Genomic DNA, 57,671 nt, shown 5'->3' on the forward strand with positions numbered 1-57,671 from the left:
CCGGCGACGCCCTATGAGAACGAAGCCCTGCGTCCACCCCAGGTGCAACCGTCGGGGGTGATCGTCGATCCGCAAGGCGTGCGGGTGATCATCGCGCCTTACCCGCACATGAGCGAAGGCGACCGGATCAGCGTGAGCTGGGCCGACCAGACGCTCCAACACCCGGCCTTGGGCGCGGCGGAACTGGAGCGAGAGGTGGTCGTCCCGATCCCCGCGCAAATCGTCGAAAGCGTCGGCAACTCCAGCAGCCTGCCGGTGCGCTACGAGATCCATGATGTGGTCGGCAACTGGTCGAAACGCTCACCCGCCACCGAGGTTGTGGTCAGTCTCGGGGGCTGACCACTCCCGCGTCGGTTGCCACCGGCCAGGCAACCGGCGCTTTACAGCGCCTGACTCAGGATAAAGTCGTGGATGTGCCGCGCCGCCGTGTCCAGATGCTGCCCATGGGTGAAACCGCTGGCCTTCAGCGGCTTGAGATCGTGATCGGCCGCTGCCAGCCAGCTCAGCTCGATTTGCGCCGACAGTTCATAACCCGACACGGTTTGCCGATTGCCCAGGGCATCGCGTTCGCCCTGCACGATCAGAGTCGGCGTGACGAGATCCGCCAGATGCGCCACCCGTGGTTTCTCCGGCTTGCCCGCCGCATAGAACGGATAGCCCAGGCATACCAGTCCTGACGCACCAAGGTCGTCGGCCAGCAGGCTGGCCATGCGTCCGCCCATGGACTTGCCGCCAATGAACAGCGGCCCCTGGACCTGACGCCGCACGCCCTCGTACACCTCGCGCCAACACTCCAGCAAGCGCGCCTGCGGGTTCGGTGGACGCTTGCCGCCATCCAGGCGCCGTTGCGCCATATAGGGAAACTCGAAACGCACCACGGCAATGCCCTGTGTCGCCAGGCGATCGGCCATGGCAGCCATGAAGTCACTGTCCATCGGCGCGCCGGCACCGTGGGCGAGGATCAGCGTGGCGAGCGGGCCAGCCTCCCCGACGGCGTTGTACAGATAGCCCGAGTCCACGACCCATGTGGCCTGGGAATGGGTTGTTTGCAGGGTCGACATGTCGCCTCTCATCTCACTGTCCGCACCGATCACGGCCCCCAAATGGGCCCGCGCCGGAAACCTAGATATGTAACGCATCGCTGCGCCGCTTTTCCTGAAAATGAAAACACCTTATCTGCCAGCCCAGACACTGCAAGGCCGGCGGTGCCGACACGGGACGCTCCCCGGTCCATTTCCAGACGAGTATTGCCATGCCTCAAGACGCCCTCACCCACGCCGAACAACCCGGCGCCAGTCGCCTTACAACGGATCTTGCAGTCGCGCCGATGCGTCAGAAGACGACGATGCCGCTGCTAAGCCGCACCTTCGCCAGCCTCGACGAAGCCGTCCAGTATGCCCACGGCCAGGCCGCTTTCAAAGGTTTGAAGCGCCCCTCGTCGTTTATCCTCAAGCAGGCACAGAAGGCGGAATTCACCGTTACGCAAGCGCTGGACAGCGCCCCGATGCCCTTCGACCCGGACGCGCTCTTCGGTCGGGACGCCCAGGGCCGGCTGCGGTTGCCCGAAGGCTTTATCCTCGCCGGCCTCTACTGCCAGGCCGAGACCGCCCATGAACAACTGCCGCCCCGGGAAAGCTGGCTGTACGAAAACTTTTTCAGTCCCTACGACCTGTTCGCCGGGCTCCACCACGCACGCCGTTCCCGTGCCCCCGCGCCTGGCGCGCACCCGCCGCCGTTGTTTTTCGGCACCCCCGACGGGGCGCTGCTGGCCTACCACCCAGGGGACAGCGAACTGGAGCAGGCACTGCTGCCCGAAGGCGCGGACTGGCAGGCACGGGCCCGGCACGCTCGCGAGCAACTGTTGAGCGGCGCACTGCCGCCCCACCAATTCGTCCGCACGATCGCCGCCGCCGGCTCCTTGCTGGTGTTGCACGGCAGCTACCTGTGGAACCGACAGGGGCGGGTCGACCCGATCCATTGGGCCCCCTTCACCGACGCCGTCCTGCCTGAACTGGGCCCGGCCTTCCTCTCGGCGGACGACGCCGCCCGCCATGCCCAACAGCTGATCCAGGGGGGGAGCGACAAGGAGTTCGGCGGGCTGATCTTCCAACGCCAGGACGCGACCTTTGTCGCCACGCTGCCGACCACCGGTAACGACCGCCGCTTCAACCGCAATACCCTGTATCCGATCACCGAAACCGGTATCGCCAGCTTCCCCCCCGGACACCGGCTCTATGCCGTCTACCGTTCCAACATAAGCCTGTCGGCCCTCAAGGAGCAAAACGACGGGCCCCTCGACAGGCCCTCGATACTCTCCGAACAGGAGACCCGCCTGCGCCTGAAAAGCATCACCCCGGATGAGGTCCTGACCACCCTTCTCGCCCGGCCACAGGGGGTCAGGGCGTTTTATGCACTGATGACCGACTCCACCATCATCAAATACATGCCCAGCGGCTCCGCTGAAGAGGACGCGTTGATCCCGCGCCTGCTGCCGGGTAATGATCTCAGCGACCTCAATCGGTTGCTGCCCAGCGAGTTCATCAAATCCCTGGCCAAAACCGGCGCGCTCTACGTGGTCCGTGGCGATACCTACTGGGGCCCGCCCGGCCAGGTGCCCAGCGATTGGGCACCCTATCCAGCGCAGAAAGCCTCGACTCCGGCCTTGCCGGCCTTCGGGCCACTGTTCGACAGCGCGGATGCCGCGGCCCTGTACGCCAACGAACGCATCAATGGTCATTACCGCGACCGGCGGATCGGCGTGATTATCAGCGACAGCCACCAGCGCTACGCCACCAGCGAACCGCTGAGCGCCCGGGAACCGCTGTTTGCCGCGGACCCACGCTTGCCCACCGGCGCCGACGGTTCTCCGACATTGCCGTCCGGCTGTCGCCTGGCCGGCTTCTACTACAGCGCCGCGCTGTATCCGCGACGCCTGCCGTGCAAGGACGTCTGGATATACCGCAACTTCTTTCTGCCCGCTGAGCTGCTGGCGGCGCTCAAACAGATCAAAGCCTATCGTCCGGAGCCGAACTCGCCGATCCTGCCCTTGTACCTGAGCACCCGCGATGGTGCGCAGTTGAAATACCGTTCGCTGGATATCCACGCCGACCAAGCGCTGCTCGCCGGCAGCGAAAACCTGCTGAGCTACGGCGAACGCCTGGTCAAGGGCATCCTCGACCCGCTGAATTTCATTCACGCGCTGGCCGACAGCGGTGAACTGAGCGTGCTTCAGCCCAGTGAACTGTGGGGACCGGCCGGTCGGGTCAGCAGTGAATGGCACGCTTATCATCAGTTGCAACGGCGCGTCCTCGGCCCGCTCTTCGCCAGCGCCGACGACGCGGCACGCCACGCCCACGAGCAGATCCCCCGCCGTTACGACAAGGTCCATGGCGGAGTGATCCTGAAACGCGCGGACGGCCTGTTTGTCGCCAGCGCGCCGCTGGTTTCAGCCACCGAGATCTTCGACCACACGCTGGTATTCCCCCACCGAAATGGCTTTCCCCTGGAAGATCACACGATTGTCGGGACCTACAGCTCACGCCTGGGCAACCTGGATTTCCTGCTGGCGGCGACGGAAGCCCAGCTGTACCTGAACCTGTTTCCGACCTGGGACATCTATCGGGCCATCAAGGATCGCGCGATTCCATTGCGCTATTTCTCCGGCCAGGACGGCTCGTTGATCCGCTACACCAGCCAGCACTCCCCGAGCGAAATCGACCTGTTCAAGACGCTGTCGCCCTCGCCGACAGACTCGCTGAACCTGATGGAAAATCCCACGGAACAACGCTTCAAGAGCGGCCTGGAGACCGACAAGGGCGCCGTGCTGACATTCGCTCGTGATCTGGTCAAGGCCGGCGAGCTGCGGGTGCTGGTCCCTGGTCGCGATATCTGGACCAGCCCCGGTAAAGTGCTGTCGATTCGTGACAGCGCCGCCGGGGTGCTGGTCGAGACGGACCAGGCAGCGATTGCCAACTATTCCCCTGTGTTCAGCCCGGTATTCATGAGCGCCGCGGATGCCGTGCGGCATGCCCTTGCGCAAACCAATCCGAGAACCCGGCGCAACTTCGGCTTTATTTTCAAGAAAACCGAGAAGGAATACGTCTCTACCGCCCCCGCCCTCGACATCAGCGGTGACTTCGATCGCACGCTTATACTCCCGCCCGATATCGCCGTTCTCAGCCTGATCCCCGGTTATCGCCTCGATGGCCTCTATGTGTCGGAACCCCGGCGGGAGGCGTCGCCCAGCGACAGGGTCTACCAACACTTTATTTCAGTGCGCGATTTCGCCCACGCCATAAAGACCGCTCGCGAAACGGCAATCGTGCCAGGCCACCAGAGCACCACCCGGCTGTATCTGGCGAGCGCCGACGGGGCCTTGTTCAGCTACCAGGTGCCGTTGGTGCCCGATGCCGACGAAGTGCTGCGGGGCAGTCTCTTTCACAACGACGGTATCGATACCCAGGGCCAGTTGGAGAACGGCTCGCTGTCCGGTCGTGACTATGTTCGTCGCGTGGCCGCCAGCGGCAAATTGAGTGTCTTGCGGCCCGGTACGCTGTGGCGCCAGACAGGCCCGGTCAGTACCACCTGGGACCCATCCGACGGTGTATCCGACACCACCGAACGTTATGCCCTCAGCCCGCTTTTCGCTCACCCGGACGATGCCGCGCGTTATACCCATGGCAAGATCGGCCAGGGTCGAGGCGCACTGCTGGCGGATGCGATCTATCGCACCTCCGCCCCTGACGGTTATGTCACCCTCGAACCTTTCGTCGATGGCCAGGCGATCAAGGTCACCCGCACCCTGGCCGACCGGAAGACACAGGCACTGGAGCAACAGCGTCTTGAATTGACCCTGGGGAAAACCCCGCTCGACAGTATTCACTATGCCAAACCCCTCGACCCTGCCCGCTATCAGACCGGCGACACACCCTGCGCCGACTTTTTCTGCGTCGAGGATATCTGCTTCGTCACCAAGACCCTGCTGGCGGAAAATCTCTTCCTCAACGGTATCTACTACTCCAGCCAGGACGGCGCCTTGCTCAAGTACGAGCCGAGGGATTCCAGCGCACAACGGGATTTGTGCATACCGGTCGAACCGGTCAGCGGCAACAGCATCACCCTGCCTCATGTTCGCTTGATCAACGCCGTCGCCAGCGCGGGCAAATTGAGTGTGCTGGAGACCAGTCCGCTCTGGGAGAAGGCAGGCCCGATCTCCCCCACCTGGAACCCGCCGCCGGCCAGCGCCGATCGACGCCCGCGCGCCACGCGGGAGCTGGTCCCGCCGCTGATCAACAGTTTTAATCTCGGCGGCATCGGCGCCACCGATGTGATCGACCCGCAACGGCCGTTGCCCGTGGTGATCGCCCCGCTGGAGCTGAAACCCAGGGATCGGATCGACCTGTATTGGGGCAGCCATCCCGATCCGGTCGCCAGCCATACCCAGGACAGCACACCCGGCGCCAGCCACCTGACCCTGCGGGTCGAAACCCGCTGGATCATGTCGGCGGAAGCCGTGACGGTGCGCTACGTCCTCACCCCCTTTCCCGGCGGCGCGCCGGAAACCGCCGAAACCCAGGTACGGATCAAGCTGGACGTCCCCGGCGACCCCGACACCCAATCCGCGACGCCCACCGTCAACGACAAGCTGGAACTGCCGGTGATCCTGCCGCCCGGAGTAATCGAAGACCCGGAAGGGGTCAGCGTGATGATCAAGCGTTATGCGAACATGGCCGCCGGCGATGCGATCGTGGTGTCCTGGCATGGCCGCCTGGTGCAGCACCCACCCTTGCTGGCCCCGAGCGACGAAGTGGTGGTGCCGATCGATCCGCAGATTATCCGCGAGGCCGGCAACTCCGACGCGATCATCGTGCGTTACGAGATACGCGATGGGGTCAACAACTGGTCGCGCTGGTCACGCCCGGCCCTGGTCGAAGTCGGCATCGGCGATCCGGACCTGCGCCCGCCGGTGGTCCCCCGTGCCCAGGGCATGCAACTGAACCTGGACACACTCAATGGCGCCGACGTGCAGACCCTGGTGCTGCGGTATGAAGGCATGAGCAGCGCCCAGACCCTGCGCCTGCTGGTCGAACGGGAAACCGCCCTCGGCGCGACGCTGCCCGCGTACAGCGCGATGCTGCCCGGCAGCGACAGCGATGCCTTCGTCTCCTTCGAAGTGCCGAACGAGCAGTTTCTCCTGATCATCCGGGGCCAGGCGCGGTTCTACTACTACGTCGAGACGCCCAACCAGCCCGCGCGCCGTTCCCGGAGCCTGCCATTGCAGATCACCGGCCGCGCCCTGACCCTCAAGCCGCCCCGGGTGCCCGTGGCCGAAGCCAACGGCAATGTGCTCGACCCGACGCAAACCGGCGTGATTGCCCGGGTTGAGCCCTACTCGTTTATCGCCCCGGGCCAGAGCGTGACCCTGATCTGGCTCGGCACCACCGCCGCCGGCATGGAAACCCGCCACCAGGAGGCCAAGGCGGTAATCGGGACCGACCAGGACATCGACTTCAGCATTCCGGACGACCAGGTCAGCGTGCTGGCCGGGGGCTCCGTGGTGGTGCGCTATGAAGTCCAGACCGTCGCCCCGGAGCCCGTCGTGTCCCAGGCCCTGCTGTTGCCGGTCAGCGCCAGCCCGCTGGATCTGCCGGTGCCCAAGGTGCTGGAGGCCCACGACACGCTGCTGTTCCCGCTGCAGGCGCTGATGGGCGCGACGATCCGGGTCGGCTATGTCATGGAGACCCGCGACAGTATCCAGGCCTACTGGCGCGGCACGCCCGGTGCCGGCACCCCTCTTATCGATGCCAAGCCCGGCAGTGCCGGCGGCAGTGTCGACTTCGCCGTGCCCGTCACGGCGGTCAGCGCCAATATCGGCAAACGCGTGGAGGTCGGCTATACCGTCACCCGCGACGGCATCCCCGCCCCATCGGAGAAACTGCTGCTGGACGTCCTGCCCATCGCCCAGGATGACCTGCCCACGCCCTTCGTTCATCAGGCACCGGACAATCAGGTCCTCGACCTCAACACCTTCAGCGGCGATGCCCGCATCGAGATCCTGAAATGGCCGCATATCCAGCTCGGGCAACGGGTCTGGTTGCGTGGCGAAGGTACCCGGGCCGACGGCCGGCCTTACTCCTTCGCGATTTGGGAGGCCCGGGAAATCCCCTCGATCGCCGACGCCTTCGACGACCCCGTGCCACGGGGGGAGCTTGATCAATTGAAAGACCTCAGCGGCCTGACCTTCATCTTCAAGGTGACCTTCGACGGCAGCCCCGACGAATCCACCGCCCTGAGCTTCCCCCGGCTACGCCTGGTGGTGCGGACCAGACAGCGGGTGCCGGAACTGCTCTTCGACACCCACCCCGCCAGCCTGCCCGGCAAGATCTACCTGATTCCCTGCCACCCACAGGTGCTGCCGGCCTTCGGCCCGGGCACGACGAGCCAGCGCACGGCCAGCGGCGGCGTGCCCGGCTATCACTACAGCAGCGACAACCCGCGGATTGCCGTGGTCGACGGCAACGGCAAGGTCAGCGTGCGTGGCAATGGCCAGACCCGGATCCGGGTCAACGACAGCGCCGGGCAGCGCAAAAGCTACGAAGTCAGCGTCAGCGGCGTGGTCCAGTGCTACAACCTGGGCGAGGGCAGCAACGACGAGACCCTGCACAAGGCCCGGCAAAAAGGCCTGAGCATTCCGTCTCTGGACGAACTGATCAGCATCCGCACGGCCTACGGCAACCGCTGGCCGTTGCAGTCGCCGCTCAAGCCGAAAACCTGGTCATCGACCAGCAAAAGCCCGTTGGGACTGGTGCACGCGGTACTCGACATGACCTTGGACGTGGTCGAGCCGGAGCACCCCTATATCAAGGTCACCCCCGGCCTGAGCCTGCTCTATGAAGCCAGCGGCCTGGGTATCGGGTCCGCGCTGCTCCTCGACTGCAAAAAAGCCCGGGGCCTGCCCGAGAATGCCCGGGAGCTGGAGCGACCCAGGGTCGAGGCGGCCCTGGATGACGGCCAGGGACTGCTGCCGATCAGCGCCCTCGACGCCCCCGTACGGGTGACCTTCCCGGTCTGGAGCAACCCTTCCACCGACGAGACCTATCAGCTGCTGTGGGGCACGGAATTGCTGGGCAGCCCGGTGTTCATCGGTCCGGGCGATAATCCCGGGGACACCCTGAACCTGGACATTCCCGTCGAGGCGTTGACCCACGGTAACCACGAACTCAGATACCGGGCATACGACACCATCAGCCAGCAATGGACGGACTCGTTCCCGACCCTGATCGAGGTCGACCGTGAAAAACCCGGCCAGCCGTTGCTCGCGGCCATGGCTTTTCCACCCCAGGTCCACGACGGCCTGACCTCGGCGCAGCTGAACCAACTGGGTAATGTGCTGCCGGGGACCATCGCCAGCTACAACGGTTTCGCGGTCGGCGACCAGGTGAGCACCTTCTGGGGCAATATCGAGGGGCCGGGGATGCGGGTCATGGAACTCAAGACCATCGTCATCGAGTTTCCCCGCGCCTTTCTCCTCTCACTGGGGGCCGATGCCGATTGGCCGGTGTCCTACCGGATCCAGGACCGCGCGGGCAACCTGTCGGAACGCTCGGAAGCGGTCACCGTCAAGTTACGACTGTCGGGCAGTGGGCGTCCCGATCTGGTGTTCGACCAGCGTCCGGTGACGCTCAGCGGCAAGATCTACCTGATCCCCGGCCATCCGACGGTGTTGCCCGCCTTCGGCCCAACCACCTCGGTCCGACGCCAGGCCAGTGGCGGTACGCCCGGTTATACCTACAGCTCGGGCAATCCGGCGATTGCCGTGGTCGACGCGTCCGGTCTGGTCACGGTGCGCGGCAACGGCAGCACGACCATCACCGTGCGCGATCAGGGTGGACAGATGAAAAGCTACAACCTGACGGTCAGCGGCGTTATCCACTGCCATGGGCTGGGACTGGGCACCTTTGCCAATATGCAGGCGAAGGCCAACGCCGGGCATCGGCGCCTGCCGGCACGCGCCGAGTTGAAGGAAATCCATCGCCTCTACGGCAACCGCTGGCCCCTGGGCGCCCAGCGCGAATGGCTGGAGGAGACCCTGCGGGAAACGGAGTCGACGAGCTCGCGGGATTTCGGCCTGACCTGGTCCACCGACCGGGCGACCGTGGTGCCGCCGATCAAGTACTACGTGGCGCACCTGCCCAGCGGCAAGGAGTCGATCCTGTTCGACCTGAGTAACGCCTATGGCCTGGGCCTGAGCTGAACCGAAACCTGCGCCGGCCTTGAGGCTTGAGCGCATACCCTGTGGGAGCGGTGCTTGTCGGATTGCCGTAGCGCCGCGAAGCTTTTAGCGGTCTCACGGCCCTATTCGCGGGCAAGCCCCGCTCCCACACCCGCCCCATTGACCCTCGTCAATACCACCCGCTGGCTATTTGCCCATGCTTGGCTGGCTTTTAGTCTGCCTATAACTCCAGATCCCGCGAATGCAACAGCGCCGGCCGGGTCTGAACCGTGGATGGGGAACCATGAACACTTCAATCAGTACCGCCTACAACTACAAGGTGGTCCGCCAATTCGCCATTATGACGGTGGTGTGGGGCATCGTCGGCATGGGGCTCGGGGTTTTCCTCGCGGCCCAATTGGTCTGGCCCGAACTCAACTTCAACCTGCCCTGGACGAGCTTTGGACGCCTGCGCCCGCTGCACACCAATGCGGTGATCTTCGCCTTCGGTGGCTGCGCGCTGTTCGCCAGTTCCTACTACTCGGTGCAACGCACCTGCCAGACCCAGCTGTTTGCGCCGAAGATCGCGGCGTTCACCTTCTGGGGCTGGCAACTGGTGATCCTCCTGGCGGCCATCAGCCTGCCGCTGGGCTACACCAGCTCCAAGGAATACGCCGAACTGGAATGGCCGATCGATATCCTGATCACCATTGTCTGGGTCGCCTACGCCATCGTGTTCTTCGGCACGCTGGTGAAGCGCACCACCAAGCACATCTATGTCGGTAACTGGTTCTTCGGTGCCTTCATCATCACCGTGGCGATCCTGCATATCGTCAACAACCTGGAACTGCCGGTCAGCCTGACCAAGTCCTACTCGATCTACTCCGGCGCTACCGATGCCATGGTCCAGTGGTGGTACGGGCACAACGCAGTGGGCTTCTTCCTGACCGCCGGCTTCCTCGGGATGATGTACTACTTCGTGCCGAAACAGGCCGAGCGCCCGGTGTACTCCTATCGCCTGTCCATCGTCCACTTCTGGGCGCTGATCACCCTGTATATCTGGGCCGGTCCCCACCACCTGCACTACACCGCCCTGCCGGACTGGGCCCAGTCCCTGGGCATGGTGATGTCGCTGATCCTCCTGGCCCCGAGCTGGGGCGGCATGATCAACGGCATGATGACCCTCTCCGGGGCCTGGCATAAGTTGCGCAGCGACCCGATCCTGCGCTTTTTGGTGGTGTCCCTGGCGTTCTACGGCATGTCGACCTTCGAAGGGCCGATGATGGCGATCAAGACCGTCAACGCCCTCTCCCACTACACCGACTGGACCATCGGCCACGTGCACGCCGGCGCCCTCGGTTGGGTGGCGATGATCTCCATCGGCGCGCTGTACCACATGATCCCGAAAATCTTCGGCCGCCCGCAGATGCACAGCATCGGCCTGATCAACGCGCACTTCTGGCTCGCTACCATCGGCACCGTGCTCTACATCGCCTCGATGTGGGTCAACGGCATCGCCCAGGGCCTGATGTGGCGCGCGGTCAACGATGACGGCACCCTGACCTACTCCTTCGTCGAAACCCTGGTGGCCAGCCACCCCGGCTACGTCGTCCGGCTGATCGGCGGGGCAATCTTCTTCAGCGGCATGTTGCTGATGGCCTACAACACCTGGCGCACCGTGCGCGGCGCGCAACCCGCCGCCGTGATCGCCGCCGCGCAGATGGCCTGAGGAGTTCGTCATGAAACACGAAGTGATTGAAAAGAACGTCGGCCTGCTGATGCTGCTGATGGTACTGGCCGTGAGCATCGGCGGCCTGACCCAGATCGTTCCGCTGTTTTTCCAGGATGTCACCAACAAGCCGGTGGAAGGCATGAAGCCCTACACCGCACTGCAACTGGAAGGCCGCGATATCTACATCCGCGAAGGCTGCGTCGGCTGTCACTCGCAGATGATCCGCCCATTCCGTGCCGAGACCGAACGCTACGGGCACTACTCGGTGGCCGGTGAAAGCGTCTGGGACCACCCGTTCCTCTGGGGTTCCAAGCGCACCGGACCGGACCTGGCCCGGGTCGGCGGGCGCTACTCGGAAGACTGGCACCGCGCGCACCTGTACAACCCGCGCAACGTGGTCCCGGAATCGAAAATGCCGGGCTACCCCTGGTTGGTGGCCAACCCGCTGGACAACAGCCTGACCGAAACCAAGCTGCGGGCGATGCGCACCCTGGGCGTGCCCTACACCGACGACGATATCGCCGGGGCCAGGGATTCCGTGAAGGGCAAGACCGAAATGGACGCCCTGGTCGCCTACCTGCAAGTGCTCGGCACTTCGATCAAGAGCAAGAGGTGAGTCATGGACATGAGTAGCGGAATGATCCGCGGCCTCGGCACCCTGGTGGTGTTCATCGCCTTTATCGGCCTGGCCCTCTGGGTGTTCAACGCCAAGCGTACTTCCGAGTTCGCCGAAGCCTGCATGCTGCCCTTCGCCGATGACGAGCCGCTTCCCGCCCCCCCTGAAGATCCCACTGCAACAAGGAGCACCCGGCCATGACCACCTTCTGGAGTGCGTATATCTGCGTACTGACCATCGGCAGCCTGATCGGCCTGACCTGGTTGCTGATCGGCACACGCAAGGGTGAAACCAAGGGCAGCGTCGACCAGACCATGGGCCACAGCTTCGACGGCATCGAGGAGTACGACAACCCGTTGCCGCAGTGGTGGTTCATGCTGTTCGCCGGGACCCTGGTGTTTGCCGTCGGCTACCTGATCCTCTACCCCGGCCTGGGCAACTGGAAAGGTATCCTGCCCGGCTACGAGAACGGCTGGACCGGCGTCCACGAATGGGAAAAGGAAATGGACAAGGCCGATGCCAAGTTCGGACCGATCTTCGCCAAATTCGCGGCCATGCCCGTGGAACAAGTAGCCAAGGACCCGCAAGCGCTGAAAATGGGCGGACGCCTGTTCGCCTCCAACTGCGCGGTGTGCCATGGCTCGGACGCCAAGGGCGCCTACGGTTTCCCCAACCTCGCCGACGAGATCTGGCGCTGGGGCGGCAGTGCCGACACGATCAAGACCACCATCATGGGCGGACGCATCGCGGCCATGCCGGCCTGGGGCGAAATCCTCGGTGAGGACGGGGTGAAGAACGTCGCGGCCTATGTCCGTCACGACCTGGCCAAGCTACCGCTGGCGCAGGATTCCACGGCGGACCTCGCGGCGGGCCGGCAAACCTTCAGCACCACCTGCATCGCCTGCCACGGCGCCACCGGCCAGGGCAGCCAGATCATGGGCGCCCCCGACCTGACCCAGCCTTCCGGCTTTATCTACGGTAGCAGCCTGGTGCAATTGCAACAGACCATCCGCCACGGCCGCCAGGGCCAGATGCCGGCCCAGAGCGAATTGCTCGGCAACGATAAGGTGCAGTTGCTGGCCGCTTACGTGTTCAGCCTCTCCCATGGCGGTCAAGGAGAAAACAAAGCCCAATAACCACCGGATATTTCCTGTCGCATCGATCAGGATGCGACAGTTCCCCGCCTGTACGCGACCCAATGTCGCACCTCTCTTTTAGTCCGCCTACCCACTCCAGGGAATCGGTACTAAGCTTTGCTCACTTCGATCAAACCGCATCCCCTCGCCTGCCGGACGATTCCGGCCTTTTCGAGGGCGCGTTTTGACCTTACACCGAGCATGGAAAGGCCGCAGAATCAGCGTCGCACGGTATTGACCCAGGTCATGCCGCGTTGCAATGACCCTGGGCTTTATCCATACTTGCGGGCGATTTTCACCCCTAATAAATATACCTAAACCGTGGAACCTTAGAATGAGCACAGCAATCAGTCCGACTGCTTATAACTATAAGGTAGTCCGCCAGTTCGCCATCATGACGGTGGTCTGGGGGATCCTTGGCATGGGGCTCGGTGTCTTCATCGCCTCGCAACTGGTCTGGCCGGAGTTGAATTTCGGCCTGCCCTGGACGAGTTTTGGACGCCTGCGCCCGCTGCACACCAACCTGGTGATCTTCGCCTTCGGTGGTTGTGCGTTGTTTGCCACCTCCTACTATGTCGTGCAGCGAACCTGCCAGGTACGACTGATCTCCGACGGCCTCGCGGCCTTCCACTTCTGGGGTTGGCAGGCGGTGATCGTCGGTGCCGGGATCACCCTGCCCCTGGGTTACACCACCACCAAGGAATACGCCGAACTGGAATGGCCGCTGGCAATCCTCCTGGCGATTGTCTGGGTGGTCTACGCCCTGGTGTTCTTCGGCACCATCATCAAGCGCAAGACCAAGCACATCTATGTCGGCAACTGGTTCTACGGTGCCTTCATCATCGTCACCGCGATGCTGCACATCGTTAACCACATCTCGCTGCCGGTGAGCTTCTTCAAGTCCTACTCGGCCTATGCCGGGGCGACCGATGCGATGATCCAGTGGTGGTACGGCCATAACGCCGTGGGCTTCTTCCTGACCACCGGCTTCCTGGGGATGATGTACTACTTCGTGCCGAAACAGGCCGAGCGGCCGATCTACTCCTATCGCCTGTCCATCGTGCACTTCTGGGCGCTGATCACCCTGTATATCTGGGCCGGCCCGCACCACCTGCACTACACCGCCCTGCCGGACTGGGCCCAGTCCCTGGGCATGGCGATGTCGATCATCCTCCTGGCACCGAGCTGGGGCGGCATGATCAACGGCATGATGACCCTCTCGGGCGCCTGGCATAAGCTGCGCACCGACCCGATCCTGCGCTTTTTGGTGGTGTCCCTGGCGTTCTACGGCATGTCGACCTTCGAAGGGCCGATGATGGCGATCAAGACCGTCAACTCGCTGTCCCACTACACCGACTGGACCATCGGCCATGTGCACGCCGGGGCCCTGGGTTGGGTAGCGATGATCTCCATCGGCGCGATCTACCACATGATCCCGAAAATCTTCGGGCGTCCGCAGATGCACAGCATCGGCCTGATCAACGCGCACTTCTGGCTCGCCACCATCGGCACCGTGCTCTACATCGCCTCGATGTGGGTCAACGGCATCACCCAGGGCCTGATGTGGCGCGCGATCAACGACGACGGCACCCTGACCTACTCGTTCGTCGAAGCCCTGCAGGCCAGCCATCCCGGCTATATCGTACGCGCCATCGGCGGTGCGTTCTTCGCCAGCGGCATGCTGTTCATGGCCTACAACGTGTTCCGTACCGTTCGCGCCTCGGACCCGGCTGAAGCTGAAGCCGCCGCTCAGATCGCTGTCGTTGGAGCTCACTGATGAAGCACGAAGTAGTCGAGAAGAATATCGGCCTGCTGGCCTTCTTGATGGTCATCGCCGTGAGCATCGGCGGCCTGACCCAGATCGTCCCGTTGTTCTTCCAGGACGTCACCAATAAGCCGGTCGAAGGCATGAAGCCACGCCCGGCACTGGAACTGGAAGGCCGTGACATCTTTATCGCCAACGGTTGTGTCGGCTGCCACTCGCAGATGATCCGCCCGTTCCGCGCCGAGACCGAACGCTACGGGCACTATTCTGTAGCCGGTGAAAGCGTCTGGGACCACCCGTTCCTCTGGGGTTCCAAGCGCACCGGGCCGGACCTGGCCCGGGTCGGCGGGCGTTACTCCGATGACTGGCACCGCGCGCACCTGTACAACCCGCGCAACGTGGTGCCCGAGTCGAAAATGCCGGCTTATCCGTTCCTGGTGGAAAACAGGCTCGACGGCAAGGACACGGCGAAGAAAATGGAAGTCCTGCGCACCCTCGGCGTGCCTTACACCGACGAAGACATCGCCGGGGCCAAGGATGCCGTGAAGGGCAAGACCGAAATGGACGCGCTGGTGGCCTACTTGCAGGGCCTGGGCACCATCATCAAAAGCAAACGGTGATCTGGATGGATATCGGGATGATTCGTGGCCTGGGCACCCTGGTGGTGATGGTGGCCTTTATCGGCCTGGCGCTGTGGGTGTTCAGCCCACGGCGCAAATCGGAATTCGAGGATGCAACCCTGTTGCCTTTCGCGGATGACCCCGAAGCCATCAAGCAGGTCGAAAAAGCGTCTAGGAGTAATAAAGAATGACTATGTTCTGGAGTCTGTACGTCACAGTCCTCACTCTGGGTACCATCTTCGCCCTGACCTGGCTGCTGCTGTCCACCCGCAAGGGACAGCGCGCCGATCAGACCGAGGAGACGGTTGGCCACTCCTTCGACGGTATCGAGGAATACGACAACCCGCTGCCCAAATGGTGGTTCATGCTGTTCGTCGGCACCATCATCTTCGCCCTCGGTTACCTGGTCCTGTACCCGGGCCTGGGTAACTGGAAAGGCCTGCTGCCCGGCTACGCCTACCTCGACAACGATAAGCAGACCGCCTTCGCCAACGGCCAGACCGGCTGGACCGGCGTGCACGAGTGGGAAAAGGAAATGGCCCGCTCGGATGCCAAGTTCGGGCCGATCTTCGCCAAGTACGCGGCCATGCCCATCGAGGACGTGGCCAAGGACCCGTTGGCGCTGAAGATGGGCGCACGGCTGTTCGCCTCCAACTGCTCGGTGTGTCACGGTTCCGACGCCAAGGGCGCCTACGGCTTCCCCAACCTGACCGACGAAGACTGGCGCTGGGGCGGTGAACCGGAAACCATCAAGACCACCATCATGGGCGGTCGCCACGCGGTGATGCCGGCCTGGGCCGACGTCATCGGTGAGCAGGGCGTGGCCGATGTCGCCTCGTTCGTGCTGACCAATCTGGATGGGCGCAAGCTGCCGGAAGGCGCCAAGGCCGATCCGGTGGCGGGGCAGAAACTCTTCGCCACCAACTGCGTGGCCTGCCACGGTCCTGAAGGTAAAGGCACCCCGGCCATGGGCGCGCCGAACCTGACGCACCCGGCGGCGTTCATCTACGGTTCAAGCTTCGCGCAGTTGCAACAGACCATCCGTTATGGTCGCCAAGGGCAGATGCCGGCCCAGGCGCAGTTGCAGGGCAACGACAAGGTTCACTTGCTCGCTGCCTATGTCTACAGCCTGTCCCACGGTGATAACAAACCTGCTGAATAAGCCAGTTTGAGCAACCCCCGACGGCCCCACCAGCATAACTGGCGGGGCCGTTTTCATTACGCGCGGCCGCTTTCCACACGCAGGAAACACCCCACGGGTCGGCGGATCAGAGATCGCCATAGCCGGCGCCAATCCGCCCCCACTCACGATCAATCATCTATAGTCAATTGACTTGGATCATGCTTTGTTACATCCGCTACACCATACTGAGCGCAGACCCAACGCGACCAAAGGTCGCACCCTTGGAGCGCAGGGACGGGCGTATCATTGCGCCATTGCACTACTCTTTCCGATCGCGGTCGGCACGTACTGACCGAGGCATTTCCCCCAGCCGTGGGACGCAATAATGAGCAAGCAGATTCCGGTACACGACGTCACGCCACCTGCCAAACCCGCCAATGCAACTGTCGACCTCTACGCTTCGCGAGAGAAAATCTACACCCGTGCCTTCACCGGCCTGTTCCGCAACCTGCGGATGGTGGGGGGGGCCGGCCTGTTCCTGCTGTACTTCGGTACCGTGTGGCTGAGCTGGGGCGGTCACCAGGCCGTGTGGTGGAACCTGCCCGAACGCAAGTTCTTCATCTTCGGCGCGACCTTCTGGCCCCAGGACTTCATCCTGCTCTCGGGTCTGCTGATCATCGCCGCCTTCGGCCTGTTCTTCATCACCGTCTATGCCGGACGGGTCTGGTGCGGCTATACCTGTCCGCAAAGCGTCTGGACCTGGATCTTCATGTGGTGTGAAAAGGTCACCGAAGGCGACCGCAACCAGCGCATCAAGCTGGACAAGGCGCCCATGGGCGCTAACAAATTCCTGCGCAAATTCGCCAAGCACAGCCTGTGGCTGCTGATCGGTTTTGTCACCGGCATGACCTTTGTCGGCTACTTCTCGCCGATTCGCGAACTGGTCATCAGCTTCTTCACCGGCGAGGCCGATGGCTGGTCGTACTTCTGGGTCGGCTTCTTCACCCTCGCCACCTACGGCAACGCCGGCTGGCTGCGCGAACAGGTGTGCATCTACATGTGCCCCTATGCCCGCTTCCAGAGCGTGATGTTCGACAAGGACACGCTGATCGTCTCCTACGACCCGCGCCGGGGCGAAGAGCGGGGTCCGCGCAAGAAAGGCGTCGACTACAAGGCCCAGGGCCTGGGCGACTGCATCGACTGCACGATGTGCGTGCAGGTCTGCCCCACCGGTATCGACATTCGCGACGGCTTGCAGATCGAGTGCATCGGCTGCGCCGCCTGCATCGACGCCTGCGACAGCATCATGGACAAGATGCAGTACCCCCGCGGGCTGATCAGCTACACCACCGAACACAACCTTTCCGGGCAGAAAACCCATAAGCTGCGGCCACGCCTGATCGGTTATGCACTGGTGCTGTTGACCATGATCGGCCTGCTGGTGACGGCGTTCTTCATGCGTCCGCTGGTGGGTTTCGACGTCAGCAAGGACCGCGTGCTGTACCGCGAGAACGCCGAAGGGCGGATCGAAAACGTCTACAGCCTGAAGATCATGAACAAGGATCAGCGCGACCATACCTATGTCCTGGACGCCAGCGGACTGCCCGACCTGAAACTCCAGGGCAAGCGCGAAATCCACGTGGCCGCCGGCGAGATATTCAGCATGCCGATGGAACTGTCCAGCGCCCCCGAGCAACTGCCGTCGAGTACCAACGAGGTGAAATTCACCTTGCGCGATGCCGATGACGACAGCGTTCATATTGAAGCCAAGAGCCGATTCATCGGCCCGCAAATCCGTTAAGGAACGACACGATGCCCGCAGCAACCGCCGCAAGCCCCTGGTACAAGCACCTCTGGCCCTGGATCCTGATCGGGATCATGGCCTGCTCGGTGACCCTGACCCTGTCGATGGTGACCATTGCGGTGAAGAACCCGGACAACCTGGTCAACGACAACTACTACGAGGCCGGCAAGGGCATCAACCGTTCCCTGGACCGCGAACTGCTGGCCCAGAGCCTGAAGCTGCATGCCAGTGTGCATCTGGATGAGGTGACCGGTGAGGTCGACCTGCGCCTGCTGGGCAACAGCCAGCCGGCCAGTGTCGAGCTGAACCTGATCTCGCCGACCCAGCCGGAGAAGGACCGCAAGGTCATCCTGAACCGCAGCGCCAGCGAACCGGGGCGTTATATCGGGCAACTGGCCGACAAGATCGAAGGCCGGCGCTTTGTCGAGTTGCTGGGGGTCGAAGGCGACAAGACCTGGCGCATGTTCGAAGAGGAGCAGATCAGCCAGGACAAGGACCTGAAGCTGGGCGACGAGCCGCTGCAAGGCGCTGAAGAACAGAGCAAATAAATACGATCCCGCTTCTGTGGGAGCTGGCTTGCCGGCGATGGCGTCCGAACAGGCAATGCCAGGTTCAAGGGCCCATCGCCGGCAAGCCGGCTCCTACAGTGACCGATGGCGCCTATGACAACCCCGACACCCTGCTACCACTGCGCCCTGCCCGTCCCCTCCGGCAGTCGCTTCACCGCTGTCGTCCTGGGCGAGCCCCGCGAGTTCTGCTGTCCGGGTTGCCAGGCGGTGGCGCAGGCGATTGTTGCCGGTGGCCTGGAACACTATTACAGCCATCGCAGCGAAACCTCGACCAACCCCGAAAGCCTGCCGGTGCAACTGGTGGACGAACTGGCGCTGTACGACCGCAGCGACGTGCAAAAACCCTTTGTCCGCCATGACGGAGAACTCGCCGAAGCGACCCTGCTGATGGAGGGCATCAGTTGCGCCGCCTGCGGCTGGCTGATCGAGAAACACCTGCTCGGCCTGCCCGCCGTGGCCGAGGCGCGGCTGAACCTGTCCAATCACCGCCTGCAGGTGCGTTGGGCCGACAGCCAGTTGCCGCTCAGCCAGATCCTCGGCGAACTGCGCCATATCGGCTACGCCGCGCACCCCTATCAGGCCGACCAGGCCAGCGAACAGCTCGCCAGCGAAAACCGCAAATCCCTGCGCCAACTGGGCCTGGCCGGCCTACTGTGGTTCCAGGCGATGATGGCGACCATGGCCACCTGGCCGGAATTCAATATCGACCTCAGTCCGGAACTGCACACCATCCTGCGCTGGGTCGCATTGTTCCTGACCACACCCATCGTCTTCTACAGCTGTGCGCCGTTCTTTCGCGGTGCCTTTCGCGACCTGCGCACCCGCCATCTGACCATGGATGTCTCGGTCTCGCTGGCCATTGGCAGCGCCTACTTCGCCGGGATCTGGACCGCGATTACCGGGGTTGGCGAACTCTATTTCGACGCCGTGGGCATGTTCGCGCTGTTCCTGCTGGCCGGCCGCTACCTGGAACGCCGCGCCCGCGAACGCACCGCCGCCGCCACCGCGCAACTGGTCAACCTGCTACCCGCGTCCTGCCTGCGCCTGGGAGCCGACGGCCAGAGCGAACGCATCCTGCTCAGTGAACTGCGCCTGGGGGAGCGGGTGTTGGTGCATCCCGGCGCCGTGTTGCCGGCCGACGGGCGGATTATCGAAGGCCAGTCGAGCATCGACGAATCCCTGCTGACCGGCGAGTACCTGCCACAACCGCGCACCGTGGGGGATGCGGTCACCGCCGGCACCCTGAACGTCGAAAGCGCGCTGACCGTCGAGGTCATGGCCCTCGGCCAGGACACCCGCCTGTCCGCCATCGTCCGCCTGCTTGACCGTGCCCAGAGCGAAAAGCCGCGCCTGGCGCAGCTCGCCGACCGCGCCGCGCAGTGGTTCCTGCTGTTCTCGCTGATCGCCGCAGCGGTCATCGGCCTGATCTGGTGGCAACTGGACCCGACCCGGGCGTTCTGGATCGTGCTGGCGATGCTGGTCGCCACCTGTCCGTGCGCCTTGTCACTGGCCACCCCCACCGCCCTGACCGCCGCCACCGGCACCCTGCACAAGCTCGGCCTGCTGTTGACCCGCGGCCACGTGCTCGAGGGCCTGAACCAGATCGACACGGTGATTTTCGACAAGACCGGCACCCTCACCGAAGGCCGCCTGACCCTGCGTTCCATCCGCCCGTTGCGCGAGCTGGACAGCGAACGCTGCCTGAGCCTCGCCGCAGCCCTGGAAAACCGTTCCGAGCACCCGATTGCCCGCGCCTTCGGCCGAGCCCCGCAAGCCGCCGAAGAGGTCCACGGCACCCCCGGCCTGGGCCTTGAGGGCCGGGTCGGCGAGCAGTTGCTGCGGATCGGCCAGGCGGCGTTTGTCTGCGAACTCGGCGCCAGCCCGCTGCCGCCGACGCCGGACGAAGCCGGACAATGGCTGCTGCTGGGCGACACCGAAGGGCCACTGGCCTGGTTTGTCCTCGACGACCGCCTGCGGGACGACGCCCCCGCATTGTTGGCAGCCTGCCGGGCCCGGGGCTGGCGCACACTGCTGCTGTCCGGCGACAGCTCGCCGATGGTCGCCAGCGTCGCCGCCGAACTGGGCATCGATGAAGCCCGGGGCGGCCTCCGTCCGGACGACAAGTTGCAGGTACTGCGGGACCTGCATCGCCAGGGCCACAAGGTGCTGATGCTCGGTGACGGCGTGAATGACGTGCCGGTCCTGGCCGCCGCCGATATCAGCGTGGCCATGGGCACGGCCACCGACCTGGCCAAGACCAGCGCCGACGCGGTGCTGCTGTCCAATCGCCTGGGCGCCCTGGTACAAGCCATCGGCCTGGCCCGGCGGACCCGGCGGATCATTATCGAGAACCTGATCTGGGCCAGCCTGTACAATGGCCTGATGCTGCCGTTCGCCGCCCTCGGCTGGGTCACCCCGGTGTGGGCCGCAATCGGCATGTCCATCAGCTCGCTGACCGTGGTGCTCAATGCCTTGCGCCTGACCCGCCAGATCACGTGAAAACTACTGCGCTCGGAAATGCTGCGTTAAAAACAGGCTCGGAATGCTCATTTACAGTCAGTAAACTCCGCTTCCTCGCCTGTTTTTGTCTTTCCTTCGCTCGCTACGTTTTCACGGGATCTGGAAGTGAGAAATTATGAAAAAGCAAAGCCCGTTGCCGGCCTGAGCCGCGCGGGCATGGAGTTCCCATGCCAGCTCTCTACATCATGATCCCCGCCGCGCTGCTGATCGTGGCCATCGCCGTCTACATCTTCTTCTGGGCCGTGGACAGCGGCCAGTACGACGACCTCGAAGGTCCGGCCCACAGTATCCTGTTCGACGACCAGGACCCGAACCACACCGCAGCCGTCGAAGAAAGCAAAGCCACCCCGGACAAGCACGACAAGGCCCCACCCCATGCTTGAACTCGCGCCCCTGCTGGTCTCGGCGCTGATTCTCGGCCTGCTCGGCGGCGGTCATTGCCTGGGCATGTGCGGCGGCCTGATGGGCGCCCTGACCCTGGCGATTCCCCCGGAGCAACGCAGCCGGCGCTTTCGTCTGCTGCTGGCCTACAACCTCGGGCGAATTCTCAGCTATGCCAGCGCCGGCCTGCTGATCGGCCTCGCCGGCTGGGCCGTGGCCAGCAGCCCGGCGGCGCTGTTTCTGCGGGTGATCGCCGGCTTGCTGTTGATCAGCATGGGCCTGTACCTGGCCGGCTGGTGGAGCGGCCTGACCCGTATCGAAAGCCTGGGACGCGGCCTGTGGCGGCATATCCAGCCGCTGGCCAACCGCCTGCTGCCGGTGTCGAGCCTGCCCCGCGCCTTGCTGCTGGGCGCGCTCTGGGGCTGGCTGCCGTGCGGGCTGGTCTACAGCACCCTGCTCTGGGCAGCGAGCCAGGGCAATGCCGTCGACAGTGCGCTGCTGATGCTCGCCTTCGGCCTGGGCACCTGGCCGGTGCTGCTGGCCACCGGGCTGGCGGCGGAGCGGGTCACCGCCGTGCTGCGCAAACGCAGCGTGCGCATGAGCGGCGGCCTGCTGGTGATCCTGTTCGGCCTGTGGACCTTGCCGGGGCCACACCAGCACTGGTTGATGGGGCACTAACGGCCGTTGATTCAGGTCAAGATGGCCCGGTGGCGCAGCCCCTAGACTTCGGATATTGCAGCCAATCCGGGGGAACGCCCGCATGCTCGACGCCATTCGTTGGGACTCAGACCTGATCCACCGCTACGACATCGCGGGACCGCGCTACACCTCCTATCCCACGGCCGTACAGTTCAACAGCCAGGTCGGCACTTTCGACCTGCTCCACGCCCTGCGTGACAGCCGCAAGGCCCTGCGGCCATTGTCGCTGTACGTACACGTGCCGTTCTGCGCGAACATCTGCTACTACTGCGCCTGCAACAAGGTCATCACCAAGGACCGCGGCCGCGCCCTGCCCTACCTGCAACGCCTGGAGCAGGAAATCCAGCTGGTCGCCTGTCACCTCAACCCGGCGCAGAAAGTCGAGCAACTGCACCTGGGCGGCGGCACCCCGACCTTTCTCAATCACGACGAACTGCGACAACTGATGAGCTGCCTGCGCCAGCACTTCAACCTGCTGGACGACGATTCCGGCGACTACGGCATCGAGATCGACCCACGGGAAGCCGACTGGTCGACCATGGGCCTGCTCCGCGAACTGGGCTTCAACCGGGTCAGCATCGGCCTGCAGGACCTCGACCCGAACGTGCAACGGGCGGTCAATCGCCTGCAGAGCCTGGAAGAAACCCGGGCGATCATCGAGGCGGCGCGGACCCTGCAATTCCGTTCGATCAATATCGACCTGATCTACGGCCTGCCCAAGCAGACCCCGGACAACTTCGCCCGTACCGTCGACGAAGTGATCAACCTGCAACCCGATCGCCTGTCGGTGTTCAACTACGCCCACCTGCCCGAGCGCTTCATGCCGCAACGCCGGATCAACAGCGATGACCTGCCGGCGCCGGCCGACAAGCTGGAAATGCTCCACCGCACCATAGAGCAACTCACCGCCGCCGGTTACCGCTATATCGGCATGGACCACTTCGCCCTGCCCGACGACGAGCTGGCGATTGCCCAGGAAGAATCGACCCTGCAGCGCAATTTCCAGGGCTACACCACCCACGGCCATTGCGACCTGATCGGCCTCGGTGTCTCGGCCATCAGCCAGATCGGCGACCTCTACTGCCAGAACAGCAGTGACCTGAACCAGTACCAGAACACCCTCGCCAGTGCGCAACTGGCCACCAGCCGGGGCCTGTTGTGCAATGCCGACGACCGCCTGCGCCGGGCCGTGATCCAGCAGATCATCTGCAACTTCAGCCTGGAGTTCGCCGATATCGAGCGCCAGTTCAATATCGACTTCGGCGGTTATTTCGCCGCGCTCTGGCCACGTCTGACGGAGATGGCCGCGGACGGCCTGATCGAACTCGACAGCCAGCGCCTCACGGTCCTGCCGGCCGGGCGCCTGCTGGTGCGTTCGGTCTGCATGGTCTTCGATGCCTATCTGGAACAGCAGAACCGCCAGCGTTTCTCGCGGGTGATCTGAAGGATCGATCGGTTTACCACGGCCGGGCCCCGGACCTGCGCGGTGCCACTCACGCCAACCCAGGATCCGAGTTGGGGGGGGTCACCCAGGGCAGGGGTGCGCCATTTCGGCGCAGGCTGGCCTGAGCGCCCCTAGCTGGGTTACCCTTACGTCTTATGTGTGTTCTCCCACAAGGATTTAAGAAATGTCCGACCCAGTGAAATTGCGCACCCACAGTCAGGCCCATTGCAAGGATTGCAGCCTGGCCCCTCTCTGCCTGCCCCTTTCGCTGAATCTGGAGGACATGGATGCGCTGGACGAAATCGTCAAGCGTGGCCGACCACTGAAGAAAGGCGAGTTCCTGTTTCGCCAGGGCGACACGTTCGGCTCGGTCTATGCCGTGCGCTCCGGGGCGCTGAAGACCTTCAGCCTGAGTGACGGCGGCGAAGAACAGATCACCGGCTTTCATTTGCCGAGCGAACTGGTCGGCCTGTCGGGCATGGATACCGAGACCTATCCGGTGTCGGCCCAGGCGCTGGAAACCACTTCGGTCTGCGAGATTCCCTTCGAGCGCCTGGACGAACTGGCCCTGCAACTGCCGCAATTGCGCCGGCAGTTGATGCGGGTGATGAGCCGGGAGATTCGTGACGACCAGCAAATGATGTTGCTGCTGTCGAAAAAGACCGCCGACGAGCGCATCGCGACTTTCCTGGTCAACCTCTCGGCGCGCTTCCGTGCCCGGGGTTTCTCGGCCAACCAGTTCCGCCTGAGCATGTCGCGCAACGAGATCGGCAATTACCTGGGGCTGGCGGTGGAGACCGTCTCGCGGGTTTTTACCCGTTTTCAGAGCAATGAACTGATCGCCGCCGAAGGCAAGGAAGTGCATATCCTCGACCCGATCCAGCTCTGTGCGCTGGCGGGGGGGTCGTTGGAGGGCTGATGCGATTGTGGCGTTCTGGAGGACGCCAAGAGCTTCGCGGGCAAGCCCTGCGCCTACAGGTTTGTGCGTGCTTCAGACTTGTGTCCGACACCGCACTGTAGGAGCAGGGCTTGCCCGCGAAGAGGCCCTCAAGACCACCATATGAACCTGCCGGACTAACCCAGCACTTCGCTCAACGGAATAAAGTTGACCCAGTCACCTTCCACCAGGGTGCTCTCCTCCAACACCTCGACCAAACCCTCTGCCCACGCCGCACTACGCAGCACGCCGGAGCTCTGGTTGCGGTAGATGATCGCCCGGCCGTTTTCCAGGCGCCCGCGCAGGTATTCACGGCGATTGCCCGGCTTGGGCCAGACAAACCCGGCCGGCACCTTGAACTGCAAGGGCCGGACCTCCTGTACGCCCTGGCGACGTAACAGATAAGGTCGGGCCAACAACGCAAAGGTGACCAGGGTCGAAGCCGGATTGCCCGGCAGGCCGATCACCGGCACCCCGCGAAAATGCCCGAAGGTCAGCGGTTTGCCCGGCTTGATCGCCAGCTTCCACAGCTCCAGCTCACCGGCCTCGCGCAGGGCGATGCCAAGGAAATCGGCTTCGCCCACCGACACCCCGCCCGTGGACAGGATCAGGTCGACATCGCCCAACTGCGTCAGGCGCTGGCGGGTTGCCTCCAGGTCATCCGGCAAAATCCCGGCATCCAGCACTTCGCAACCCTGGCGCGTCAACCAGCTGCACAGCAACACGCGGTTGCTGTTGTAGATCTGCCCCGGCCCCAGCGGCTGGCCCGGCTCGATCAACTCGTCGCCGGTGGACAGCACGGCCACCCGCACCCGCCGCACCACGTTCAGCTCGGCACAGCCCAGGGACGCCGCCAAGCCCTGCTCGATCGGCCCCAAGCGGGTCCCGGCGGTGAGTACCACTTCGCCCACCGTGGTTTCCTGGCCCTGGGGCCGGATATTCTGCTCAGCCACCAGCGCTTCGATAAAGCGCACCCGCCCATCGGCGAGTACCTCGACGTTTTCCTGCATTTCCACGCAATCGGCCCCCGCCGGCACCGGGGCACCGGTAAAGATCCGCGCGCAAGTGCCCGGCAGCAAAGGCTCGGGGGCCTGCCCGGCAAAAATCCGCTGGCTGACTGGCAGCGGCTCGCCCTGCCAATCGGCCAGGCGCAGGGCGTACCCGTCCATGGCGCTGTTGGGCCAGGGCGGCAGGTCGAGACCGGAAATCAGGTCCTCGGCCAACACCCGCCCATCGGCCTGGGCCAACGGCACACGCTGCGCCTCACGGATCGGCGCCGCCTCGGCCAGCTCAAGCAGACGGGCCAGGGCGACTTCCACCGGCATCAAGGCACCGAGCTTGCCCGGCTTACCCGAGGGATTCACAAGGCGCCGCCTGTTTCAGATGGGGGACGAAGTTGCACGGGCGATGGCGCGAGTCCAGCTGCTCGGCGAGGATCCCGTCCCAGCCGGTGCGCACCGCGTTGGTCGAACCCGGCAGGCAGCAGACCAGGGTGCCGTTGGCCAGGCCGGCCAGGGCCCGGGATTGCATGGTGGAGGTGCCGATATCCGCCACGGAGATCTGCCGGAACAGTTCACCAAAGCCGTCGACTTGTTTATCCAGCAAGCAGGCCACGGCTTCCGGGGTGCTGTCGCGCCCGGTAAAACCGGTGCCGCCGGTGATCAGCACGACCTGGACCACGTCTTCGGCGATCCAGGTAGCGACCTGCGCGCGAATCCGATAGAGGTCGTCCTTGAGCAACACCCGCTCGGCCAGGCGGTGCCCGGCGGCGGTCAGACGGTCGACGAAGACCTGCCCCGAGGTGTCGGTTTCAAAGGTACGGGTGTCACTGACGGTCAAGACCGCGATGTTCAGCGGTACGAAAGGTGTATCAGCCTTGGCTTTCATAGGCTCGGTCCAGTTGTAGAGAGGAACAGCCCGGTGTTATATCACAGCCTCCCTTTTGATCGCTGCTGCCGAGACCACTGCCCATGTCCGTAAACGACTTTTCCATTCTGCTCCTGGCCGGCGGTCGCGGCCAACGCATGGGCGGCCAGGACAAAGGCCTGCTGGAGTGGCGCGGGCAACCGTTGATCGCCCATCTGCATGCCGTGGCGCGGCCGTTCACCGATGACCTGATCATCTCCTGCAACCGCAACCCGGAGCGCTATGCGGCCTATGCCGACCGGCTGGTGAGCGACGACAGCGACGATTTTCCCGGCCCCCTGGCCGGCATTCGCGCGGGCCTCGCGGCGGCACGCCATGGGCATTTGCTGGTACTGCCCTGCGATGTGCCGCAAATCGACGCCGCCTTGCTCACGGCCATACTCGAGGCCGTTCGCCGCGATCCGAGCCGGCCGCTGATGCTGCGCCAGGGCGAACACTGGGAACCGCTGTTATGTGTGATCCCCACTGCCCACGCAGGGGTCTTCGACAGCGCCTGGGCCCTGGGCGAGCGCAGTCCGCGCAAGGTCATGTTGCAACTGCGGGCCCAGGCCCTGCAGTGCCCGCCGGATGATCCCCGATTGGCCAATCTGAATACCCCGGAGCTGCTGCAATCGCCGGATCACTCGCCTGATGCCCCCTCATAAGGAACTTGCTGAGCCTATATCCGTCAGAAACTTCAATCAGTGTTGTAATCCATCGGCTCTGACATCTATTAACGCTATTCTCAAAAAACACCCTTTCCGGAGAAGTACCATGACGCAACGGACTCTTGCCGCACTCCTGCTGACAACCGCCCTGGCCGGCCTCGCCGGTTGCTCGTCGCCGACGGTGATCACCTTGAATGACGGACGTGAAATCCAGGCGGTGGACACCCCGAAATACGACGAAGACTCGGGGTTCTACGAATTCAAGCAACTGGACGGTAAAAAGACCCGCATCAACAAGGACCAGGTGCGGACCGTCAAAGAGCTGTAAGGCCTCTACGCTTTCAATACGGAGCCCGCCTTGCGCGGGCTCCGTCGTTTTTTTCCCGACGGCGGCGACGTACAGGCACAACCCGCGGGTACGGCCTATTCTATGGGAATCCCTCACTCGAGCCCATTTCTCTTCCGGTGGCTGAATCATGAAAGTCCTGATGCTGCACGGCCTTAACCACCATCTGTTCGGCAAGTGCGAGCCGATCCGCCATGCGGGCATCACCCTGGAACAGATCGACGAGCGCCTGCGCACGCTGGCCCGGGAACTGGACGTGGATGTCACCAGTTTCCAGACCAACAGCGAGGGGGCGATGTGCATCCGCATTCGCCAAGGCGCCCGCGAGCAGGTCGACGCGGTGCTGATCAATGCCGGTGCCTGGGCCCACAGCAGCTACGATATTCGCGACGCCCTGGCGCACTTGTCGGTGCCGGTGATCGAGTTGCACATGGCCAATATCAATCGCAACGAACCCTTGCACCAGCCTTCGGTGCTGGCCGAAGTGGCCCGGGGCCAGATCTGCGGTTTCGGCGTCGACAGCTACCTGCTGGGTTTGCGGGCCGCGGTGAGCGCGGCTCAGGCCCAAGCCCAGGCCTGCTACTGACGGCCGTCGGTGTCACCAGTGCAGAACGATCTCGCTCTCGAAGCGACGCTCCCGGTCGCTGATCGGATCAATGAAACGCAAGCCCTGGGCCAACAGCTTGAGAGGGTTGGCGTAGTCATCCACGGCCTCCTTGAGCACCTGTGGATAAAACGGGTCGTTGCAGATGCCCGCGCCAAGAGCCGCCATATGCACCCGCAACTGATGCTTCTTGCCCGTCACCGGATACAGCCCGTAGCGCCACAGCTCGCCATTTTTTTCAGCGACCTCGACAGCGGTTTCGGTATTGCTGATACCGTCCCCTTCGCGCATGCGGAAAAACGGCTCGCCTTCCACCAGGCGGCTTTTGTGCACCAGCGGGAACGACAGGCTCGGCAAGGCACGGGCAATCGCCTCGTAGCGCTTTTCAATCTGCCGGGTCGGAAACAGCGCCTGATAGGCCGAACGGCTCGCGGGATTGGCCGAGAACAGCACCAGGCCGGCGGTGTGCCGGTCGATCCGGTGCAACGGCACCAGGTGCGGATTGTCCAGACGGTGGATCAAGCGTCGCAACAAGGTCTGCTCGACATACTCGCCGGCCGGCGTGACCGGCAGGAAATGCGGTTTGTCCGCCACCACCAGGTGTTCATCGGCGTAGAGAATCGTCTCCCTCACCGGAATCGGCGTCTCGTTCGGCACTTCGCGAAAATAGTGGATGCGCAGGCCTTCGCGGTAAGGCAACTGCGCGCTGATGGCCACGCCCTCGGCGTCCAGCACCCGGCCGCGGGCAATGCGATCGAGCCATTGCTCGCGGCTGATCGCCTTGAAATGTTCGCACAGGCAGTCCAGCACCGTGGCCCACGAACCGGGTGGCAGGTACAAGGTGCTGGCCTGGTGCTCGGCGGCATTGAAGGGCAAGGCGGACATGACAGGACTCGAACGGCTGGGCAAGCCGGCATTATCCCGCAAGACCCCGGCAGAACCTAGGCTCGCGGTAACGCAATCGCGATGCCCGTCGCCTTGCCCGTGCCTCAGCCCGAAGCGATCTTGCTACCCAGCAGCTTTGCACCGGCCGCCTCGGTGTAGTCCTTCAGCCAGCGCAACACATCCACCGCCTCCCAGCGCCCCGGATCGTAGAGGGCATACAACAAGCCCTGGTAACCCACCACATCCAGTTGCCGGTGATAACCCGCGCGCTGGAACAGGGCTTCGATTTCCGCGAAACAGGTGTTGAAATGCAACTTGTTGAACGGTGTCTTGCCTTCCGTTACCAGCCCGTCCAGGCGCAACTCGAGTACCGCCTCGCGCACCACATCAGCGGACATGCGGTTCACGCTGGATTTCAATTGTTCGACATTGAGCATGCTTTAACCCTCTTAATCTCTCTGGATTCCGTTCCCGGGTGCGCACGTCAGGGTGGGCATCCTGTCCCAACACCGGAACGAAAACTGTATAAACATACAGTAACTGATTTTTTGATGACCCGCCAACCGATTGCCGCCTGCCGGCAGCCCTCATGATTCCCTGGGATGGACTTTTCCATAGACGTTGCCGCCGATGAACGAGCCCACCGTGCCGAGGATCACCATGGCGTAGGTCCCACCATCGATCTTTCCATACCAGGTCAACGCCGCGGTGCTTACGCCAACCACCACGGTGGCCAGGAACTTGCGACCGCCCAGTTGGTTGACCAGCAGAATGGACCTCCCTTTCATTTCATTTCCTCCCTTGCACCACTGGAACGTGCTGCCTCAAACGTCATGCAGCGACGTAAGCACAGTCGTTTTTCCAGCGCAACCGCAGGTAATTTGATGAAACAGAAGCGCCACCACCACCCGACAAGGGTGCAGCAGGCATATGACAGGAGCGAGATAGATCGCTTCAGCGTAGAAAGGCCACGACCTGCTCGACATCAAAGGGCCAGTCCAACTCGGCCCTGGTGTCCGCCCGGCGTAGCACCGGAATCCGCAAGCCATAGGCATCGAACAAGGCCTCATCGGCGGCGATATCCACCAGTTCCACCATCAGGCCGTGATCGACCAGCGGCATCAGCAGGGCTTCGGCGACTTCACAGAGATGGCAACCCAGGGTGCCGAACAGCTGGCATTCAGGAAGCATGGCAAGGGGTCCGGGACAGGATGAAGACTTATTCTAGGTCCGTCATCCGGGCCAGTCGAGCGACGACACGGCCCTCAGAGCAGGAAGCGCACACGCCGGCTGACGAGGATCAGCAATGGTGCCGCGACTAAAGCCAGGAGCAGCACTACCGCGGTCAGGGTATTGCCGTACGCCAGTCCCGCCGACAACGCCCCGTAGAGGAACAACGGATGCACATAGTAGAGCGCGGAGGACAACTTGGCGTTGAGGTTGCTGCTGGAAGCGCGGAAAAACACGAACGGCAACAGGAACAACGCCGACGTGACCAGCGGCAACGATGCCAGGAAATCGAAGTTCTGCCGGGCATCGGCCTGATGCGAGTAATTCAGCCAGGCTTCGCCCAACAGCAGGGCCAGGCCGAGCGCCAACGCCAGGCAGACCTTTCCCCGGGTAGCCCGTTCCGGCACGCCGTGACGGGCCAGGAGAAACCCCAGCGCCATGAACGGAAAGCCCATGAACAGGAAATTCCGCGCGGTGTAGTCGTTCTGGTTGAAATGCTGGAGAAAGGCGTTGGGCAGCTCGAAATAGACCCGGGCATATTGCAGCACCAGGCCGACCACAAAGGCACTCGACGCCAGCGCCAGCAGCAGGCCCGTGGGTCGATTGCGCAACAGGTAGAGGATCAGGCCGCCACCGAGCATGCCCACCAGGTACCAGAGGTGGAAGTAACCGATCACGAACTGCTTCAGTATTCCCAGCACGCCGCCGACACTGCCCAGGTCGGCGAAGCTCGCATAGATCGGGCTGTAGACCAGCATCCAGAGCAGATACAACTGCAGGCCACGCTTGAACCAGAGCGCAAACGAGTGCCCGGAGGCGAGGGTCTGCCACAGGTAGTAACCGTTGATGACAAAGAAGGTCGGCACCGCCACGCGGAACAAGCCATTGCACAGCAAGTAACCCACCGCGGTGTAGTTGCCGCCCATGAAATGGCAATGCAACACCACGACAAATATCGCCAGCAGGACTTTCAAGGCATCCAGATTGCCGTTGAGGACTTTAGCCATCCTCATTTGCCGTCCGGCAACGGATCGGACGCTTTGTGGGAGGAGACGGTCCGAAACCGTCGCTTGCAGTAGCTTGTCGCCCGATCGAGCACCGGTTTTTCAAAAAACGAGTAGCCGACCCAGCCGTAACCCCAGACCGCGAGCATCATCAGGACCAGGAACACCAGATTGTCCTCGATATGGGTCGGCCAGTTGCCGATGATCTGCCAGGCCCGGCCCACGACGCCGAGCACCAGCAAGTGCGAGAGATAGATGGTGTAGGACATATCACCGGTGAAGACCAGAAAGCGTGGGCAACGGATCAACTGGCGCCGCTCCAGCAAGGCCAGCGACAGTGTCAGGGCGCCGAATACCAGCCCCACCCACAGCATCCTCGGCAAGCCCTCGGTAGAGAACAGTTCATAGTGCCCGATCAAGGCAAAACCCGGCACCAGCGCCGTCGCCAGGACCAGCCAGAGCACGGCGTTCGGTACTTTTGCACTGTGCCGACCATAGAAGAACAGCGCCGCCGCGCTGCCGATAATGAATTCCAGTGCATAGGGGTGCAGGATAATCTTCAGGGCCGAGGAATAGTCGCGCCAGGAGTCCAACAGGTTGAACGCCACCAGCGCCACCGCCCAGGCCAGCAGCAACAGCGGCAAGCCACGCTCGCGAAACCCCAGCAGCAGGCTGAACACCAGGTAGAACCACAACTCGAACACTAGCGACCAGGCCACCATCACCAGCAATACCCGATCATTGGGCAGCAGCAGGAACGACAGCCACAGGTTGGAACCGCCGTGGGAGCTGTTGACCAGCATCGGCTGGACCAGATAGACCGCCAGGGTGATAAAGAAGTAGAGCCAGTAGTTGGGGTAGATCCGCGAGACCCGGTTGAACAGAAAACGCTGGGCCTGGACCCGATCCTGGAAGCGGCCGCGGGTGACGATCACCATGACGAAGCCGCTGATGACAAAAAACAGGTCGACACCCAGCTGGAAAAAATCCACCCACGCCGGCAGCAAGGTATCGCCGCCGGAGTACTTGTGCTCGACCGCCGCCATGTGGAACAAGACCACGCCCAGCACTGCCGCGCCCCTCAAGCCTTGCAGTGAATACAGACGCTCCATAGACCTCTCCGCTCGACGGGAACCTGGCCACACGCCCCCCCTGATCTGGGGTTGATCATAGCGAACCGAGTCGGATTAGTCCTGACTCACCGCACCGATCTTGTGGATCGACAGATCGGCCCCGTAGTACTCCTCTTCCTGGCTCAAGCGTAGGCCATGCACGGCCTTGATCGCGCCGTACACGGCAAAGCCACCGATCAGGGCCACCACCACCCCCAAGCCGGTGCCGATCAACTGGCTGACCAGGCTGACGCCACCCAGGCCGCCCAACGCCTGCTGGCCGAAGATCCCACAGGCAATCCCGCCCCAGACCCCACACAGGCCATGCAACGGCCAGACGCCAAGCACATCGTCGATCTTCCACTGGCTCTGGGCCGCGATAAAACACCAGACGAACAAGCCGCCCGCCACCACGCCGGTCACCAGCGCGCCCACCGGGTGCATCAGGTCGGAACCGGCACAGATCGCCACCAGCCCGGCCAGGGGGCCGTTGTGCAGGAAACCCGGATCGTTGCGGCCGATGATCAGCGCCGCCACCGTGCCGCCGACCATCGCCATCAACGAATTGACCGCCACCAGCCCACTCACCCCTTGCAGGGTCTGCGCGCTCATGACGTTGAAGCCGAACCAGCCGACGATCAGGATCCACGACCCCAGGGCCAGGAACGGAATGCTCGACGGTGCGAACGCCACCAACCGCCCCTCGCGGTAGCGCCCCTGACGCGGCCCCAGCAAGAGCACCGCCGCCAGCGCCAGCCAGCCACCCATGGCGTGCACCACCACGGAGCCGGCGAAGTCATGGAAGCTGGCGCCAAAGCGCGCCAGCAGCCAGGCTTGCAGGCCGAAGTTACCGTTCCAGACCAGGCCTTCGAAAAACGGGTAGACAAAGGCTACGATCAGGGCGGTGGCGCACAACTGCGGGGCAAACCGCGCACGCTCGGCAATCCCGCCGGAAATGATCGCCGGAATCGCCGCCGCGAAGGTCAGCAGGAAAAAGAACTTCACCAGGCCATAGCCGTGGTCGCCGCTGATTTGCGCCGCCGGCTGTAAAAAGCTCACACCGTAGGAAATCCAGTAACCTATAAAGAAATAGGCCAGGGTCGAAATCGCGAAGTCGCTGAGGATTTTCGACAAGGCATTGACCTGGTTCTTTTGCCGAACGGTGCCGACCTCGAGAAAGGCGAAACCGGCGTGCATGGCCAGGACCATGACCGCCCCGAGCAGAATGAACAGGGTGTTGGAACCGTGGACCAGAGTGTCCACAGCGCTTTGCAAATTTTCCATGGAGACGGCAGACCTGAAGTCAGGGAAAAGCACCAAAGCAGTTCAATTACTACGCATTTCGCACCAGATTGGCGCCACCCCGAGCCGAGAGCGAACCGCTTTGGCGCAGGACGAAACACGCAGCGCGAGGAACCCTCGGGTTTTTTCCGCGTTTTTTGATTATTTGAGGTATGGTTTTCGCAGGCCAGGGCCCTAGCGCGCCCAAATACAGCGCACATGCCCGGCACAACGCACCAGCACAAAGCAAAAGCTGTACCAGCCGATCGCAGTGAACCTTCAGCCCGGGTCCACACTCGAAACCTGCACAGACTTTTCACGGACGCTTTTTCATAGATAGCTTTTCACGGAGAACATAATGGCTCGCAAAACGGCACAGACGGCTCAAGAGATACTGATGGCGGATTTCCAGACCCTGGTCAGCGACACCGAGCGCCTGCTCGAGCACACCGCCAGTCTCGCCGGCGACCAGGCCGATGAGCTGCGCACGCAGATTCACGAAAGCCTGCTCAAGGCCCGCGAAACCCTGCAACTGACCGAAGCCTCCCTGCGCGATCGCGGCCAGGCGGCGGTCGACGCGACCGAAGCCTATGTCCAGGCCAAACCTTGGCAGTCCATCGGGATTGCCGCCGGTATCGGCTTTATCGTCGGCCTGCTGGCGACGCGGCGCTGATATGGCCGGGGATGAATCGAGCGGCAGCGGCGCCTCGAGTCGCCGCCTGGGTGCGGCGCTCCTCGGCCTGTTGCACAGCCATGTTGAATTGTTCGGCATCGAGCTCCAGGAGCAGAAGGCCCGGACCGTCAGCCTGTTGCTGTTCGCCGGGCTGACCCTGGTGTTCGGCCTGTTGCTGCTAGTGGGGCTGTCGGCGCTGGTACTGATCCTGCTCTGGGACACCGCGCGCCTGGCCGGGATCATCGGCCTTTGCGTGTTTTACTGCATGGCCGCGCTGTTCTGCGCCCTGCGCCTGAAAGCGGCGATCTTCGATGAGTCGTCGCCCTTCCATGCCACCCTTGAAGAGTTGGCCAACGACCGCGAGCGACTGCTGCCATGAGCCTGCCCGACCTGACGCACCTCCATACCCGGCGTGATATGCGCAAGGCGCTGATCCGCCTGCGCATGGAAATGCATCGCCAGGAAATCCGCCATGAGTCCCGGGAACTGCTGCAACCCTTGCAGCGCATGCGTGGCCTGGGCCAGAACTGGCAGGCCAACCTCGGCCTCAAGCACGCGCCCCTGTGGGGAATCGGCATCGTCACGCTGCTGGGTTTCATGAGCGGCAGGGGCGCCAAGGGCGGCGGCGTCGACAGCCTGTCGCGCTGGGCGCGCCTGGGGGCCAGCCTGTTGCCGCTGATTCGGCTGGCGCTGCGGGGCACCGCGTCCAAACCCTGACGTCAGAAAAGCTGGCTGCATTCTTGCAGTAGCCATCGGGTTGAGCGCGAACCTTCGGGCTCGCGCTCAATCTGCCTTGCCCGCCGCAGCCAGACCTATAAGACCCAGCCCAAGGAGGCACCGTGATCGACGGGCAACCGCTCGCCTGCTTTCAGCCGTTCATCGATACCGCCACCGGCCGTATCGCCGGTGTCGAGGCCCTTGGCCGACTGCGCCAGGACAATGGACAACTGACCTCCGTGGGCCCCCTGTTCGCCGATCCGCGAACCCCCTCCGCCGCACTGCGACGCCTGGACCGGCAGATCCGGGACAACGCCCTCAGCCGGCTGCATGAAGCGCCCCCGGACTGGTTCCTGAGCCTGAACATGTCGCCGCGCTGGATCAGCCGCCTGAGCAATGGCCAGGCCCTGCCGAGCCTCAAGCAACTGGCGCAGTACGCTGTCGACCCACGGCGCATCGTCTTCGAAATCACCGAACTGGGGGGCGACAGCCTGCGCCTGGCGGAAGTGGTCAAGCGCTATCGAGAGGCCGGCGCACGGATTGCCATCGACGATTTCGGCGCCGGGTATTCCCAACTCGATCGCGTGCTGGCCTTGCAGCCGGACATTCTCAAGCTCGATATGCGCCTGTTCCAGGCCGCGGCGCGCGGCGGTCCCAGCAGCGAAGTGGTCAAGGCCCTGGCGCAAATGGCGGAAAAGACCGGCTGCTGGATCATCGCCGAAGGCGTGGAAACCGAGGCCGAGCTGAATTTCGCCCTGGAATGCGGCTCGCGTTACGTCCAGGGTTATCTGTTCGCCAAGGCCGAACTGGACTTCTTTGCCACCGATGCCTTTGTCGCCCGCTTCGCCGAACTGCGCGAGCGTTATGTGCAGCAGAAGCTGGCCGAGCGCGCGCGCCTGATGAACCTGCGCCAGCAACTGGGCGGGCTCATGGCCACACTGCAGAGCTGGGCCCAGGGCCAGGCACCGCTCAGCCAGTTGCCACGGCCCGACGGTTACCCCTGGCTGCTGCGTTTCTACCAGTGCGATCGCCACGGCACCCAGCTCACGCCCAATCTGGAATGGCGCCACAATGCCTGGCAGGCCGACAGCAGCTACCTGGGCCACAACTGGTCCTGGCGGCCCTACTTCTATCACCTGCTGGCCGAAGGCTGGGACGAGCGCCGTCTGATCCTTTCCAGCACCTATCGCGACGCCACCAGCAACCAGTATTGCCTGACCGCCGGGCAATTCTTCGGCAACGGCCAGCGGCTGCTGCTGATCGACATCGACGCCGCCGGCCTATAAGGTTTGCCTGCACAGGTTTACTTGCACAGTTTTGCTTGCAGGCCAGCACACTAAACGGGAAGCTGGGGCATCAGTCACCGACGGAGAGCCCCGCCTTGGATTGGCACACCCTGCTTACCCGCGAACGTCTCGGGAAATCGCTGCACAGCCCTGAAGAACTGGGCCGCAGCCCCTTCCACAAAGACCACGACCGCATCATCTTCTCCGGAGCCTTCCGGCGCCTGGGGCGCAAGACCCAGGTCCACCCGGTGACCAGCAACGACCATATCCACACCCGCCTGACCCACTCGCTGGAAGTCAGTTGTGTCGGTCGCTCCCTGGGTATGCGCGTCGGTGAAACCCTGCGCGATGCCCTGCCCGACTGGTGCGAACCGAGCGACCTGGGCATGGTCGTGCAATCGGCCTGCCTGGCCCATGACATCGGCAACCCGCCGTTCGGCCATTCCGGCGAGGACGCCATTCGCCACTGGTTCCAGCAGGCGGCCGGGCGCGGCTGGCTGGACGGCATGAGCGTGGCCGAAGGCAATGACTTCCTCAATTTCGAAGGCAACGCCCAGGGCTTCCGGGTCCTGACCCAGCTGGAATATCACCAGTTCGAAGGCGGCACCCGCCTGACCTACGCCACCCTCGGCACCTACCTCAAGTACCCGTGGACGGCGCGCCACGCCGATTCCCTGGGCTACAAGAAACACAAGTTCGGCTGCTACCAGAGCGAACTGCCGATCCTCGAGCAGATCGCCCACAAGCTCGGCCTGCCACAGTTGGAGGAACAACGCTGGGCGCGCCACCCGCTGGTCTACCTGATGGAGGCCGCCGACGATATCTGCTACGCCCTGATCGACCTGGAAGACGGCCTGGAAATGGACCTGCTCGAGTATGCCGAGGTCGAGTCCCTGTTGCTCGGCCTGGTGGGCGACGACCTGCCGGAAACCTATCGGCAACTCGGGCCGCAGGACTCCCGTCGACGCAAGCTGGCGATCCTGCGCGGCAAGGCCATCGAACACTTGACCAACGCCGCGGCCAGGGCCTTCGTCGAGCAACAGGACGCACTGCTGGCCGGGACCCTGCCTGGGGATCTGGTCGAGCATATGCATGGCCCGGCCAAACGCTGCGTGCTCAACGCCAAGGACATCGCCCGCAAGAAAATCTTCCAGGACAAGCGCAAGACCCTCCACGAGATCGGCGCCTACACCACCCTGGAAATCCTCTTGAACGCCTTCTGTGGCGCGGCCCTGGAACAACACGGCGGACGCACGCCGTCGTTCAAGCATCGGCGCATCCTCGACCTGCTCGGCAACAGCGCCCCCCGGCCCGAGTGGCCGCTGCACAGCTCGTTCCTGCGGGTGATCGACTTCATCGCCGGCATGACCGACAGCTACGCCAGTGAAATGGCCCGGGAAATGACCGGTCGCTCCAGCCCGGTATAAACCCCAGCCGCCCGCCCCTGATCAGGGCGGGCTGTCTAGCGAGATAAAACCTACATCGGCGAGAGAATGAACTGATTGATCATGGTTTCGACCCACTGAAATAATTGCTTTCCTCTTATGTCTGCCGCCCACACTCAAGCTGACCTGCCATTCAACAAGCGCCCGATTCCAGGCATATTTTCCTACACAGCGCCTATCTATGTAGCCTTGTCCCGAGCCGACAGGTCGCCCGGAAAACACCATGCCCAAACACAACTTACGCGTGTTGCTGGTAGAGGATCACCCCTTTCAACTGGCCGCCACCCAGAGCCTGCTCAACAGCTATGGCTTCCACGCCCTGACGCCGACGCTCAACGCCCGGGAAGCCATGAGTGCATTGAACTCGGCGCACGCCCCGTTCGACCTGATGTTGTGCGACCAGTGCCTGCCGGACGTCCTCGGGCTGGACCTGATCGAAACCGCCTGCCGCAGCGGCATGATCAAACAGGCGATCCTGCTCAGCAGCCTCAGCAGCGAAGAACTCGCGGCCCTCAGCGCCCTCGCGCTGGAGCGACGGCTGCCCTTGCTCGGCTGCCTGAGCAAACCGCTGAACGGCCCGGACCTGCAGAGCGCCCTGGGCCTGGATCGCTACCCGCATGAGGTACGCGGCCCTGCCGAGCCCTAGCCATCGCCGAGCCTCATCCCGGCGCGCCGACGTGACCTGCCCCCCTGCCCCGACTCCGCCCCGGGGGCGGCAATGGCAAAAACATGCCTACCAGCAAGTAGGACATTTCCCAAAACATTATAAGAATTTATAAAGCATCAACCATTCCGTATAACCACCCCATTCAATACTGAACGGCTCTTCCCTTTCAAACTTGCGTCATGCGTAAGTCGAAACCCTATTTAAAGTAGGAATATTCCTATACTACCTCTGTAGGGCCTTCCCTTCATGCGCCCGCTTGTCCAACTGAGCTAAGGTTCGCGCTTTCCAAACAGCTCGTATGGGACTTTATTATGAACTCGGTTTTTATCGTCGACGACCACCCCGTTGTCCGCCTGGCCATCAGGATATTGTTGGAACAAGAAGATTGTTATGAAATAGTCGGGGAAACCGATAACGGTGTCGACGCGATGCAAATGGTCCGCGAATGCATGCCGGACCTGGTGATCCTCGATATCAGTATCCCCAAACTCGACGGCCTGGAGGTGCTGGCCCGCTTCAATGCAATGAATTCGCCGCTCAAGACCCTGGTGCTGACGGCGCAGACGCCCAACCTGTTCGCCATGCGCTGCATGCAGTCCGGCGCCTCGGGTTATGTCTGCAAGGCCGAAGACTTGAGCGAGTTGCTGAGTGCGATCAAGGCGGTACTGTCCGGCTATAATTATTTCCCAAGCCAGGCGTTGATCGGTGCTCGAAAAGAGGGGCCGGAGAATCCGGAGATCGAACTCTTCAAACTCGTCAATGATCGGGAACTGATGGTCCTGCAATTGTTTGCCCAGGGCCGGACCAACAAGGAAATCGCCAAGGGTATGTTTCTCAGCAACAAGACCGTCAGTACCTACAAGAAAAGACTTATGCAAAAACTCAAGGCCAAATCCCTGGTAGAGCTTATCGAGATGGCCAAACGCAACGCGGTAGTGTGAGAAAACCAATGCCCATGCGCATAAAGGACTATCTGATGGTGATCACAGGCTTGTGCCTGTGCCTGTCAGCGCTTGCAGAGACCCCGGGTATCACCCACTTCTCATTACTCAGCCGTTCAAGCGCCAGCCACATGGAGGTCGTGCTGGACAAGGAGCAACGGCGCTGGGTCGAGGACAAGCGCGAGCTGGTGCTCGGCACCTCCGCCCCGGACTACCCGCCTTTCGACATGACCGTCAGCGGCCATGACTATGAAGGCATCACCGCCGACTACGCCGGTATCCTGGCCAAGGCCCTGGGCCTGCCAATCAAGGTGCAGAGCTTTGCCACCCGCGAAGCCGCCATCAGTGCCCTCGAACAAGGCCGGATCGACCTGCTCGGCAGCGCCAACGGCTTCGAGGCGGTGAACAAGAACATCGCGCTGTCGACCCCCTACGCCATCGACCAGCCGGTGCTGGTCACCCGTGAAAACGAAACCCGCGCCCTGAGCGATGGCCTGGCGGGCATGCGCCTGAGCATGGTCTACCACTACCTGCCACTGGACGAGATCAAGAGCCTTTATCCCAACGCCACGCTGCAGTTCTACCCGTCCTACCTGAACGCGCTCAACGCCGTGGCGTTCGACCAGGCCGACGTGTTTCTCGGCGACACCATCTCGACCCACTACCTGATCAACAAGGGCTATTTGCGCAATGTGAAAATGGCCAACTTCGGCAAGCACGAGGCCTACGGCTTCAGCTTTGCCGTGCGCGGTGACAACGCCGCCCTGCTGGGCGCCGTCAACGCCACCCTGAAGGCGATCCCCACCAGCGAGCGCGAGAGTATCGCCCACCGCTGGAGCGCCGGCAGCGACATCCTGCTGACCGACCACAAGCTGCAACTGACCGCGCGCGAAGAACGCTGGATCAAGGAGCACCCGGTGGTCCGCGTGGTGGTCAACGAAGCCCTGGCGCCGATCACCTTCTTCGATGCCGACAACAGTTTCCGTGGCGTCACCGCCGACCTGCTGGAACTGATCCGCCTGCGCACCGGCCTGCGTTTCGACGTGCAGCGCTCGCGCAGCCTGGACGACATGATCAACCGGATCAAAAACGACCAGGCCGACATTATCGCCGCCGTCAGCCCGACCAATGAACGCGAGAACATCCTGCATTTCAGCCGGCCGTACATGGAGAACTCGTTCGTGCTGCTGACGGCCAAGGGCCGCGACAACGTCAACAACCTCGACCAGATGCAGGGCCGGCGCCTGGCGGTGATCCGCGGCAACCCGCTGATCGACTACCTGCGCAGCGATTTCCCGCAGATCAAGCTGATTGAAACCGACGACAGCCTCAAGGCGGTCGAACTGCTCGCCCAGGGCCAGGCGGAAGGCGCGGTGAGTTCGCTGGTGATCGCCAACTACCTGATCGCCTCGCAAACCTTCGACGACAAGCTGCAGATCAGCGCGACCATCGGCACCCAGCAGGCGATCTTCGCCCTGGCCACTGCCCGTGGGGCCACGGAGCTGGGCTCGATTCTCGACAAGGCGCTGCTGAGCATCGCCCCGGACGAACTGGGCATCATCAACAGTCGCTGGCGCGGCTACACACCATCGTCCGAGAGCTACTGGCGCAACTACCATCGGCTGATCCTGCAGATCGTCATGGGGGCCGGCGCGCTGCTGCTGCTCTCGCTGGGCTGGAACGCCTACATGCGCCGGCAGATCCGACAACGGCAACTGGCCGAGCGGGCCCTGAGCGACCAGTTCGAATTCATGCGCGCGCTGGTCAACGGCACCCCGCACCCGATCTATGTGCGTGATCGCGAAGGCTTGTTGCAGACCTGCAACGACAGCTACCTGCAAGCCTTCTCGACCAAGCTCGAGGATGTGATCGGCAAGCGGGTCATGGACGCCTACCAGGGCAACGCCTTCGAGGCCCGGGAATACCAGGCCGACTACCAGCGGGTGATGGACGAAGGCACGGCGCAGATCTGCGACCGCACCCTGCATATCGGCGACCGCCGGATGACCATCTATCACTGGATCCTGCCCTACCGTAACTCCCTGGGCGAGGTGCAGGGCATCATCGGCGGCTGGATCGACATCAGCGAACGCCGCGAACTGTTCGAAGAACTGCGCGCGGCCAAGGACCAGGCCGACAGCGCCAACCGGGCCAAGAGCACCTTCCTGGCAACCATGAGCCACGAAATCCGCACACCGATGAACGCGGTGATCGGCATGCTAGAACTGACCCTCAAGCGCGCGGACCAGGGCCACCTCGATCGCCCCGCCATCGAAGTCGCCTACAACTCGGCCAAGGACCTGCTGGAACTGATCGGCGATATCCTCGATATCGCCCGCATCGAGTCCGGTCGCCTGAGCCTGTCCCCCGAGCGGGTAAACCTCGGCGAACTGGTGGAATCGGTGGTCCGGGTCTTCGATGGCCTGGCACGGCAGAAACAGCTGGACCTGGTGGTGCAGCTGCCTGAACGCCAGGACATCGGCGACATCCTGATCGATCCCCTGCGCTTCAAGCAGATCCTGTCCAACCTGATCAGCAATGCCATCAAGTTCACCGAGCAGGGCCAGGTCACCATCTCGTTGCAGATGCAGCCCACCGCGGTGGCGCAACGGACGAACATGACCCTGACCGTCCAGGACAGCGGCATCGGCATCAGCGCCGCCGATCAGGCCCGGCTGTTCGAGCCCTTTGTACAGGCCGACAACTCCGGCCACCTGGCCCGTAGCGGCGCCGGCCTGGGCCTGGTGATCTGCCGCAGCCTGTGCGAAATGATGGGTGGCACCCTGAGCCTGTCCAGCGTGCCGGGCGAAGGCACCCGAGTGGTGGTGGCCCTGGAACTGGACTGCCTCGAAGCCACTCAAGGCACCGCCCGGCGCGATCCGGAACTGACCCCGGCGCTGCAGGCGCTGAATGTCCTGGTGGTGGACGACCACCCGGCCAACCGCCTGTTGATGTGCCAGCAACTGGGCTTTCTCGGCCACTCGTTCAGCACCGCACAGAATGGTGCAACCGGTTTGCAGGCCTGGAAAGACGGGCATTTCGACCTGGTGATCGTCGACTGCAACATGCCCGTCCTGAACGGCTACGAGATGACCCGCCGCCTGCGCGAACATGAAGCCCGCCATGACCTCCCGGCCTGCGCGGTGTTCGGTTTCACCGCCAACGCCCAGCCCGAGGAACGCACCCGCTGCAAGGAAGCCGGCATGAACGACTGCCTGTTCAAGCCCATCAGCCTGACCACCCTCAACCAGAAACTCGCCGACGTCACGCCGCGCCCGCGTCCGAGCCAGGCCGCCTTCAGCCTCGACGGCCTGCACGCCCTGACCGGGGGCGAGCCGCTGCTGATGCGTCGCTTGATCGACGAGCTGCTGAGCAGTTGCCAGGCGGACCGCGAGGAACTGCTCGGACTGCCCATCAGCGGTGACCTGGTCCCCCTCATCGACATGGCCCACAAGATCAAGGGCGCGGCGCGGATCGCCCAGGCCAACGCGTTGGTGGAACACTGCGAAATCCTGGAAAAGCAATGCCAGGAGGACGCTCCAAGACCGCAGATCGAAAGCGCCCGGCAGGCGATTGTGCAGGCCTTGCTCGAACTCGAAACGGCCTTGCGCGAGCACACCGGCCCGCCGCCTGAAAAAATGCCCGGCCAGGAGCACACCTGACAGCGGACATTGGCTATCCTTGGGCGCTGAGCACGGCCCCATCACCCAGGGAGATCAGCGATGCCCCGTCCCATGCAACGCGAAAGACGCCGGCTGGCGCTGCACGTGCACATCAGTATCCTGTTCACCTGCCTGCTGCTGTTGACCGGCACCCTGCTGGGACTGTTCAACTACCGGCAAACCACGCAGATCATTCTCGCCAGCAGCGAAAAGCTCTTCGGCAGGGTTCGCGACGATGTACAGCTGGATCTGCTGCACACCTACCAGCCGATTCGTCATCTGCTGAGCCTGCTGGCCATCGATGATCGCACCCAGGCCCTTACGCTTGGGCAACGGCTGGCGCTGCTCAAGCCCTTCACCCAGGCCCTGAACGACAACCCGAACCTGGCATCGCTGTACCTCGGTTACGCCGATGGCGACTTCTTCATGGTCCGGCCGCTGCGCGACAGCGCCCTGCGCGCCTATTTCAAGGCACCGGAGAACGCCGCCTTCCAGGTCTGGAGTATCGAGCGCGACCCCGGCGTCGCGGGGGTCAAGTCCGAATCATTGTTCTACGACGCGGCCCTGCAACTGATCAGCCGCCAGGACAATCACCGCGAAGCCTACGATCCCCGCGTACGTTCCTGGTTCAACAGCGCCCTGAAGGACAGCGACCAGATCACCACCGCGCCCTACCTGTTTTTCTCCACCCACAATGTCGGCACCACCCTCGCCCGGCGCGGCAGCGCCAACGTGGTGATCGCCGCCGACCTGACCCTGGCGGATCTTTCCGCGACCCTGGACAAACACAAGGTCACGCCTTCGACCGAAATCATCCTGTTCGATGAACACGACAATGCCGTGGCCTATCCCGACTACGCCCGGCTGATCGGCCACAGCAGCGACGCACGGTTGCCCCGGGTCCAGGACCTGAGCCCGATCCTGCGACGCTTCATGGAACCGGGCAGCAGCACCGAGCACCACCTGGACAGCGCGCAACGGCAATGGATAGTCGCCCGTACGCAACTCGCCGAAGGCGGGCCCAAGGGCCTGCAACTGGCCCTGCTGGTCCCGGAAGACGAACTCCTGGCGGACGCCTACCGGATCCGCTGGCAAGGCGCGCTGATCACCCTGGCCACCCTGCTGCTGTGCCTGCCCCTGGGCTGGCTGACGTCCAGGCTGCTGGTCAAGCCGCTGCACGCCCTGGTACAGGAGGCCGATGCGATTCGCAGCTTCAACTTCAACCACCCGGCGACACCGCGCTCGCCGGTGCTGGAAGTCGACCGGCTGGCGACCTCGATGACCCGCATGAAGCAGACCCTGGCGAGCTTCTTCGAAATCGCCTCCAGCCTCTCGGCGCAAACCCGCTTCGATCCCCTGCTGCAACGGGTGCTCGAGGAAACGCTGAAAATCGCCCAGGCCCGCGCCGGGCTGATCTACCTGCTGGACAGCGACAGCCGCCAGCTGGAAGCCCATGCCCTGATCATCGATGGTGTCCAGCAGGATCCCCGGCACTTCGATATCCGCGGTGCAGCCGAGGCTGACGAACAGCGCCCGGACTGGCTCAAGGCACTGGACCGGCAGGACAACGTGGTCGCCACCCTCGGCTTCGAGCAGGCGGCCGACTTGCAAAAGGTCATGCTCGCCCTGGAGAGCCCGCGGATTCACCTGATCGGCATCCGCTTGCACAACCGCCATGGCGAAACCGTCGGCGTCCTCGCCCTGCTGCTGCCCGACAGTGGCACCGAGACCGATATGGAGAACCTGCAGCCGGACCGCATCGCCTTTATCAGCGCCATTTCCGGCACCGCGGCCGCCTGCATCGAAAGCCAGCGCCTGCAAGCCCGGCAGAAACAACTGCTGGACGCGTTCATCCAGTTATTGGCCGGCGCCATCGATGCCAAGAGTCCTTACACCGGCGGCCACTGCCAACGGGTGCCGGTGCTGACGCTGATGATCGCCGAGGCCGCCGCGGCCAGCCAGACACCGGCGTTCAAGGGCTACCAACCCAGCGAAGACGAATGGGAGGCGCTGCATGTCGCTGCCTGGCTGCATGACTGCGGCAAGGTCACCACCCCCGAATACGTGGTCGACAAGGCCACCAAGCTGGAAACCCTGTACGACCGCATTCACGAAATACGCACCCGCTTCGAAGTGCTCAAGCGCGATGCCTGGGTCGACTATTGGCAAGGTCGGGCGCTGGGTGGCGACGAACCGGTCTTGAGCGAGGTGCGTGACGCCAGCCTCAAAGCACTCGACGAGGATTTCGCCTTTGTCGCCCACTGCAACCTGGGCGGCGAGGCCATGGCCGAAGCCGACCTGGAACACCTGCAGCGGATTGCCCAACGCACCTGGACCCGCACGCTGGACGATCGTCTCGGGGTGTCCTGGGAAGAAAAGCTCCGCCAGGAACGCAGCCCGGCCGCGCCCCTGCCGGCCACCGAATCGCTGCTGGCGGACAAGCCCGAGCATCTGTTCGAACGCAACGAGGCCGAACTGATCCCCGCCGACAATCGCTGGGGCTTTCAGCTCGACGTGCCGCCCTACAAGTTCAATCGGGGGGAGTTGTACAACCTGAGCATTACCCGCGGCACGCTGACCCGCGAAGAGCGCTACATCATCAACCATCACATGGTGCAGACCATCCTGATGCTCGATCAACTGCCGTTTCCCGGGCACCTGACCGCCGTGCCGGAGATCGCCGGCGGCCACCACGAGAAAATGGACGGCACCGGTTACCCCAAGCGCCTGAAGCGCGAACAGATGAGCCTGCCGGCGCGGATGATGGCGATTGCCGATATCTTCGAGGCGCTGACCGCCGCCGATCGCCCGTACAAAAAGGGCAAGACCCTGAGCGAAGCGCTGGGCATCATGGCCGGCATGTGCCGCGACGCCCATATCGACCCGCAATTGTTCGAGCTGTTTATCCGTGAGGAAATCTACCTGGCGTACGCCCGGCAACACGTCCTGCCCCAGCAGATCGACACGGTGGATGCCGAGTCGCTGCTGGAAAAGGCCGGTCTGGGCGCCTGAGTCGCCTCAGCAGTCGGTCAGGCGCAGGAAGATCGCTGCCAGGTGTTCGATCCCGGCCTGGTCTTCGAGGGTGAAGCGGGCCAGGCTCGGGCTGTCCAGGTCGAGCACGCCGATCAGGCGGCCGTCCTTGACCAGTGGCACCACCAGCTCGCTGTTCGAGGCGCTGTCGCAGGCGATATGCCCGGCAAACGCATGCACGTCTTCGACCCGCTGGGTTTCCCGGGTGGCCGCGGCGGTGCCGCAGACGCCCCGGCCGAAGGGGATTCGCACGCAGGCGATCTGCCCCTGGAACGGCCCAAGGACCAGTTCCTCATGGCGATTGAGGTAGAAACCGGCCCAATTCAGGTCATCCAGCTGATTGAACAGGAAGGCCGAGAACTGCGCGGCATTGGCGATGAAATCCCGCTCGTCCGCCAGCAACGATTCCAGCTGTGCGTGCAACAGACCATAGCCCTCGAGGCCGGCCCCGGTGTTCTGCAAATCGATCATGGTGCCTGCTCCAACAACTTCAAACCCACCCAATAACGCGCAAACTGATAGGCGCAGCGACCGTTGCGATTGCCGCGTCCGGTGGCCCAGCGCACCGCCTGGATATCCAGCGCCTCGTCGCGCTGCCAGGCCAGGCCGGCCTTGAGCGCCAACTCGCCGATCCAGTGTTCGACAACACTGAGGAAGTGCTCCTGGGTAAAGGGATAGAACGACAGCCACAGGCCGAAACGATCGGACAGGGCAATCTTGTCCTCCACCGCTTCGCTGGGGTGCAGCTCGCCGTCGACGCGCTTCCAGTTTTCGTTGTCGCTCTCTTTCTCGGGCACCAGGTGCCGGCGGTTCGAGGTGGCGTAGAGCAGGACATTGTCCGGGGCCTGTTCGAGGGAACCGTCGAGCACACTCTTGAGCACACGGTAGTCGCCTTCACCGGCCTCGAAGGACAGGTCATCGCAGAACAGCACGAAACGCTGGGGCAGCTTTTGCAACTGCTCCACCACCCGCGGCAGGTCGGCCAGGTGATCGCGCTCGATCTCGATCAGGCGCAAACCGGCCTTGGCATGTTCGGCGAGCAAGGCGCGCACCAACGAGGACTTGCCGGTGCCGCGCGAACCCCAGAGCAAGGCATGGTTGGCGGGCAGGCCGTCGATGAACTGGCGGGTGTTGCGCGCCAGTTGCTCGCGTTGCTTGTCGACGCCGATCAGGTCGGACAAACGCATGTCCAGGCTGACCTCCAGCGGCAACAGATAACCGCTGCGCCCTTCACGCTGCCAGCGGGCCGCCAGGCAGCCGTTCCAGTCGATGGCCTGGCGCGGTGCCGGCAACAGGGGTTCAAGACGGGCGAGCACCGCATCGGCACGCTCAAGAAAGGCATTCAATCGAGAATCCACGACGTTTCCTCAGGCAAGTTCATACGATGATGTCGCGTTGGCGCCGCCGGGCGCCTGCAAGCTCTGGCAGACTGCACACCGCGCGTATCGAATCCCCCACTGCCGGTGCACGCATCGAATCAGCTATGCTTGCCGGGCGAAGGGAAAGGAAAGTGGTACACCACCCCATGGATATAAAGTTCACCCACCGCTTGTCCTACAAACAAGCCCGGTTGACGGTGCTGGTCGGCTTCATTCTGGGAACACTGCTCAGTCTGCTGCAAATCGGCATCGATTATGCCAGCGAAAGCGCCTCGATCAACCGTGAAATCCTTTCCCTGCTGGAAATCAGCCACAACCCGGCATCGAGGATCGCCTACAACATCGACGCCGAACTGGCGCAGGAACTGGCCCTTGGCCTGCTGCACTCGCCGGCGGTGTTGCGCGCGCAGTTGATCGACAACAACAATATGGTCCTGGCCAGCGTCGAGCGACCGCGCCAGGAAGGCAGCTATCGGATGATCAGCGATTGGCTGTTCGGCTCTGATCGCACCTTCGAAGACCGGCTTTATCTCAGCCATCTGCCAGACGAATCCCTGGGCACCCTGCACCTTGATATCGACACCTACACCTTCGGTATCCGCTTCCTGCATCGGGCCGAGATCACCCTGCTCAACGGTTTTGTCCGCAGCCTGATCCTCACCATCATCCTTCTCGTGCTGTTCTATACGATGCTGACCAAACCCCTGGTGCGGGTGATCGAGGCGCTCAGCAGCAGCACCCCGGGCCAGTCGAAACAGGCGCGCCTGGCCTTTCCCCCCGGCCATGAACACGATGAAATCGGCGTACTGGTCAAGGTCGCCAACCAGCAATTCGAAAACATGGGCACCGAGATCCAGCAGCGGCGCAGCGCCGAAAACCGCCTGACCGACTACCTCGGCCAGTTGGAGAATATCGTCTCGGCGCGCACCACCGAACTCAAGGCCAGCAACGCGCGTCTGAGCCAATCCAACGAGGAACTGGAAGTGGCGCGCCGCACGGCCCTGGACATGGCCCAGGCCCGTTCGGCATTCCTGGCCAACATGAGCCATGAAATCCGCACGCCCCTGAACGGCCTGCTGGGCATGATCGCGCTGTCCCTGGACAGCCAGCTGAACGCCGAGCAACGCCAGCAATTGTCGATTGCCCACGACTCCGGCAAGGTCCTGGTGGAGTTGCTCAACGATATCCTCGACCTGTCGAAATTCGACGCCGGCCAGTTGGAGCTGGAACGCATCCCCTTCGACCTCGGCGCCCTGGTCGAGGACACCGCCAACCTGCTCTCGCAAAACGCCGCCCCCAGCGTCGAACTGGCCTGCCTGATCGACCCGCAATTCCCGGCCCTGGTGCTGGGCGACCCGACGCGGGTGCGGCAGATTGTCAGCAACCTGTTGTCCAACGCGTTGAAGTTCACCCGCTTCGGCCGCGTCGATGTGCGCCTGAGTGCTCGCGACAACGGCGTGCGCATCGAAGTCTGCGACACCGGCATCGGCATCGCCCAGGAGGCCCAGGCCAAGATCTTCCAGCCCTTCACCCAGGCCGGCGCCGGCATTACCCGCCAGTACGGCGGCACCGGCCTGGGGCTGACCCTGACCTACAACCTGTGCGAGGCCATGAAAGGCAGCCTGACGATCAATTCCGAAGTCGGTTTCGGCAGCCAGTTCTGTGCCGAACTGCCCTTGCCCGGGCACACGCCGGCCGCGACACCGCGACGCCTCACCGGCAAGGTCATCGCCGTGACGTCGAGCACCAGCGGCCTGAGCGAATTGCTCAGCCACCAATTGCCGGTCTGGGGCCTGGACTACCAGCGCTACGGGCTGGACGACAGCCTGGCGGGGGTCAGCCCCGACCTGTTGATCACCGACTGCCCGGAATGCCTGTTCGGCCTGCGGCCGGCGATCAGCGCGCCGATCCTGCTGGTCACCGCCTATGGCAACTTCATGCCCACCGAACAGGCCAACGCCCTCACCCCGCTGCAGCAACAGGCCCGGCCGCTGGCGCGCAACGCGCTGTACCAGACACTGGCGCGCATCCTGCTGCCCGATGACCCGGCCGAGCTGAACGTGCAGCCGCGGGACAACCAGCCGCTACGCCGGGCCCGGATCCTGTTGGTGGAGGACAATCCGGTCAATCAGCTGGTGGCCAAGGGCATGCTCGGCAAGCTCGGCTGCGAAGTAACGGTGGCCGCCCATGGCGGCGAGGCGCTGAGCCAACTGGAACAGCAGGTGTTCGACCTGGTGCTGATGGATTGCAATATGCCCGTCATGGACGGCTACGAAGCCAGTCGGCAGATTCGCCGCAGCGGGCGCTGGCCGAACCTGCCGATCGTGGCGCTGACGGCCAACGCCATGCCCGAGGAACGTGAACGCTGCCGGGCCGCGGGCATGAGCGACTACCTGGCCAAGCCCTTCCGCCGAGAAGAGCTGATCGCCCTGCTCGAACAGTGGGTACCGGCTACAGCGGCATGAGTTGGGTCAGTAACTGGTCGAGACCGTCGCGCAGTTCATCCAGCCGGGTCAGATCGAGACCACTGTCGCAAAGCAGGCGTGCCTTGATCGGCAGCACCTGCGCGCGCAGAGCCACTCCGGCGGGACTCAGGCTCAGGTGCACTTCACGCTCGTCGAGGGCTGAACGCCGGCGCTGCACCAAGGCCATCTGCTCAAGGCGCTTGAGCAGTGGCGTCAGCGTCCCCGAGTCCAGCAGCAGGCGCTCACCGAGGGCCTTGACCGTCGGTTGCGCCGGTGCGCCGTCATGCCACTCCCACAGCACCAGCATCGCCAGGTACTGCGGATAGGTCAGGCCCAACTGTTCCAGCATCGGCTTGTAGCCTCGAATCACCGCCCGTGAAGCGGCGTAGAGCTTGAAGCAGAGCTGGGAGTCAAGGCTCAGCGAATCGCTGGACAGGTCGTTCATTTAAGCAGGGCTTCGATCTCGCGGGTGAGGTTCTCGGGCTTGGTGGTGGGCGCGAAACGCTTCACCAGACGGCCGTCCTTGCCGATCAGGAACTTGGTGAAGTTCCACTTGATGCCCTGGGACCAGAGCAACCCCGGCGCGCGTTTCTTCAACTGGACGAACAGCGGGTGGGCGCCGTCGCCGTTGACGTCGATCTTCTTGAACAGCGGGAAACTGACGCCGTAGTTCAGCTCGCAGAACTCGGAAATCGCCCCTTCGTTACCCGGCTCCTGCTTGCCGAACTGGTTGCAGGGGAAACCGAGGACGACCAGCCCCTGGTCCTTGTAGGACTGCCAGAGTTGCTCAAGCCCTTTGTACTGAGGGGTAAAACCGCATTTGCTGGCGGTGTTGACCACCAGGATCGCCTTGCCGGCGAAGTCGCCCAGGGTCTTTTGCTCACCCTTGATGGTGGTGCAAGGGATGTTCAGCAGGTTATCGCTCATGACAGTTCCTCCAATGAATGTCGAACAAGATAGCGAGCAATTGAATTGCACACAATCTAATAACCGGGGTGGATGGAGCTTTATAAGCCACGACCACACAGACTCCCCCGCCGGGCTTGGCGCGGGCCCTGAATTCCGGGACACCGCGCAAGAACCGGACTCAGCCCCGCGGCACCAGATCCAGGCACACGGAGTTGATGCAGTAGCGCAAACCGGTCGGCGGCGGACCGTCGGGAAACACATGGCCCAGGTGCGCGTCGCATTTGGCGCAGACCACTTCGGTGCGGATCATGCCGTGGCTGATATCGCGGATCTCGACCATCGCGCTGTCGCCGATGGGCTGGTAGAAGCTCGGCCAGCCGCAGCCGGAGTCGAACTTGGCGCGGGAATCGAACAGCGGCTCATTGCAGCAGATGCAGTGATAGACCCCGTCAGTTTTAGTGCCGTTGTATTTGCCGGAAAACGGCCGCTCCGTGCCTTTGAGCCGGCACACGTTGTACTGCTCCGGGTCGAGCATGGCGCGCCATTCGTCCAGGGTTTTTTCCAACTTTTCCATCGTCACACCTCGGCGGCTGAAAAACCCCGATCTGTATCTTTTCCACGGATCGGGTGGCACGTATGATTGCGCCTCGTCAAACGCCAGTCTGGCACCCGCGTCCGACGCATTCAAACGGATTTTCCAAGCCGGCGGCCGGGGACCATGGGACGAGGTGAAAACGCAGTATTGCCATAGCGGCCTCGACGAGACCGCCTGGATCGTCCATTTTCAGGATTACATCGCCATGCAGGTCAGCAAATCGAACAAGCTCGCCAACGTCTGCTACGACATTCGCGGCCCGGTGCTCAAGCACGCCAAACGCCTGGAAGAGGAAGGCCATCGCATCCTCAAGCTGAACATCGGCAACCCGGCGCCCTTCGGTTTCGAAGCCCCGGACGAAATACTCCTGGACGTGATCCGCAACCTGCCGACCGCACAGGGCTACAGTGACTCCAAGGGGCTGTACAGCGCCCGCAAGGCGGTCATGCAGTACTACCAGCAGAAGCAGGTCGAAGGTGTCGGCATCGAAGACATCTACCTGGGCAATGGCGTGTCCGAACTGATCGTGATGTCCATGCAGGCCCTGCTCAACAATGGCGACGAAGTACTGATCCCGGCACCGGACTACCCGCTGTGGACCGCCGCCGTGAGCCTGGCCGGCGGCAACCCGGTGCACTACCTGTGCGACGAACAGGCCAACTGGTGGCCGGACCTGGCCGATATCAAGGCCAAGATCACCCCCAATACCAAGGCCCTGGTGATCATCAACCCGAACAATCCGACGGGCGCGGTGTATTCCAAGGAGGTGCTGCTGGGCATGCTCGAACTGGCCCGCCAGCACAACCTCGTGGTTTTTTCCGACGAGATCTACGACAAGATCCTCTACGACGATGCCGTACACGTCTGCACCGCATCCCTGGCGCCGGACCTGCTGTGCCTGACCTTCAACGGCCTGTCCAAGTCCTACCGGGTCGCGGGCTTCCGCTCCGGCTGGGTGGCGATCTCCGGTCCCAAGCACAATGCCCAGAGCTATATCGAAGGCATCGACATCCTGGCCAACATGCGCCTGTGCGCCAACGTGCCGAGCCAGCACGCGATCCAGACCGCCCTCGGCGGCTACCAGAGCATCAACGACCTGGTGCTGCCGGCCGGTCGCCTGCTGGAACAACGCAACCGCACCTGGGAACTGCTCAACGACATTCCCGGCGTCAGCTGCGTGAAACCCATGGGCGCGCTCTACGCCTTCCCGCGGATCGACCCGAAAGTCTGCCCGATTCTCAACGACGAGAAGTTCGTCCTCGACCTGCTGATCTCGGAAAAGCTGCTGGTGGTCCAGGGCACCGCGTTCAACTGGCCATGGCCCGATCACTTCCGCGTGGTCACCCTGCCACGGGTGGATGACCTGGAACAGGCCATCGGGCGCATCGGTTCGTTCCTGAAAACCTACCGCCAGTAATTTCCTACACTTTCCTGCGACTCATCCGAGAGTCGCAGGAAAGCGCTTTGCCCCCATTTCTTTTTGTATGTCTTTGCGTCAGCATGCCGCCGGCCAGGGAACCTCTCTCATTGCCAGCACATCCCCCGGTTTCAAAGGGGCGTGCGGCGTTGCAACGCCTCGAAAACCCAAGCCCTCCATTAGGAAATGACTGGCAAGCGGCTAGAATCAAGCTGTAGGACACAGTTTGAAATAGTCACCCGGTTGAATAGGTCGCAGCTGCACCTTATATACCCCGCATGACGCTACATCTTTAGCTGAGGAGAAACTTTCAACCATGATGCGCATCCTGCTGTTCTTGGCCACTAACCTGGCGGTCGTGCTGATTGCCAGCATCACCCTGAGCCTTTTCGGCTTCAACGGGTTCATGGCGGCCAACGGGGTTGATCTCAACCTCAATCAGCTGCTGGTCTTCTGTGCGGTCTTTGGTTTCGCGGGTTCGCTGTTCTCGTTGTTCATCTCCAAGTGGATGGCGAAGATGAGCACCGGCACCCAGCTCATCACCCAGCCTCGTACCCGCCATGAGCAGTGGCTGCTGCAAACCGTCGAGCAACTGTCCCGCGACGCCGGGATCAAGATGCCCGAGGTGGGTATCTTCCCGGCCTACGAGGCAAACGCCTTCGCCACCGGCTGGAACAAGAACGACGCGCTGGTCGCGGTCAGCCAGGGCCTGCTGGAACGCTTCTCGCCCGATGAAGTGAAGGCCGTGCTGGCCCACGAGATCGGCCACGTAGCCAATGGCGACATGGTCACCCTGGCGCTGATACAGGGCGTGGTGAACACCTTCGTGATGTTCTTTGCGCGGATCATCGGCAACTTTGTCGACAAGGTCATCTTCAAGAACGAAGAGGGCCAGGGTATCGCCTACTATGTGGCGACCATCTTCGCCGAACTGGTCCTGGGTTTTCTGGCCAGCGCCATCGTCATGTGGTTCTCGCGCAAGCGTGAATTCCGCGCCGACGAAGCCGGTGCCAGCCTGGCCGGTACCGCCGCGATGATCGGCGCCCTGCAACGCCTGCGCTCTGAACAGGGCCTGCCGGTGCACATGCCGGATACCCTGAACGCCTTCGGTATCAACGGCGGCCTGAAACAGGGCCTGGCGAAGATGTTCATGAGCCACCCGCCGCTGGAAGAGCGTATCGAAGCCCTCCGTCGTCGCGGCTGATCAGACCTCACAGGCACAACGCAAAGGGCGACGAAAGTCGCCCTTTTGCATTTCCCGCCCCTGATTACAAAACCTTCTCCAGCCGGTAAACCCGCTCATCAAGCCGGGTCACACCAGCTTGGAGAAACTTCCAGCTCTCGCCAAGCACATCCTGTTCATCCTCCACCTGAAGCTGCCACTGCGGCTCCAGCAAGCGCCGGACCTCGCCATCGAGCAAGGCGAACGGCGGCCCGTCGAGCTGGGTCTGATCGTAGTCGAGGGTGATCAACAAGCCCTGGGTGCCCGCCGCCAGTATCCCGCTCAAATGCGCCGCATAACGCTCGCGCATTGGCGCTGGCAAGGCGATCAGCGCCGCCCGGTCATACAGCCCCACACAGTCGGCCACGTCGGCGGCCGTCAAGGCGAAGAAGTCTCCACACCAGAGTTCCAGCGGACCCGCCTCATAGACCATGAACTCACCCTGCCGGCGTATCAGCGGCTTGAGCTGCTGATCGGCAAAAAACGCCTCCACGGCCTTCTCCGACAACTCCACCCCCAGGACACGCAGGCCCTGGGCCGCCAACCACGCCAGATCAAGGCTCTTGCCACACAAGGGCACCAGCACTCGCGCCTCTATCGGCAGTGCCAGGTCGGGCCAGAAGCGCTGCAGATGGGGGTTGACCTGCTCCAGGTGAAAGCCGATCTGGTTGTGTTCCCAACGCTTGTGCCAAAATTCCGGTTGCATAGGTTCACCCTGAAAATTCGATCAAAAAGCACTAAAACTTATATTAGATTTAGATCAATGATCTGATTGAAGATGGCGTCATCTTAAACTTGACGCTCAGGACTTTCATTATGCTCCCCAGCCTGTTCATCTCCCACGGTTCACCCATGCTGGCCCTGGACCCCGGCGCCAGCGGCCCGGCCCTGGCCCGCCTGGCGGCCGAGCTGCCGCGACCGAAGGCCATCGTCATCGTCTCGGCCCACTGGGAAAGCCAGGACCTGCGGGTCAGCAGCAATCCGCAGCCGGAAACCTGGCACGACTTCGGTGGTTTTCCACGGGAACTGTTCGCCGTGCAATACCCGGCACCCGGCGAACCGCAGTTGGCCGCCGAGATTGTCGCCCTGCTCAACGCCGATGGCCTGGCCGCCCGCCTCGATGACCAGCGCCCATTCGACCATGGGGTCTGGGTGCCCCTGTCGCTGATGTACCCGCAAGCCGATATCCCGGTGGTCCAGGTGTCCTTGCCAAGCCGCATGGGCCCTGCCTTGCAAACCCGTATCGGGCATACCCTCAGCGGCCTGCGGGCCCAGGGCATCCTGCTGATCGGCTCCGGCAGCATTACCCATAACCTCGGAGAACTGGACTGGCATGCCGGCCCCGACAGCATCGAGCCGTGGGCCAAGGCCTTCCGCGACTGGATGGTCGACAAACTCGCTGCCGATGACGAAGCCGCCCTGCACGACTACCGCAAACAGGCGCCCTACGCCGTGCGCAGCCACCCCAGTGACGAGCACCTGCTGCCGTTGTATTTCGCCCGTGGCGCCGGTGGCCAGATGAGCATCGCCCACAAGGGGTTCACCATGGGCGCGCTGGGCATGGACATCTATCGCTTCGCCTGACCCCCACCAATCCCCTGTAGGAGCGAGCTTGCTCGCGATAATGGCTCAGGCACCGCGGGGTATCAGATGCCCCGCGTTATCGTTGACGCCCATCGCGAGCAAGCTCGCTCCTACAGCAGGCAAAAAAAATCCCCGAACCAGTCGGGGATTTTTTATCGATCAATCAACCCGGGGGGTTGATCAATCTTCGCGGTAGCGACGCAGCTTGAGCTGCTTGCCCGCCACACGGGTGTCCTTCAGCTTGGTCAGCAGACGCTCCAGACCATCTTCCGGCAGTTCCACCAGGCTGAAGCTGTCACGCACCTGGATGCGACCGATCGCTTCACGGGCCAGGCCACCTTCGTTGAGGATGGCACCCAGCAGGTTCTTGGCGGCGATACCGTCACGCGCACCCAGCGCGGTACGGCAGCGGGCACGGCCTTCGGCCAATGGCACCGGGGCACGACGCTCACGATCGCTACGCTCGGGACGGTCACCGGAACGCTCCGGACGATCGCCACGTGGCGCGTTGTTCGGCACCAGCGGACGCTCTTTCTCGATCGCCGCCAGGGTCAGCGCCTGGCCATTGGTGGCCTTGCGCAGCAGGGCCGCGGCCAGGGCACGCGGGCTGCAACCGATATCGGCGGTCAGGCGATCCAGCAGTTCGCCGTGGGTCGATTCAGCATCGGCTACCAGTGGCGACAGGCTGTTGGTCAGTTTCTTGATGCGCGCATCGAGAACGGCCTGGGCATCCGGCAGGCGGACTTCGGCAACTTTCTGACCGGTTACACGCTCGATCACTTGCAGCATGCGGCGCTCACGTGGAGTCACCAGCAACAGCGCACGACCTTCGCGACCGGCACGGCCGGTACGGCCGATACGGTGAACGTAGGACTCAGGATCGTACGGCATGTCGACGTTGAATACGTGAGTGATACGCGGAACGTCCAGGCCACGAGCAGCAACGTCGGTCGCCACAACGATGTCCAGACGGCCATCCTTGAGGGAGTCGATCACGCGCTCACGCTGGTTCTGGGCGATGTCACCGTTCAGCGCAGCGGCTTTGTAGCCTTTGGCTTCCAGGGCACTGGCCAGGTCCAGGGTCGCTTGCTTGGTGCGCACGAACATGATCAGGGCGTCGAAATCCTCGACTTCCAGCAGGCTCAGCACAGCCGAGGTCTTCTGGTCGGCGTGAACCAACAGGTGAGCCTGTTCGATCGCGGTCACGGTCTGGGTCTTGGTCTGGATCTTGACGTGTTGCGGATCGCGCAGGTGGCGTTCGGCAATGGCGCGGATCGACTGCGGCAGGGTCGCCGAGAACAAAACGGTCTGGCGGGTTGCCGGCAAGGCCTTGAAGATGACTTCCAGGTCGTCCATGAAGCCGAGCTTGAGCATTTCGTCCGCTTCATCGAGAACCAGGTGGTTCACGGTGGCCAGGACTTTTTCGTCACGACGCAGGTGGTCGCACAGACGGCCCGGAGTGGCGACAACAATCTGTGCGCCATTACGGATTGCTTTCAGTTGTGGGCCCATGGGCGCGCCGCCGTAAACGGCCACAACGGTAACGCCCGGCATTTGCTTGGCGTAGGTTTCGAAAGCGGTTGCTACTTGCAACGCCAACTCACGGGTTGGCGCCAGGATCAGGGCTTGCGGTTCGCGCTTAGCAGGATCGATGCGATGCAGGATCGGCAGGGCGAACGCAGCGGTTTTACCCGTACCGGTTTGCGCCTGGCCAATCATGTCGTGGCCGGCCATGATGATCGGGATCGATTGCTGCTGGATAGCCGAAGGCTCTTCGTAGCCAGTCGCGGTGACGGCTGCAAGAATATTCGGATTAAGATTAAAAGCGGCGAAGCCGCCGATTTCCTGGGTCATGGGTCTGCCTCTAAGTGCATCCGCAAAGACCCATGCTCCAAAGCTGCGCATGCCTTGTAAGACTCTGAGAGTCACCCTGGCAGCTTTGTCGGCGGGGATTTGCGAAAACGATTGAATGAAAGAATCGTCAAGGATAGTCCGCATGGCGGACAGCAGCCGAAGCTGACTTCGGGGAATTGCATTACCTAAACGCGGCCCGGTTAAAGGCCGGCGCGCACTATACCGGAATTGGC

General features: G+C 63.1%; 50 protein-coding genes (1 of these 50 only partly in view). 33 read left to right on the forward strand and 17 right to left on the reverse strand.

Annotated elements, in window-relative coordinates; genetic code table 11:
• A protein-coding gene (locus M5B42_RS09045) for a hypothetical protein (RefSeq protein ID WP_248745612.1) crosses the window boundary here: on the forward strand, positions 1-339 show its 3' portion. It extends 384 nt beyond the left edge of the window; only the last 339 of its 723 coding nucleotides appear in the window; the start codon falls outside the window, past its left edge; its stop codon occupies positions 337-339.
• 41 nt (positions 340-380) lie between these two features.
• Here M5B42_RS09045 and M5B42_RS09050 read toward each other — a convergent pair whose 3' ends face one another.
• On the reverse strand, positions 381-1,061 hold the full coding sequence (locus M5B42_RS09050) for an alpha/beta family hydrolase (RefSeq protein ID WP_248745613.1): 681 nt from the start codon (positions 1,059-1,061) through the stop codon (positions 381-383).
• Between the two features lie 191 nt (positions 1,062-1,252).
• Here M5B42_RS09050 and M5B42_RS09055 point away from each other — a divergent pair, with 191 nt between their 5' ends.
• From M5B42_RS09055 to fnr, 16 genes are all read left to right on the forward strand, one after another.
• A complete protein-coding gene (locus M5B42_RS09055; RefSeq protein ID WP_248745614.1) occupies positions 1,253-9,253 on the forward strand; it encodes an Ig-like domain-containing protein in 8,001 nt (2,666 codons plus the stop codon).
• 262 nt (positions 9,254-9,515) lie between these two features.
• The gene (gene ccoN, locus M5B42_RS09060) at positions 9,516-10,940 is read left to right on the forward strand and encodes a cytochrome-c oxidase, cbb3-type subunit I (protein WP_152737001.1); all 1,425 of its coding nucleotides are present in this window, start codon (positions 9,516-9,518) and stop codon (positions 10,938-10,940) included.
• Positions 10,941-10,950: 10 nt separating this feature from the next.
• A complete protein-coding gene (gene ccoO, locus M5B42_RS09065; protein WP_248745615.1) occupies positions 10,951-11,559 on the forward strand; it encodes a cytochrome-c oxidase, cbb3-type subunit II in 609 nt (202 codons plus the stop codon).
• 3 nt (positions 11,560-11,562) lie between these two features.
• Entirely contained in the window at positions 11,563-11,760 is a 198-nt protein-coding gene (locus M5B42_RS09070; protein WP_103499660.1) for a CcoQ/FixQ family Cbb3-type cytochrome c oxidase assembly chaperone, read from the forward strand.
• Positions 11,757-12,695, forward strand: coding sequence for a cytochrome-c oxidase, cbb3-type subunit III (ccoP, locus tag M5B42_RS09075; RefSeq protein WP_152737002.1), 939 nt, complete (start codon positions 11,757-11,759; stop codon positions 12,693-12,695). The genes M5B42_RS09070 and ccoP (M5B42_RS09075) overlap by 4 nt, the downstream gene beginning before the upstream one ends.
• Positions 12,696-13,029: 334 nt before the next feature.
• The gene (gene ccoN / locus M5B42_RS09080) at positions 13,030-14,472 is read left to right on the forward strand and encodes a cytochrome-c oxidase, cbb3-type subunit I (RefSeq protein ID WP_248745616.1); all 1,443 of its coding nucleotides are present in this window, start codon (positions 13,030-13,032) and stop codon (positions 14,470-14,472) included.
• Positions 14,472-15,080 carry a cytochrome-c oxidase, cbb3-type subunit II gene (gene ccoO, locus M5B42_RS09085; RefSeq protein WP_103499335.1) on the forward strand — a complete coding sequence of 203 codons (609 nt, stop codon included), beginning with the start codon at positions 14,472-14,474 and terminating at the stop codon, positions 15,078-15,080. The genes ccoN (M5B42_RS09080) and ccoO (M5B42_RS09085) overlap by 1 nt, the downstream gene beginning before the upstream one ends.
• Positions 15,081-15,085: 5 nt before the next feature.
• On the forward strand, positions 15,086-15,271 hold the full coding sequence (locus M5B42_RS09090; protein WP_100940961.1) for a cbb3-type cytochrome c oxidase subunit 3: 186 nt from the start codon (positions 15,086-15,088) through the stop codon (positions 15,269-15,271).
• Positions 15,268-16,242, forward strand: a complete 975-nt coding sequence (gene ccoP / locus M5B42_RS09095) for a cytochrome-c oxidase, cbb3-type subunit III (RefSeq protein WP_152737004.1) — start codon at positions 15,268-15,270, stop codon at positions 16,240-16,242. Before M5B42_RS09090 ends, ccoP (M5B42_RS09095) begins: the two co-directional genes overlap by 4 nt.
• A gap of 346 nt (positions 16,243-16,588) precedes the next feature.
• Positions 16,589-18,004, forward strand: coding sequence for a cytochrome c oxidase accessory protein CcoG (gene ccoG, locus M5B42_RS09100; protein ID WP_103499333.1), 1,416 nt, complete (start codon positions 16,589-16,591; stop codon positions 18,002-18,004).
• A gap of 11 nt (positions 18,005-18,015) precedes the next feature.
• On the forward strand, positions 18,016-18,555 hold the full coding sequence (locus M5B42_RS09105; protein WP_103499332.1) for a FixH family protein: 540 nt from the start codon (positions 18,016-18,018) through the stop codon (positions 18,553-18,555).
• 114 nt (positions 18,556-18,669) lie between these two features.
• Positions 18,670-21,075, forward strand: coding sequence for a heavy metal translocating P-type ATPase (locus M5B42_RS09110; protein ID WP_248745617.1), 2,406 nt, complete (start codon positions 18,670-18,672; stop codon positions 21,073-21,075).
• A 188-nt stretch (positions 21,076-21,263) separates the two neighbouring features.
• On the forward strand, positions 21,264-21,479 hold the full coding sequence (gene ccoS, locus M5B42_RS09115) for a cbb3-type cytochrome oxidase assembly protein CcoS (RefSeq protein ID WP_103499330.1): 216 nt from the start codon (positions 21,264-21,266) through the stop codon (positions 21,477-21,479).
• On the forward strand, positions 21,472-22,155 hold the full coding sequence (locus M5B42_RS09120; RefSeq protein WP_100940583.1) for a sulfite exporter TauE/SafE family protein: 684 nt from the start codon (positions 21,472-21,474) through the stop codon (positions 22,153-22,155). Before ccoS ends, M5B42_RS09120 begins: the two co-directional genes overlap by 8 nt.
• Positions 22,156-22,237: 82 nt before the next feature.
• On the forward strand, positions 22,238-23,620 hold the full coding sequence (hemN, locus tag M5B42_RS09125) for an oxygen-independent coproporphyrinogen III oxidase (protein WP_103499329.1): 1,383 nt from the start codon (positions 22,238-22,240) through the stop codon (positions 23,618-23,620).
• Between the two features lie 184 nt (positions 23,621-23,804).
• Positions 23,805-24,539, forward strand: coding sequence for a fumarate/nitrate reduction transcriptional regulator Fnr (gene fnr, locus M5B42_RS09130; RefSeq protein WP_103499328.1), 735 nt, complete (start codon positions 23,805-23,807; stop codon positions 24,537-24,539).
• Between the two features lie 155 nt (positions 24,540-24,694).
• On the opposite strand, the gene glp is transcribed toward fnr, so the two are convergent.
• Both glp and moaB read right to left on the reverse strand, forming a co-directional pair.
• Entirely contained in the window at positions 24,695-25,882 is a 1,188-nt protein-coding gene (gene glp / locus M5B42_RS09135) for a gephyrin-like molybdotransferase Glp (RefSeq protein ID WP_248745731.1), read from the reverse strand.
• Between the two features lie 22 nt (positions 25,883-25,904).
• Entirely contained in the window at positions 25,905-26,444 is a 540-nt protein-coding gene (moaB, locus tag M5B42_RS09140) for a molybdenum cofactor biosynthesis protein B (protein WP_248745618.1), read from the reverse strand.
• An 83-nt stretch (positions 26,445-26,527) separates the two neighbouring features.
• On the opposite strand from moaB, the gene mobA reads away from it, so the two are divergent.
• The 3 genes from mobA to M5B42_RS09155 all read left to right on the forward strand — a co-directional run bounded on the left by mobA (position 26,528) and on the right by M5B42_RS09155 (position 28,062).
• Complete coding sequence (gene mobA / locus M5B42_RS09145) at positions 26,528-27,127, forward strand: molybdenum cofactor guanylyltransferase MobA (protein ID WP_248745619.1); 600 nt, start codon at positions 26,528-26,530, stop codon at positions 27,125-27,127.
• A 109-nt stretch (positions 27,128-27,236) separates the two neighbouring features.
• A complete protein-coding gene (locus tag M5B42_RS09150) occupies positions 27,237-27,458 on the forward strand; it encodes a YgdI/YgdR family lipoprotein (protein ID WP_103499324.1) in 222 nt (73 codons plus the stop codon).
• 148 nt (positions 27,459-27,606) lie between these two features.
• Positions 27,607-28,062: a type II 3-dehydroquinate dehydratase gene (locus M5B42_RS09155; RefSeq protein ID WP_177103006.1), complete on the forward strand. Its 456-nt coding sequence runs from the start codon at positions 27,607-27,609 to the stop codon at positions 28,060-28,062.
• Between the two features lie 12 nt (positions 28,063-28,074).
• Here the strand turns inward: M5B42_RS09155 and M5B42_RS09160 are convergent, their stop codons facing one another.
• The 7 genes from M5B42_RS09160 to M5B42_RS09190 all read right to left on the reverse strand — a co-directional run bounded on the left by M5B42_RS09160 (position 28,075) and on the right by M5B42_RS09190 (position 33,595).
• Positions 28,075-28,965 (reverse strand): pseudouridine synthase, encoded by an 891-nt coding sequence (locus tag M5B42_RS09160; protein ID WP_248745620.1) that lies wholly within the window; start codon positions 28,963-28,965, stop codon positions 28,075-28,077.
• Positions 28,966-29,069: 104 nt separating this feature from the next.
• Entirely contained in the window at positions 29,070-29,402 is a 333-nt protein-coding gene (locus M5B42_RS09165; RefSeq protein WP_100940592.1) for a transcriptional regulator, read from the reverse strand.
• A gap of 150 nt (positions 29,403-29,552) precedes the next feature.
• The gene (locus tag M5B42_RS09170; protein ID WP_100940593.1) at positions 29,553-29,753 is read right to left on the reverse strand and encodes a hypothetical protein; all 201 of its coding nucleotides are present in this window, start codon (positions 29,751-29,753) and stop codon (positions 29,553-29,555) included.
• A gap of 166 nt (positions 29,754-29,919) precedes the next feature.
• Positions 29,920-30,156 carry a glutaredoxin family protein gene (locus M5B42_RS09175; RefSeq protein ID WP_103499321.1) on the reverse strand — a complete coding sequence of 79 codons (237 nt, stop codon included), beginning with the start codon at positions 30,154-30,156 and terminating at the stop codon, positions 29,920-29,922.
• Positions 30,157-30,230: 74 nt separating this feature from the next.
• Positions 30,231-31,202 carry an acyltransferase family protein gene (locus M5B42_RS09180; protein WP_248745621.1) on the reverse strand — a complete coding sequence of 324 codons (972 nt, stop codon included), beginning with the start codon at positions 31,200-31,202 and terminating at the stop codon, positions 30,231-30,233.
• 2 nt (positions 31,203-31,204) lie between these two features.
• Complete coding sequence (locus M5B42_RS09185; protein ID WP_103499319.1) at positions 31,205-32,311, reverse strand: acyltransferase; 1,107 nt, start codon at positions 32,309-32,311, stop codon at positions 31,205-31,207.
• Positions 32,312-32,386: 75 nt separating this feature from the next.
• On the reverse strand, positions 32,387-33,595 hold the full coding sequence (locus tag M5B42_RS09190) for an ammonium transporter (protein WP_103499318.1): 1,209 nt from the start codon (positions 33,593-33,595) through the stop codon (positions 32,387-32,389).
• A 355-nt stretch (positions 33,596-33,950) separates the two neighbouring features.
• Here M5B42_RS09190 and M5B42_RS09195 point away from each other — a divergent pair, with 355 nt between their 5' ends.
• The 9 genes from M5B42_RS09195 (at position 33,951) to M5B42_RS09235 (ending at position 45,995) form a co-directional block, all read left to right on the forward strand.
• A complete protein-coding gene (locus tag M5B42_RS09195; RefSeq protein ID WP_103499317.1) occupies positions 33,951-34,265 on the forward strand; it encodes a DUF883 family protein in 315 nt (104 codons plus the stop codon).
• Position 34,266: 1 nt separating this feature from the next.
• Positions 34,267-34,644, forward strand: a complete 378-nt coding sequence (locus M5B42_RS09200; RefSeq protein ID WP_248745622.1) for a phage holin family protein — start codon at positions 34,267-34,269, stop codon at positions 34,642-34,644.
• A complete protein-coding gene (locus M5B42_RS09205) occupies positions 34,641-34,982 on the forward strand; it encodes a hypothetical protein (protein ID WP_177103000.1) in 342 nt (113 codons plus the stop codon). The genes M5B42_RS09200 and M5B42_RS09205 overlap by 4 nt, the downstream gene beginning before the upstream one ends.
• 122 nt (positions 34,983-35,104) lie before the next feature.
• Positions 35,105-36,268, forward strand: a complete 1,164-nt coding sequence (locus tag M5B42_RS09210; RefSeq protein WP_103499314.1) for an EAL domain-containing protein — start codon at positions 35,105-35,107, stop codon at positions 36,266-36,268.
• 95 nt (positions 36,269-36,363) lie between these two features.
• A complete protein-coding gene (locus M5B42_RS09215) occupies positions 36,364-37,695 on the forward strand; it encodes a deoxyguanosinetriphosphate triphosphohydrolase (protein WP_103499313.1) in 1,332 nt (443 codons plus the stop codon).
• A gap of 241 nt (positions 37,696-37,936) precedes the next feature.
• Positions 37,937-38,359, forward strand: a complete 423-nt coding sequence (locus M5B42_RS09220; RefSeq protein ID WP_248745623.1) for a response regulator — start codon at positions 37,937-37,939, stop codon at positions 38,357-38,359.
• 332 nt (positions 38,360-38,691) lie between these two features.
• Positions 38,692-39,321, forward strand: coding sequence for a response regulator transcription factor (locus M5B42_RS09225; protein WP_040064687.1), 630 nt, complete (start codon positions 38,692-38,694; stop codon positions 39,319-39,321).
• Positions 39,322-39,329: 8 nt separating this feature from the next.
• Positions 39,330-42,983, forward strand: a complete 3,654-nt coding sequence (locus M5B42_RS09230; protein WP_248745624.1) for a transporter substrate-binding domain-containing protein — start codon at positions 39,330-39,332, stop codon at positions 42,981-42,983.
• Between the two features lie 60 nt (positions 42,984-43,043).
• On the forward strand, positions 43,044-45,995 hold the full coding sequence (locus M5B42_RS09235; protein ID WP_248745625.1) for an HD domain-containing phosphohydrolase: 2,952 nt from the start codon (positions 43,044-43,046) through the stop codon (positions 45,993-45,995).
• A gap of 6 nt (positions 45,996-46,001) precedes the next feature.
• Here M5B42_RS09235 and M5B42_RS09240 read toward each other — a convergent pair whose 3' ends face one another.
• On the reverse strand, positions 46,002-46,484 hold the full coding sequence (locus M5B42_RS09240) for a GAF domain-containing protein (protein ID WP_152737012.1): 483 nt from the start codon (positions 46,482-46,484) through the stop codon (positions 46,002-46,004).
• Positions 46,481-47,371: an ATP-binding protein gene (locus tag M5B42_RS09245; RefSeq protein WP_248745626.1), complete on the reverse strand. Its 891-nt coding sequence runs from the start codon at positions 47,369-47,371 to the stop codon at positions 46,481-46,483. The genes M5B42_RS09240 and M5B42_RS09245 overlap by 4 nt, the downstream gene beginning before the upstream one ends.
• Before the next feature lie 167 nt (positions 47,372-47,538).
• Here M5B42_RS09245 and M5B42_RS09250 point away from each other — a divergent pair, with 167 nt between their 5' ends.
• Positions 47,539-49,857 carry a response regulator gene (locus M5B42_RS09250; protein WP_103499307.1) on the forward strand — a complete coding sequence of 773 codons (2,319 nt, stop codon included), beginning with the start codon at positions 47,539-47,541 and terminating at the stop codon, positions 49,855-49,857.
• On the opposite strand, the gene M5B42_RS09255 is transcribed toward M5B42_RS09250, so the two are convergent.
• The 3 genes from M5B42_RS09255 to msrB all read right to left on the reverse strand — a co-directional run bounded on the left by M5B42_RS09255 (position 49,844) and on the right by msrB (position 51,340).
• A complete protein-coding gene (locus tag M5B42_RS09255; protein WP_152737014.1) occupies positions 49,844-50,302 on the reverse strand; it encodes a MarR family transcriptional regulator in 459 nt (152 codons plus the stop codon). The genes M5B42_RS09250 and M5B42_RS09255 overlap by 14 nt on opposite strands.
• Positions 50,299-50,784, reverse strand: coding sequence for a glutathione peroxidase (locus tag M5B42_RS09260; protein WP_100940610.1), 486 nt, complete (start codon positions 50,782-50,784; stop codon positions 50,299-50,301). Before M5B42_RS09260 ends, M5B42_RS09255 begins: the two co-directional genes overlap by 4 nt.
• A 160-nt stretch (positions 50,785-50,944) precedes the next feature.
• Positions 50,945-51,340, reverse strand: coding sequence for a peptide-methionine (R)-S-oxide reductase MsrB (gene msrB / locus M5B42_RS09265; protein WP_218225013.1), 396 nt, complete (start codon positions 51,338-51,340; stop codon positions 50,945-50,947).
• Between the two features lie 226 nt (positions 51,341-51,566).
• Here msrB and M5B42_RS09270 point away from each other — a divergent pair, with 226 nt between their 5' ends.
• Together M5B42_RS09270 and htpX are read left to right on the forward strand one after the other, a co-directional pair.
• Positions 51,567-52,778, forward strand: a complete 1,212-nt coding sequence (locus M5B42_RS09270) for a pyridoxal phosphate-dependent aminotransferase (protein WP_103499336.1) — start codon at positions 51,567-51,569, stop codon at positions 52,776-52,778.
• 316 nt (positions 52,779-53,094) lie between these two features.
• Complete coding sequence (gene htpX, locus M5B42_RS09275; RefSeq protein ID WP_103499304.1) at positions 53,095-53,982, forward strand: protease HtpX; 888 nt, start codon at positions 53,095-53,097, stop codon at positions 53,980-53,982.
• A 64-nt stretch (positions 53,983-54,046) separates the two neighbouring features.
• Here the strand turns inward: htpX and M5B42_RS09280 are convergent, their stop codons facing one another.
• On the reverse strand, positions 54,047-54,706 hold the full coding sequence (locus M5B42_RS09280; RefSeq protein ID WP_248745628.1) for a thiopurine S-methyltransferase: 660 nt from the start codon (positions 54,704-54,706) through the stop codon (positions 54,047-54,049).
• Between the two features lie 110 nt (positions 54,707-54,816).
• On the opposite strand from M5B42_RS09280, the gene M5B42_RS09285 reads away from it, so the two are divergent.
• Positions 54,817-55,584: a class III extradiol ring-cleavage dioxygenase gene (locus M5B42_RS09285; RefSeq protein ID WP_248745629.1), complete on the forward strand. Its 768-nt coding sequence runs from the start codon at positions 54,817-54,819 to the stop codon at positions 55,582-55,584.
• 180 nt (positions 55,585-55,764) lie between these two features.
• On the opposite strand, the gene M5B42_RS09290 is transcribed toward M5B42_RS09285, so the two are convergent.
• Positions 55,765-57,438, reverse strand: coding sequence for a DEAD/DEAH box helicase (locus M5B42_RS09290; RefSeq protein ID WP_103499836.1), 1,674 nt, complete (start codon positions 57,436-57,438; stop codon positions 55,765-55,767).
• Positions 57,439-57,671 lie beyond the last annotated feature (233 nt).

This window comes from Pseudomonas sp. MWU12-2037 (genome assembly GCF_023242345.1).
GTDB lineage: Bacteria > Pseudomonadota > Gammaproteobacteria > Pseudomonadales > Pseudomonadaceae > Aquipseudomonas > Aquipseudomonas gingeri_D.

Bases quoted from the DNA above. Each gene is read 5' to 3' on its own strand.
- M5B42_RS09220 (WP_248745623.1), top strand. From the start codon at position 37,937: ATGCCCAAACACAACTTACGCGTGTTGCTGGTAGAGGATCACCCCTTT.
- M5B42_RS09160 (WP_248745620.1), bottom strand. From the start codon at position 28,965: ATGTCCGCCTTGCCCTTCAATGCCGCCGAGCACCAGGCCAGCACCTTG.
- M5B42_RS09235 (WP_248745625.1), top strand. From the start codon at position 43,044: ATGCCCCGTCCCATGCAACGCGAAAGACGCCGGCTGGCGCTGCACGTG.
- M5B42_RS09230 (WP_248745624.1), top strand. From the start codon at position 39,330: ATGCCCATGCGCATAAAGGACTATCTGATGGTGATCACAGGCTTGTGC.
- ccoP (WP_152737004.1), top strand. From the start codon at position 15,268: ATGACTATGTTCTGGAGTCTGTACGTCACAGTCCTCACTCTGGGTACC.
- ccoN (WP_152737001.1), top strand. From the start codon at position 9,516: ATGAACACTTCAATCAGTACCGCCTACAACTACAAGGTGGTCCGCCAA.
- hemN (WP_103499329.1), top strand. From the start codon at position 22,238: ATGCTCGACGCCATTCGTTGGGACTCAGACCTGATCCACCGCTACGAC.
- msrB (WP_218225013.1), bottom strand. From the start codon at position 51,340: ATGGAAAAGTTGGAAAAAACCCTGGACGAATGGCGCGCCATGCTCGAC.
- ccoO (WP_248745615.1), top strand. From the start codon at position 10,951: ATGAAACACGAAGTGATTGAAAAGAACGTCGGCCTGCTGATGCTGCTG.
- M5B42_RS09170 (WP_100940593.1), bottom strand. From the start codon at position 29,753: ATGAAAGGGAGGTCCATTCTGCTGGTCAACCAACTGGGCGGTCGCAAG.
- M5B42_RS09270 (WP_103499336.1), top strand. From the start codon at position 51,567: ATGCAGGTCAGCAAATCGAACAAGCTCGCCAACGTCTGCTACGACATT.
- M5B42_RS09240 (WP_152737012.1), bottom strand. From the start codon at position 46,484: ATGATCGATTTGCAGAACACCGGGGCCGGCCTCGAGGGCTATGGTCTG.
- M5B42_RS09155 (WP_177103006.1), top strand. From the start codon at position 27,607: ATGAAAGTCCTGATGCTGCACGGCCTTAACCACCATCTGTTCGGCAAG.
- M5B42_RS09225 (WP_040064687.1), top strand. From the start codon at position 38,692: ATGAACTCGGTTTTTATCGTCGACGACCACCCCGTTGTCCGCCTGGCC.
- M5B42_RS09090 (WP_100940961.1), top strand. From the start codon at position 15,086: ATGGATATCGGGATGATTCGTGGCCTGGGCACCCTGGTGGTGATGGTG.
- M5B42_RS09120 (WP_100940583.1), top strand. From the start codon at position 21,472: ATGCTTGAACTCGCGCCCCTGCTGGTCTCGGCGCTGATTCTCGGCCTG.
- M5B42_RS09205 (WP_177103000.1), top strand. From the start codon at position 34,641: ATGAGCCTGCCCGACCTGACGCACCTCCATACCCGGCGTGATATGCGC.
- htpX (WP_103499304.1), top strand. From the start codon at position 53,095: ATGATGCGCATCCTGCTGTTCTTGGCCACTAACCTGGCGGTCGTGCTG.
- M5B42_RS09050 (WP_248745613.1), bottom strand. From the start codon at position 1,061: ATGTCGACCCTGCAAACAACCCATTCCCAGGCCACATGGGTCGTGGAC.
- M5B42_RS09290 (WP_103499836.1), bottom strand. From the start codon at position 57,438: ATGACCCAGGAAATCGGCGGCTTCGCCGCTTTTAATCTTAATCCGAAT.
- glp (WP_248745731.1), bottom strand. From the start codon at position 25,882: ATGCCGGTGGAAGTCGCCCTGGCCCGTCTGCTTGAGCTGGCCGAGGCG.
- M5B42_RS09185 (WP_103499319.1), bottom strand. From the start codon at position 32,311: ATGGAGCGTCTGTATTCACTGCAAGGCTTGAGGGGCGCGGCAGTGCTG.
- ccoN (WP_248745616.1), top strand. From the start codon at position 13,030: ATGAGCACAGCAATCAGTCCGACTGCTTATAACTATAAGGTAGTCCGC.
- M5B42_RS09255 (WP_152737014.1), bottom strand. From the start codon at position 50,302: ATGAACGACCTGTCCAGCGATTCGCTGAGCCTTGACTCCCAGCTCTGC.
- M5B42_RS09150 (WP_103499324.1), top strand. From the start codon at position 27,237: ATGACGCAACGGACTCTTGCCGCACTCCTGCTGACAACCGCCCTGGCC.
- M5B42_RS09285 (WP_248745629.1), top strand. From the start codon at position 54,817: ATGCTCCCCAGCCTGTTCATCTCCCACGGTTCACCCATGCTGGCCCTG.
- M5B42_RS09190 (WP_103499318.1), bottom strand. From the start codon at position 33,595: ATGGAAAATTTGCAAAGCGCTGTGGACACTCTGGTCCACGGTTCCAAC.
- ccoO (WP_103499335.1), top strand. From the start codon at position 14,472: ATGAAGCACGAAGTAGTCGAGAAGAATATCGGCCTGCTGGCCTTCTTG.
- M5B42_RS09070 (WP_103499660.1), top strand. From the start codon at position 11,563: ATGGACATGAGTAGCGGAATGATCCGCGGCCTCGGCACCCTGGTGGTG.
- M5B42_RS09165 (WP_100940592.1), bottom strand. From the start codon at position 29,402: ATGCTCAATGTCGAACAATTGAAATCCAGCGTGAACCGCATGTCCGCT.
- M5B42_RS09195 (WP_103499317.1), top strand. From the start codon at position 33,951: ATGGCTCGCAAAACGGCACAGACGGCTCAAGAGATACTGATGGCGGAT.
- M5B42_RS09200 (WP_248745622.1), top strand. From the start codon at position 34,267: ATGGCCGGGGATGAATCGAGCGGCAGCGGCGCCTCGAGTCGCCGCCTG.
- mobA (WP_248745619.1), top strand. From the start codon at position 26,528: ATGTCCGTAAACGACTTTTCCATTCTGCTCCTGGCCGGCGGTCGCGGC.
- fnr (WP_103499328.1), top strand. From the start codon at position 23,805: ATGTCCGACCCAGTGAAATTGCGCACCCACAGTCAGGCCCATTGCAAG.
- moaB (WP_248745618.1), bottom strand. From the start codon at position 26,444: ATGAAAGCCAAGGCTGATACACCTTTCGTACCGCTGAACATCGCGGTC.
- ccoS (WP_103499330.1), top strand. From the start codon at position 21,264: ATGCCAGCTCTCTACATCATGATCCCCGCCGCGCTGCTGATCGTGGCC.
- M5B42_RS09280 (WP_248745628.1), bottom strand. From the start codon at position 54,706: ATGCAACCGGAATTTTGGCACAAGCGTTGGGAACACAACCAGATCGGC.
- M5B42_RS09175 (WP_103499321.1), bottom strand. From the start codon at position 30,156: ATGCTTCCTGAATGCCAGCTGTTCGGCACCCTGGGTTGCCATCTCTGT.
- ccoG (WP_103499333.1), top strand. From the start codon at position 16,589: ATGAGCAAGCAGATTCCGGTACACGACGTCACGCCACCTGCCAAACCC.
- M5B42_RS09055 (WP_248745614.1), top strand. From the start codon at position 1,253: ATGCCTCAAGACGCCCTCACCCACGCCGAACAACCCGGCGCCAGTCGC.
- M5B42_RS09260 (WP_100940610.1), bottom strand. From the start codon at position 50,784: ATGAGCGATAACCTGCTGAACATCCCTTGCACCACCATCAAGGGTGAG.
- M5B42_RS09110 (WP_248745617.1), top strand. From the start codon at position 18,670: ATGACAACCCCGACACCCTGCTACCACTGCGCCCTGCCCGTCCCCTCC.
- M5B42_RS09250 (WP_103499307.1), top strand. From the start codon at position 47,539: ATGGATATAAAGTTCACCCACCGCTTGTCCTACAAACAAGCCCGGTTG.
- M5B42_RS09105 (WP_103499332.1), top strand. From the start codon at position 18,016: ATGCCCGCAGCAACCGCCGCAAGCCCCTGGTACAAGCACCTCTGGCCC.
- ccoP (WP_152737002.1), top strand. From the start codon at position 11,757: ATGACCACCTTCTGGAGTGCGTATATCTGCGTACTGACCATCGGCAGC.
- M5B42_RS09180 (WP_248745621.1), bottom strand. From the start codon at position 31,202: ATGGCTAAAGTCCTCAACGGCAATCTGGATGCCTTGAAAGTCCTGCTG.